Raw genomic sequence first — 57,671 nt, forward strand, 5'->3', positions numbered from 1 at the left:
TGTAAGAATTATCTCTGTTATAACGGATATGCGACACTTTTGCTGCTGTAGCCGTGTTGCCTGAAAGATGAGGCTGATTTGAAATTTCTTTAATGGAATTTACCTGGATCGGCAAAACCTCTAAATATTCTTAACGTTTAAGAGAATAAAATTATCGTCATGGAACGTTGTTTCTGACTTTCGCTATACACCAGCCAATAACTATCTGTCAGGTAGTCTGCCGGTCTGGCAGCTCCGCACGAGCAACTAGTAAGTGAATAGATATGATAAATGCAAATCGTCCGATAATGAATCTCGACCTCGATCTGCTGAGAACTTTTGTTGCGGTCGCTGATCTCAATACATTTGCAGCCGCTGCTGCGGCTGTGTGTCGTACCCAGTCGGCTGTTAGTCAGCAAATGCAGCGCCTGGAACAACTTGTCGGTAAAGAGCTTTTTGCCCGGCATGGCCGCAATAAGCTCTTAACCGAGCATGGAATTCAGCTTCTGGGTTACGCCAGGAAGATACTTCGCTTCAACGATGAAGCATGTATGTCATTAATGTTTAGCAACCTTCAGGGTGTTTTAACCTTAGGTGCGTCTGATGAGTCAGCTGATACGATCTTGCCTTTTTTGCTTAATCGCATCAGTTCGGTTTATCCGAAGCTTGCCCTGGATGTGAGCGTAAAACGCAATGCGTTTATGATCGATATGCTGAAAGAGCACCAGGTCGATCTGGTGGTGACAACACATCGTCCTGGACAGTTTGATTGTTTGACGCTGCGAACGTCCCCAACGCATTGGTACTGCGCTGCAGAATATGTGCTGCAAAAAGGCGATCCTATTCCGTTGGTGCTGCTAGACGATCCGAGCCCATTCCGCGATATGGCGCTTAATGCGCTGAATGAAGCCAATATTCCATGGCGTCTGGCCTATGTGGCTTCTACATTGCCGGCCGTACGTGCCGCTGTTAAGGCAGGGCTGGGCGTCACGGCACGTCCTGTTGAGATGATGAGTCCAGATTTACGTGTGTTAGGCCGTACAGATGGACTGCCAACTCTCCCGGACACGGAATATCTCCTTTGTCATAACACAGCCAGCAATAATGAACTGGCGAAAATCGTGTTCGACGCGATGGTGAGCTACCACAATCCATGGCAATTCGAGAATCTTACTCCGGAAGGGGGGGATGATTCCCTTGTTATTGAAAAGGATTTTCAGTGATCCGGATCCTACAATTCTCGTAACAATTTGTAATTGTAAAAAAAGGCCACTCGCGAGTCATTCTCGCGGAGTGGTTTTTTTTTGACAATAATATCAATATTATTATTATGCCTTTTAGAAATATCTGTTTATTTTCATCCGGATAATGAGTTTTGATGGATTTATGGGCATTTTGATTTTGAAATTTTGTTTTAGGTGCCAATGTTAAAAAAACAGTAAAAATGTTGCCGTTTTTTTGATTGGATTAACAAAAGCGTGTCTCAGATCAAGAAAATACTCCTATTTGGGGGGAGGAATCAGCGGCAAATCCTGTCAAAATAGGAGGGTAATATTACTTTTACTGCAAAACGGACACGATTCAACAGCATGCAGTTGACGTAAAGTCATCCACCCACCAGGGTTAAAGGGCATGAAATGTTAATGAGAATTGATCCGTGTGATTTAATGTGAAGAAACCTTTGTTAAAGTTGACAAAAGGTTATAGAAAGGAGTAAAAAACCACATCATTTTGCTGTCTATGTCTCATTTCTGACAGTCGATGTAAGGTTATTTATTCCTCCCCATGAATCGATGTGATGTCCATCTGCCAGTAAGAGCAGAGCTATAGGTATCACTTTTGATGAGTAAGCAATGAGTATGTCAACATCCACAGAAGTCGTCGCTCATCACTGGGCATTCGCAATCTTTCTTATTGTTGCCATAGGTCTGTGCTGCCTGATGTTAATCGGCGGCTGGTTCCTGGGCGGTCGCGCCCGCGCAAGGCACAAAAACACCCCATTTGAATCGGGTATCGATTCGGTAGGTACTGCACGCTTACGCCTGTCCGCCAAGTTCTATCTGGTGGCCATGTTCTTCGTTATCTTCGACGTTGAAGCGCTTTACCTGTTCGCATGGTCTACTTCAATTCGTGAAAGCGGATGGGTGGGCTTTGTCGAAGCCGCAATTTTCATTTTAGTGCTACTGGCCGGTCTGGTTTATCTGGTGCGCATCGGCGCTCTGGACTGGACACCGACGCGTTCACGCCGTGAACTGGTTAACCCGGAAAACAGTAACTCTAATCGTCAGCAGTAACAGCGAGGCAATAAGATGGATTATACGCTCACCCGCATAGATCCTAACGGTGAGAATGACCGTTACCCCCTGCAAAAACAGGAGATCGTAACCGACCCCCTGGAGCAAGAAATCAACAAAAGCGTGTACATGGGCAAGCTCGAACATGCCATGCACGATATGGTCAACTGGGGTCGTAAGAACTCAATCTGGCCATACAACTTTGGTCTTTCTTGCTGCTACGTTGAAATGGTGACGTCATTCACTGCGGTGCATGACGTTGCGCGTTTTGGTGCCGAGGTACTGCGTGCTTCACCACGTCAGGCTGACCTGATGGTGGTTGCGGGAACCTGCTTCACCAAAATGGCGCCTGTTATTCAGCGTCTTTACGATCAAATGCTCGAGCCGAAATGGGTTATTTCCATGGGGGCATGTGCAAACTCCGGTGGTATGTACGACATTTATTCTGTCGTGCAGGGCGTCGATAAATTTATCCCAGTGGATGTTTACATTCCTGGCTGTCCGCCACGTCCGGAAGCTTACATGCAGGCACTGATGCTGCTGCAGGATTCGATTGGCAAAGAGCGCCGTCCGCTTTCCTGGGTGGTTGGCGATCAGGGCGTGTATCGCGCCAATATGCAATCAGAGCGCGAGCGTAAACGCGGCGAACGTATCGCAGTGACCAACCTGCGTACGCCTGACGAAATTTAATTTACGCCTGCGGGCTGTGGAGAAACCCTTCGCATATCACTATACAAATAGCGCGAAGCCATGCCCGACAGTCACCACGGACCATTTGCAATGGTGAACAATATGACCGACTTAACCGCGCAAGCCGCTTGTCTTACCCGGGACCATCTGGATGACCCGGTCATCGGCGAACTGCGCAACCGTTTTGGGCCGGATGCCTTTACTGTTCAGGCCACCCGCACCGGGGTACCCGTCGTTTGGGTTAAGCGTGAACAATTACTGGAAGTGGGCGATTTCTTAAAGAAACTGCCAAAACCTTACGTCATGCTGTTTGACCTCCACGGCATGGATGAGCGCTTGCGCACGCACCGTCACGGTTTACCCGCGGCGGATTTTTCCGTTTTCTACCACCTGATCTCAATAGACCGCAATCGGGATATCATGCTCAAGGTGGCATTGTCTGAAAACGACATGCGCTTGCCAACGTTCACCAAACTTTTCCCGAACGCTAACTGGTATGAGCGTGAAACCTGGGAAATGTTCGGTATGACCTTCGACGGTCACCCGCATCTGACGCGTCTTCTGATGCCACCGACGTGGACGGGCCACCCGCTGCGTAAAGATTACCCGGCGCGTGCGACCGAATTCGATCCGTTTGAGCTGACGAAAGCGAAACAGGATCTGGAGATGGAAGCGCTGACGTTCAAGCCTGAAGACTGGGGCATGAAGCGCAGCACCGAAAACGAGGACTTCATGTTCCTCAACCTCGGCCCGAACCACCCGTCTTCACACGGTGCATTCCGTATTATCCTCCAGCTTGATGGCGAAGAGATTGTCGACTGCGTTCCTGATATCGGCTATCACCACCGTGGTGCTGAGAAGATGGGCGAGCGTCAGTCCTGGCACAGCTACATTCCGTACACCGACCGTATCGAATACCTCGGCGGCTGCGTGAACGAAATGCCTTACGTGCTGGCGGTAGAAAAATTAGCGGGCATTACCGTTCCGGACCGCGTGAATGTCATTCGCGTCATGCTCTCCGAACTGTTCCGTATCAACAGCCATTTGCTGTACATCTCTACGTTCATTCAGGACGTCGGTGCGATGACACCGGTCTTCTTCGCCTTTACCGACCGTCAAAAAATCTACGATGTCGTCGAAGCCATTACCGGTTTTCGTATGCATCCAGCCTGGTTCCGTATCGGCGGTGTTGCACACGATCTGCCGCGCGGCTGGGATAAGCTGCTGCGTGATTTCCTCGACTGGATGCCAAAGCGTCTGGACTCATACGAGAAAGCCGCGCTGCGTAACACCATTCTGATTGCCCGCTCTAAGGGTGTCGCCGCTTACGGTGCGAAAGAAGCCCTGGATTGGGGTTGTACCGGTGCTGCGTTGCGTGCGACAGGGATTGATTTTGACGTGCGTAAAGCGCGCCCATATTCAGGCTATGAAAACTTCGACTTTGAAGTCCCGGTTGGCGGCGGTGTTTCTGACTGCTACACCCGCGTGATGCTGAAAGTTGAAGAGCTGCGCCAAAGCTTGCGTATTCTTGAGCAGTGTCTCAACAACATGCCGGAAGGCCCGTTCAAGGCGGATCACCCGCTGACTACGCCGCCACCTAAAGAGCGTACGCTGCAACATATCGAAACCCTGATCACCCACTTCCTGCAGGTTTCGTGGGGTCCGGTTATGCCGGCCAACGAATCCTTCCAGATGATTGAGGCGACCAAGGGTATCAACAGTTATTACCTGACCAGCGATGGCAGCACCATGAGCTACCGTACTCGTATCCGTACCCCGAGCTTTGCGCATTTGCAGCAAATTCCGGTGGCGGTACGCGGCAGCCTGGTGTCCGACTTGATCGTCCATCTGGGTAGTATCGATTTTGTTATGTCAGATGTGGACCGCTAATTATGCACGAGAATCAACAACCACAAACCGAGGCTTTTGAGCTGAGTGCGGCAGAACGTGCGGCGATTGAGCACGAGATGCACCACTACGAAGACCCGCGTGCGGCGTCCATTGAAGCGCTGAAAATCGTTCAGAAACAGCGCGGTTGGGTGCCAGATGGCGCGATTTATGCGATCGCTGAAGTGCTCGGCATTCCGGCAAGTGATGTAGAAGGGGTGGCAACGTTCTACAGCCAAATCTTCCGCCAGCCGGTTGGCCGTCACGTGATCCGCTATTGCGACAGCGTGGTGTGTCATATCACGGGTTATCAGGGAATTCAGGCCGCGCTCGAGAAAAAACTCGACATTAAGCCAGGGCAAACGACGTTTGACGGTCGTTTTACTCTGCTGCCGACCTGCTGCCTGGGTAACTGCGACAAGGGGCCGAGCATGATGATTGATGAGGACACTCACAGCCATCTGACTCCGGAAGCGATTCCTGACCTGCTGGAGCAGTACAAATGAAAACTGTAATTCGTACTGCTGAAACTCATCCGCTGACCTGGCGTCTGCGCGATGATAAACAGCCGGTATGGCTCGATGAATATCAAAGCAAAAACGGTTACGAAGGTGCTCGCAAAGCGCTTGCTGGCATGGCGCCGGATGAAATCGTTAATGCGGTGAAAGATGCTGGCCTGAAAGGGCGCGGTGGTGCAGGCTTTTCCACGGGTCTTAAGTGGAGCCTGATGCCGAAAGACGAATCCATGAATATCCGTTACCTGCTGTGTAACGCCGATGAAATGGAACCCGGCACCTACAAAGACCGCCTGCTGATGGAACAGCTGCCACACCTGCTGGTGGAAGGCATGCTGATCTCGGCGTTTGCGCTGAAAGCGTATCGCGGCTACATCTTCCTGCGCGGTGAGTACATCGAAGCGGCAGAAAATCTGCGTCGTGCGATTGCCGAAGCCACCGAAGCGGGTCTGCTTGGCAAAAATATTCTCGGCACCGGTTTTGACTTCGAACTGTTCGTGCATACCGGGGCAGGGCGCTACATCTGCGGTGAAGAAACCGCGCTGATTAACTCCCTTGAAGGCCGTCGTGCGAACCCGCGCTCCAAGCCACCGTTCCCGGCAAGTTCCGGCGTGTGGGGTAAACCGACCTGTGTGAACAACGTCGAAACCCTGTGTAACGTTCCGGCAATCCTGGCGAACGGCGTGGAGTGGTATCAAAACATCTCTACCAGTAAAGATGCCGGCACAAAACTGATGGGCTTCTCTGGTCGCGTCAAAAATCCAGGTCTTTGGGAATTACCGTTCGGTACCACCGCGCGTGAAATCCTTGAAGACTACGCTGGCGGTATGCGCGATGGGCTTAAATTCAAAGCCTGGCAGCCGGGCGGCGCAGGTACAGACTTCCTGACCGAAGCGCATCTTGACCTGCCAATGGAATTTGAAAGCATTGGTAAAGCAGGTAGCCGTCTGGGGACTGCGCTGGCGATGGCCGTTGACCACGAAATTGGTATGGTGCCGCTGGTTCGCAACCTGGAAGAGTTCTTCGCTCGCGAGTCCTGCGGCTGGTGCACACCGTGCCGTGATGGTTTGCCGTGGAGCGTGAAGATCCTGCGTGCTCTTGAACGTGGCGAAGGCCAGCCTGGTGATATCGAAACACTTGAGCAACTGTGTCGATTCCTTGGTCCGGGCAAAACCTTCTGTGCCCACGCACCTGGCGCCGTTGAGCCTCTGCAAAGCGCGATTAAATATTTCCGCGAAGAATTCGAAGCAGGCATCAAGCAGCAGTTCAGCAATACCCATGCAATAAGCGGTATTCAGCCGAACCTGCTAAAAGCGCGCTGGTAGTTTCTTACGCACAAGCGTTCAGGTTGCATCAAGGCAGCGGCGGAGTGGATTCCAGGAGCTTACATCAGTAAGTGACGGGAGTAAGCGAGGGAAGCTAACGCCGAAGCGGCCTGAAGGATGAAGCGTAAAAGAATTTTGATTAACGCTCGGATTTATTCGAGCCAACTGGAAGCATGCTAATGGCTACGATTCATGTAGACGGCAAAGAATACGAAGTCAACGGGGCGGACAACCTGCTAGAAGCTTGTCTGTCTCTTGGCCTTGATATTCCGTATTTTTGCTGGCATCCGGCGCTGGGAAGCGTCGGTGCTTGCCGCCAGTGTGCGGTGAAGCAATACCAAAACGCGGAAGACACGCGTGGTCGCCTGGTGATGTCCTGTATGACACCAGCAACCGAAGGCACCTTTATTTCTATCGACGACGCCGAAGCGAAACAGTTCCGTGAAAGCGTGGTGGAATGGTTAATGACCAACCACCCGCACGACTGTCCGGTCTGTGAAGAGGGCGGTAACTGCCACCTTCAGGATATGACCGTGATGACGGGTCATAGTTTCCGTCGCTATCGCTTTACCAAACGTACCCACCGTAACCAGGATTTGGGGCCGTTCATCTCGCATGAAATGAACCGCTGTATCGCCTGTTACCGTTGCGTGCGTTACTACAAAGATTACGCAGATGGCGAAGATTTGGGCGTCTATGGCGCACATGACAACGTCTACTTTGGTCGTCCGGAAGACGGTACGCTTGAAAGCGAATTCTCCGGCAACCTGGTAGAAATCTGCCCGACCGGCGTGTTCACTGATAAAACACACTCCGAGCGCTACAACCGTAAGTGGGACATGCAGTTTGCGCCAAGCATCTGCCAGCAATGTTCTCTTGGCTGTAACACCAGCCCGGGTGAGCGTTATGGTGAACTGCGTCGTATCGAAAACCGTTATAACGGTACCGTTAACCACTACTTCCTGTGCGACCGTGGCCGTTTCGGCTATGGCTATGTAAACCTGAAAGACCGTCCGCGTCAGCCGGTTCAGCGCCGTGGCGATGATGTCATCACCCTGAACGCAGAACAGGCAATGCAGGGCGCGGCAGACATTCTGCGTCAGTCTAAGAAGGTCATCGGCATCGGTTCTCCACGTGCCAGCGTTGAAAGCAACTTTGCTCTACGTGAGCTGGTGGGTGCGGAAAACTTCTACACCGGTATTGCTAACGGTGAGCAAGAACGTCTGCAACTAGTCCTGAAAGTGCTGCGCGAAGGCGGTATTCGTACTCCTGCGCTGCGCGAAATCGAATCCTACGATGCCGTTCTGGTGCTGGGTGAAGATCTGACGCAAACGGGCGCGCGCGTTGCTTTGGCAGTTCGTCAGGCAGTGAAAGGTAAAGCACGTGAAATGGCAGCCGCCCAGAAAGTGGCTGACTGGCAGATTGCGGCGATCATGAACATCGGCCAGCGTGCCAAACATCCGCTGTTTGTCACCAACGTCGACAACACGCGTCTTGACGACATCGCTGCGTGGACCTATCGCGCACCGGTTGAAGATCAGGCGCGTCTTGGTTTTGCGATTGCACATGCGTTGGATAACAGCGCGCCGGCCGTTGACGGTCTGGATCGCGATTTGCAAAACAAGATCGACGTGATCGTGCAGGCGCTGGCGGGTGCGAAGAAACCTCTGATTATTTCCGGTACCAATGCCGGAAGTGCGGATGTGATTCAGGCTGCAGCAAACGTCGCGAAAGCCCTGAAAGGCCGGGGTGCTGACGTTGGCGTGACCATGATCGCTCGCGCGGTGAACAGCATGGGTCTGGGTATGATCGGCGGCGGCTCTCTGGAAGAGGCGCTCAGCGAACTCGAAACCGGAGCGGCTGATGGTGTCATCGTGCTTGAGAACGACCTGCATCGCCATGCCTCTGCTGCACGCGTTGATGCTGCACTTTCCAAAGCGCCGCTGGTGATGGTGATTGACCATCAGCGTACGGCGATTATGGACAAAGCGCACCTCGTGCTATCTGCGGCAAGCTTTGCGGAAAGCGACGGTACGGTCATCAACAACGAAGGCCGCGCGCAGCGTTTCTTCCAGGTTTATGACCCGTCGTACTACGACAGCAACATTGTGATGCTGGAAAGCTGGCGCTGGCTGCACTCGCTGCACAGCACCGTTCAGAGCCGCGAAGTGGACTGGACGCAGCTTGACCACGTTATCGATGCGGTTGTGGAAAAACTGCCTCACCTGGCGGGCATTAAAGACGCTGCGCCAGATGCGAGCTTCCGTATCCGCGGTCAGAAACTGGCCCGTGAACCGCATCGTTACAGTGGCCGTACTGCGATGCGCGCCAATATTAGCGTGCATGAACCGCGTCAGCCGCAGGATAAAGACACGATGTTTGCCTTCTCAATGGAAGGGAACAACCAACCGTCTGCTCCGCGCTCTCAGGTTCCATTTGCATGGGCACCGGGCTGGAACTCCCCGCAGGCATGGAACAAATTCCAGTCTGAAGTGGGCGGTTCTCTGCGCCACGGCGATCCAGGCGTACGTCTGATTGAAGCCAGCGAAACGGTTCTGGATTACTACACGACCGTTCCGGCAAGTTTTGAGGCTCAGGAAGGCAACTGGCGTATCGCGCCGTATTACCATCTGTTTGGAAGCGATGAGATGTCCCAGCGTTCCCCTGTGTTCCAGACGCGCATGCCGCAGCCCTACATCAAGCTCAATCCGGCGGATGCCGCGAAGCTTGGCGTCAATGCGGGCAGCCAAATCTCCTTTAGCTACGAAGGCCAGACAATCAGCTTGCCGCTGATTATCGCCGAAGGTCTGACAGCAGGGCAGGTGGGTCTGCCGATGGGATTACCGGGTATTGCACCGGTCCTGGCGGGCGCGCGTCTTGATAATCTGCAGGAGGCACAAGCATGAGTTGGTTAACGCCGGATCTTATCGACATTCTGTTAAGCATCCTGAAAGCGATTGTCATTCTGCTGGTGGTGGTCACCTGCGGTGCGTTCATGAGCTTTGGTGAGCGTCGTCTGCTCGGTCTGTTCCAGAACCGTTATGGACCGAACCGTGTTGGCTGGGGTGGTTCACTCCAGCTGGTCGCGGACATGATCAAGATGTTCTTTAAAGAAGACTGGATCCCGAAATTCTCGGACCGCGTCATCTTTACCCTTGCGCCGATGATCGCGTTCACCTCGTTGCTGCTGGCATTCGCCATCGTTCCGGTTAGCCCGACCTGGGTTGTGGCTGACCTGAATATCGGGATTTTATTCTTCCTGATGATGGCTGGCCTTGCGGTGTACGCGGTGCTGTTCGCGGGATGGTCCAGTAATAACAAATACTCGCTGCTGGGTGCGATGCGTGCTTCCGCGCAGACGCTGAGCTACGAAGTGTTCCTCGGACTCTCCCTGATGGGCGTGGTGGCGCAAGCCGGTTCATTCAACATGACCGACATCGTCAACAACCAGGCCGACATCTGGAACGTGATCCCGCAGTTCTTTGGTTTTGTCACCTTTGCTATCGCGGGTGTGGCTGTGTGTCACCGTCACCCATTTGACCAGCCAGAAGCCGAACAGGAACTGGCGGATGGTTACCACATTGAATATTCCGGTATGAAATTCGGTCTGTTCTTCGTGGGCGAGTACATCGGTATCGTCACCATTTCCGCGCTGATGGTCACGCTGTTCTTTGGTGGCTGGCACGGTCCGTTCTTACCGCCGTTCATCTGGTTCGCGCTGAAAACCGCGTTCTTCATGATGATGTTCATTTTGATTCGCGCCTCATTACCGCGTCCGCGTTATGACCAGGTAATGTCCTTCGGCTGGAAAGTGTGCCTGCCGCTGACGCTAGTCAACTTGTTGGTAACGGCGGCTGTCATTCTCTGGCAGGCGCAATAGGGGCGAATAGATCATGACCTTGAAAGAATTATTAGTAGGCGCCGGCACCCAGATTCGCAGTATCTGGATGATCGGGCTGCACGCGTTTGCAAAACGCGAAACCCAGATGTATCCGGAAGAGCCGGTATATCTGCCGCCGCGCTACCGTGGACGTATCGTGCTTTCCCGCGATCCGGACGGCGAAGAGCGTTGCGTTGCCTGTAACCTGTGTGCGGTAGCGTGTCCGGTGGGCTGTATCTCTTTGCAGAAAGCAGAGACCAAAGACGGCCGCTGGTACCCTGAGTTTTTCCGCATCAACTTCTCGCGCTGCATTTTCTGCGGTCTGTGTGAAGAAGCGTGCCCAACCACGGCGATTCAGCTGACTCCCGATTTTGAAATGGGTGAGTACAAGCGCCAGGACCTGGTGTACGAGAAAGAGGATCTGCTGATTTCCGGTCCGGGCAAATACCCGGAATATAACTTCTACCGGATGGCGGGTATGGCAATCGACGGCAAAGATAAGGGCGAAGCAGAGAACGAAGCTAAGCCTATCGACGTCAAGAGCCTGTTACCGTAAGGAGAAGGGCAATGGAATTCGCTTTTTATATCTGTGGCCTCATCGCCATCCTGGCCACGCTGCGAGTGATCACGCACACCAACCCGGTGCATGCGCTGCTGTATCTGATCATCTCGCTGCTGGCTATTTCCGGCGTGTTTTTCGCGCTTGGCGCGCATTTCGCGGGTGCACTGGAAATCATCGTCTACGCGGGCGCCATTATGGTTCTCTTCGTGTTCGTCGTGATGATGTTGAACCTGGGCGGTGCTGAAATCGAACAGGAACGTCAGTGGCTGAAGCCGCAAGTGTGGATTGGTCCGGCTATTTTGTCGGCCATCATGCTGGTAGTTATCGTTTACGCCATTCTGGGTGTTAACGACCAGGGCATTGACGGTACGCCAATTAGCGCTAAAGAAGTGGGTATTGCGCTGTTCGGCCCGTACGTTCTGGCGGTTGAACTGGCTTCGATGCTGCTGCTGGCGGGTCTGGTTGTGGCATTCCACGTTGGGCGCGAAGAGCGTGCTGGCGAAGTGCTGAGCAACCGTACTGACGATCGCGCGAAAAGAAAAACGGAGGAGCGCGCATGATTCCTTTAACACATGGACTGATCCTCGCCGCGATTTTATTCGTTCTCGGGCTGACGGGTTTGGTTATCCGCCGTAATCTGCTGTTTATGCTGATCGGTCTGGAAATCATGATTAATGCTTCCGCGCTGGCCTTTGTGGTCGCGGGTAGCTATTGGGGTCAGCCTGATGGGCAGGTTATGTACATTCTCGCTATCAGCCTTGCGGCTGCAGAAGCGAGTATTGGCCTGGCGCTGTTGCTGCAGCTCCATCGTCGCCGCCAGAACCTGAACATCGATTCAGTAAGTGAGTTGCGTGGATGAACATGCTTGCCTTAACCATTATTTTTCCTTTGATTGGCTTCTTGCTGCTGGCATTCTCCCGCGGCCGCTGGTCGGAAAATCTGTCCGCAACGGTGGGCATTGGCTCAATCGGCCTTGCTGCGCTGGTCACAGCGTATGCGGGAATTGACTTCTTTAACAACGGCAAGCAGGCCTTCAGCGTACCGCTGTGGACCTGGATGTCGGTCGGTGATTTCAACATCGGTTTCAACCTCGTACTGGATGGTCTGTCATTGACCATGCTGTCGGTGGTGACCGGTGTCGGCTTCCTGATCCACATGTTCGCCTCCTGGTATATGCGCGGTGAAGAGGGATATTCTCGCTTCTTCGCGTACACCAACTTGTTTATCGCGAGCATGGTGATTCTGGTACTGGGCGATAACCTGCTGCTGATGTATCTCGGCTGGGAAGGCGTGGGGCTGTGTTCCTACCTGCTGATCGGTTTCTATTACACCGATCCGAAGAATGGCGCAGCGGCCATGAAAGCGTTCGTCGTGACCCGCGTGGGTGACGTGTTCCTCGCTTTCGCGCTGTTCATTCTTTACAACGAACTGGGCACGCTGAACTTCCGCGAAATGGTGGAACTGGCTCCGGCTCACTTCGAAGCAGGCAATAACATGCTGACGTGGGCGACCCTGATGCTGCTGGGTGGTGCTGTGGGTAAATCCGCGCAGCTGCCGTTGCAGACCTGGCTTGCCGACGCGATGGCCGGTCCAACGCCTGTTTCCGCGCTGATCCACGCTGCAACCATGGTAACCGCGGGTGTTTACCTGATTGCCCGTACACACGGCCTGTTCCTGATGACGCCAGAAATTCTGCATCTGGTCGGTATCGTGGGTGCGATAACGCTGGTTATGGCGGGCTTTGCCGCGCTGGTTCAGACCGACATCAAACGCGTTCTTGCCTACTCCACCATGAGCCAGATCGGGTATATGTTCCTGGCGCTGGGTGTGCAGGCGTGGGATGCGGCGATTTTCCATCTGATGACGCATGCGTTCTTTAAAGCGCTGCTGTTCCTCTCGTCTGGTTCGGTGATTCTGGCCTGCCACCACGAGCAGAATATCTTCAAGATGGGCGGTCTGCGCAAATCCATTCCACTGGTGTATGTCTGCTTCCTGGTGGGTGGCGCGGCGCTGTCAGCGCTGCCAATCATCACCGCGGGCTTCTTCAGTAAGGACGAAATCCTTGCAGGAGCTATGGCGAATGGTCATATCAATCTGATGGTGGCAGGTCTGGTCGGTGCGTTTATGACCTCTCTGTACACCTTCCGTATGATTTTCATCGTCTTCCACGGCAAAGAACAAATTCACGCGCATGCAGGGAAGGGGATTACCCATCATCTGCCGCTGATTGTGCTGCTGGTGCTGTCTACTTTCGTCGGCGCAATGATTGTTCCGCCATTGCAGGGCGTGCTGCCAGATACCACCGAGCTTGAGCACGGCCGCGTTCTGACGCTTGAAATCACCTCGGGTGTGGTCGCTATCGCGGGCATCCTGATTGCTGCATGGCTGTGGCTGGGCAAACGCACTCTGGTGACGTCAATTGCCAACAGCGCGCCAGGGCGTCTGCTGAGTACCCTGTGGTACAACGCATGGGGCTTCGACTGGCTGTACGACAAGATTTTCGTCAAGCCATTCCTGGGTATTGCGTGGCTGCTCAAACGTGACCCGATGAACTCTATGATGAACATCCCGGCGATTCTTTCCCGCTTTGCAGGTAAAGGCCTGCTGTTGAGCGAGAACGGGTATCTGCGCTGGTATGTCGCATCAATGAGCATCGGCGCGGTTGTGGTGCTGGCTCTGCTGATGGTGTTGCGTTGAGTTTGATGGTTGTGTGAATAGGCCCGGTGAAATCCCGGGCCTGTGAACTAAGAATACATTTAGATTACTTTCCTGAAGTACAGGCTTTTCGACGTTGAGTATGACGAACGAAACAGCCTGGGCAGGAGTAAAAATAAGGGACATACTTAGCTATGTTATTGCCTTGGTTGATATTAATTCCCTTCATTGGTGGATTCCTGTGCTGGCAGACTGAACGCTTTGGCGTGAAGATGCCGCGCTGGATTGCGCTGATCACCATGGGATTGACGTTTCTGCTTGGCCTGCAACTTTGGTTGCAGGGCGGCTATTCTTTGACCCAGTCTGCGGGTCTTCCGCAGTGGCAATCTGAATTTATCCTGCCGTGGATCCCACGTTTTGGCATCACAATCCATTTGGCAATCGACGGTCTGTCGCTGCTGATGGTGGTGCTGACGGGTCTGCTCGGTGTTCTGGCGGTACTGTGCTCCTGGCGAGAAATCGAAAAATACCAGGGCTTTTTCCACCTGAACCTGATGTGGATTTTGGGCGGCGTCATCGGCGTGTTCCTGGCCATCGACATGTTCCTGTTCTTCTTCTTCTGGGAAATGATGCTGGTGCCGATGTACTTCCTGATCGCGCTGTGGGGCCACAAGGCATCCGACGGTAAAACGCGTATCACGGCGGCAACCAAGTTCTTCATCTACACCCAGGCGAGTGGTCTGGTGATGTTGATTGCGATCCTGGGACTGGTCTTTGTGCATCACAATGCGACCGGCGTCTGGACCTTCAACTATGAAGAGTTGCTGAAAACGCCAATGTCGCACGGCGTTGAATATCTGCTGATGCTCGGTTTCTTCATCGCGTTTGCGGTGAAAATGCCGGTTGTTCCGCTGCACGGTTGGCTGCCAGATGCACACTCCCAGGCACCAACGGCGGGTTCTGTTGACCTGGCGGGGATTTTGCTCAAAACCGCGGCCTACGGTCTGCTGCGTTTCGCACTGCCGCTGTTCCCGAACGCTTCTGCTGAGTTCGCCCCGATTGCAATGTGGCTGGGTGTTATCGGTATCTTCTACGGCGCATGGATGGCTTTCACGCAGTACGACATCAAACGTCTTATCGCGTACACCTCCGTTTCCCACATGGGCTTCGTGCTGATTGCTATCTACACCGGCAGCCAGCTTGCGTACCAGGGGGCGGTTATCCAGATGATCGCGCACGGTCTCTCTGCGGCAGGTCTGTTCATTCTGTGCGGTCAGCTGTACGAACGTCTGCATACCCGCGACATGCGCATGATGGGCGGTCTGTGGAGCAAAATTAAATGGTTGCCAGCGCTGTCCATGTTCTTCGCAGTTGCGACGCTGGGTATGCCGGGCACCGGTAACTTTGTCGGCGAATTCATGATTCTGTTCGGCAGCTTCAAAGTGGTTCCGGTTATTACCGTTGTCTCCACTTTCGGCCTGGTCTTCGCGTCCGTGTACTCGCTGGCGATGCTGCACCGCGCTTACTTCGGTAAAGCGAAGAGTGAAATCGCGGCGCAAGAGCTGCCGGGGATGTCGCTGCGCGAGCTGTCCATCGTTCTGTTACTGGTCGTACTGCTGGTGCTGCTGGGCTTATATCCGCAGCCAATTCTGGATACTTCGCATTCCGCGATGGGTAACATCCAGCAGTGGTTTGTTAATTCTGCTTCTACTACAAGGCCGTAAATCGCCATGACAATAACTCCACAACAACTGATCGCGCTGCTACCGCTGCTGATCGTCGGATTGACGGTGGTGGTTGTGATGCTCTCCATTGCGTGGCGACGCAATCACTTCCTGAATGCCACGCTGTCGGTTCTGGGTCTGAACGCTGCGTTAGTCTCCCTCTGGTTTGTTGGCCAGGTGGGCGCTATGGATGTCACCCCGCTGATGCGTGTTGACGGCTTTGCCATGCTGTACACTGGGCTGGTGCTTCTGGCGAGCCTGGCAACCTGTACTTTTGCGTACCCGTGGCTTGAAGGCTATTACGACAACAAAGAAGAGTTTTATCTGCTGGTCCTGATCGCCTCACTGGGTGGGATTCTGCTGGCAAACGCCAACCATCTGGCGGCGCTGTTCCTCGGTATTGAGCTGATCTCTCTGCCGCTGTTTGGCCTGATTGGCTATGCGTACCGTCAAAAGCGCTCTCTGGAAGCGAGTATCAAGTATACGATTCTGTCTGCTGCGGCCTCGTCTTTCCTGCTGTTTGGTATTGCGCTGCTGTACGCACAGTCCGGTAATCTCTCTTTCGTCGCACTGGGCAAGAGTCTTGGCGACAACATGCTGCATGAACCGCTGCTGCTGGCGGGTCTGGGCATGATGATCGTGGGTCTTGGCTTCAAGCTTTCTCTGGTTCCGTTCCACCTGTGGACGCCAGACGTATACCAGGGCGCACCGGCTCCGGTTTCCACCTTCCTGGCGACGGCGAGCAAAATCGCTATCTTCAGCGTGGTGATGCGTCTGTTCCTGTACGCTCCAGTGGGTGACAGTGAAGCCGTACGTGTGGTGCTGGGCGTGATTGCATTCGCCTCCATCATCTTCGGTAACCTGATGGCGCTGAGTCAGACCAATATCAAGCGTCTGCTCGGCTACTCCTCTATCTCCCATCTGGGCTACCTGATGGTGGCATTGATCGCGTTGCAGAACGGTTCAATGTCAATGGAAACGGTCGGTGTTTATCTGGCAGGTTACCTGTTCAGCAGCCTCGGCGCGTTCGGTGTGGTCAGCCTGATGTCCAGCCCTTACCGTGGCCCGGATGCTGATTCACTGTTCTCCTACCGTGGTCTGTTCTGGCACCGTCCGATTCTGTCTGCGGTTATGACCGTGATGATGCTGTCTCTGGCCGGTATTCCGATGACGCTGGGCTTTATCGGTAAATTCTACGTGCTGGCGGTCGGTGTACAGGCTGGTCTGTGGTGGCTGACCGCTGCGGTGGTTATCGGCTCTGCAATTGGTTTGTACTACTACCTGCGTGTAGCGGTCAGCTTGTATCTGAGCGCGCCGCAACAGCTTAACCGCGATGCGCCAACCAACTGGCAGTACAGCGCGGGCGGTATTGTGGTGCTGATTTCTGCACTGCTGGTGCTGATCTTCGGTATCTATCCGCAACCGCTGATCACGCTCGTGCAGCACGCGATGCCGTTGATGTAAGCAATGCATGAAACAAAAAAACCCGCTTCGGCGGGTTTTTTTATGGTTTGCCCCTTTGCTCTGTAGGAGAGGGACGCGGTTTGGGCATCAGCCCGTACCGCAACTCAGCCGCGACGGCTAATCAGCGGACCGTCAATTTTCTTCGCGGAACGATCCAGCACTTCTTCAATCACTGCGGACAGTTCGTTCAGTTCGAACTTAGCCACATAGCCATCTGCTTTTACCTTACGAATATGATCTTCGTTGGCGTTTCCAGAAAGGGAAGAGTGGATCACCACCGGGATGTGTTTGAGAATTTCATCGGTTTTGATTTTGCGCGTCAGCGTGAAACCATCCATCTCCGGCATCTCAAGATCGGTTAAGACCAGTGAAATTTTATCGGTGATCGGGACGCCTTCTGCCTGCGCTTGCGCGGCCAGTACGCCAATTTTTTCCCACGCTTCTTTACCAGTGATGTGCATTTCGGCAGGAATGTTCATCGCTTCCAGCCCTTTTTCCAGCATAGAACGCGCGACTTTCGAATCTTCCGCAACAATTGCCACAGCGCCTGGCTTGATATTGAATTTGGTTGTATTCAGGTTAGTTGCATGCAGATCGTGATTGGATGGCGTGATGTCATACAGGATCTGCTCAACGTCGAGCACCATTGCCAGATCGTTCGTATCCGTATTTTCATCAAGACACGCGATGCTGGTGATGTAGCGGCCGCTGACGGCCGTTGCAGCATGAACTTGTTTCCAGTCGAGACGCATAATGTTCTCAACGGATTCCACAGCAAACGCCTGCACGCTGCGAGCGTATTCGGTAATGAGCAGAATATTCAGTCCGGTAGCCGGTTTACAACCCGCCACGGCCGCCAAATCGATAACTGGAATCACCTGATCGCGAATATTCACCATTCCCATCAGCGGCGATTTCATGCCCGCAGGTTTAGTGAATTCAGGCATAGGAACAATTTCGCGCAGTTTGAAAACGTTAATGCCAAACAGCTCAGACTTATTTTCATTCAACGACGTACCAAGACGGAACAATAAAAGTTCGAATCGGTTTGACAGGGTGAGATTCGCCCTGTCATCAATATCTTTCTGGAAATTATCCATTCTACCCTCAAGTGAGATGCTTGCCTTTTAATCGTTATCGGCACGCGGAGGGAAAAGTGAAGGGCTAAACGTAAACCTGCATGAAATCTTGCGCCAGTTCGCATTCCGGGAACACCTCCTGGCACTCTTTAAGCAATAATTCGCAACCCTGTGCGTCGTAGCGCGAACTGACATGCGTGACGAGCAGTTTACCCGCAGAGGCGTCTCGGGCAAGCTGAGCGGCCTGACGCGTGGAGCTGTGACCGCGGCGGTTTGCCTTCTCCTCCATCGCCGCCTCGAGCGTCGCTTCATGGACGATCACATCAGCATGTCTGGCCAGCGCAAGCGCCGCAGGGCAGGGGGCCGTATCGCCAAAAATCACCAGCGTTTTACCCGGCTGTGGCGCTGAAAGATAATTCTGACCGTTCACAATACGCCCATCCTCCAGTGTCACCGTGTCGCCGTGCTTCAGCCGCTGGAAAAGCGGACCAGGCTTTACGCCATCGGCGATCAGCGCTGCGGCATCCAGCGCTCCGGGTTTGTCGTGCTCTTCAATGCGATACCCGTAGCATTCCACTGGGTGATTTAGCGCGCCTGCGGTCACGGTATAATGCTCATCTTCAAACACCACGCCTTCGTTCACTTCAACGATCTCAAGCGGGTAATCGGTCCATGAACCGCTCAAACGCAACGCGGTTTCTGTAAACTCGCGAATCCCCGCAGGGCCGTAGAGGGTCAGCGGATTGACGTTTCCGGCCATTGAGCGGCTGCATAACAATCCAGGCAAACCAAACACGTGATCGCCATGCAAATGGGTGATAAAAATTTTATCGAGCTTACCGGGATGATAAGGCGTATGTAACAGCTGATGCTGTGTCCCTTCACCGCAATCAAAAAGCCACAGGCCAGCGCGCGTGGGATGCTGCAAATCCAGCAGTATTGCCGTCACGTTTCGCGAGCGGGTTGGCACGCCCGCAGATGTGCCAAGAAAAATCAGTTCCATAACGCCATCAGACTCTTTGCTAACGAGAAAGTGTTTAGTATAACGGGATGATACCCAATAAGGAGCCTGACATGATTCAGTGGCAAGATTTACATCATAGCGAGCTGACCGTCCCGGTCCTGTATGACGTCCTCAAATTGCGCTGTGAAGTGTTTGTCGTCGAACAGACCTGTCCGTATCAGGATATTGACGGCGATGACCTGATCGGCGAAAACCGCCATATTCTCGGCTGGAAGGATAACGCGCTGGTGGCGTATGCGAGGATTCTGAAAAGTGACGAGGACATTGAGCCGGTGGTGATTGGCCGCGTGATTATCAGCAGCAAAGCGCGCGGCGAAAAACTGGGTTATGCGTTGATGGAACAAACGCTCTCAGCATGCGAAAAACAGTGGCCTGACAAGGCGTTATACCTCGGAGCGCAGGCTCATCTCCAGCCTTTCTATGCCCATTTTGGATTTGCGCCTGTCACGCAAGTTTACGACGAAGATGGCATTCCGCACATCGGCATGGCGAGAGAAACGAAACAGGCGCAATGAGTTGTCGTTGTCTATAGTTACCGAACTAATGCACTCATATGGAGAAAACTATGTCATTTCAATCCTGGGATACCCGTATCGATGACGATCTGGCGCTGCTAAGCGAGACGCTGGAAGAAGTGCTGCGTTCTTCGGGCGATCCGGCCGATCAAAAATACATTGAGCTTAAAGCACGTGCTGAACAGGCGCTGGAGGACGTGAAAAATCGCGTGAGTCATGCGTCCGATAATTATTATTATCGCGCCAAAAAAGCGGTTTATCGTGCGGATGACTATGTGCATGAAAAACCGTGGCAAGGTATTGGCGTAGGCGCCGCTGCGGGTCTGGTTTTGGGGCTGTTGCTCGCCCGCCGCTAATATTACGCACGAACGGTTGACCCCTCCCTATACGTGGGTACTGCTTTTTATTACCAGTACCCCGTATAATATGAGGTTTTTATAGAGGGGAGAACCGCGTGCACTCGATTTCCATCGCGCTGGAACGTCTTGGCGACTTTCTGCAACAAGATATTCCAGCCACGCCCGGTCTGCGTCACTTCGACGTCTCCTTCCCCTTAAACGATGCGTTTGATCCTCTTGCCTGGTTAGGGGCGCAGATCGCCTATCCGCAGTTTTACTGGCAACAACGCAGCGGTGATGAAGAGATAGCTGCGCTTGGCGTAGCAGAATCCTTTTCAACGCTGTCGGCCGCTCGCCAGTTTTTAAGTGACCGCTACGCCTCCCCCGATACCCGCATTTGCGGTCTCAACGCCTTTACCCCCGGACAGAGCCATTTATTTTTGCCGCGCCTGCTATGGCTGCGTACGGGCGGGGCGGCGACTTTACGGCTCACTCTGTCGAGCGAGCTATCTTTACAAGACGATGCCCGGTGTGCCCTCGAATTTTTGCAGCAGCTCCAGGCTATCAGGCCGATAACCACGCTCTCATCGCACATCGTGCGCGAAACGCATCTGCCCGCACGGCCAGAATGGTTGAGTTTGGTTTCGCAGGCGACGGATGCCATTGCACGCGGTGAATTTGAAAAAGTGGTACTAGCGCGTGCAACCGATTTGCAGTTTGACCAACGCGTCACGGCCATTTCACTGATGGCGGCCAGCCGACGAATCAATCATAACTGTTATCATTTCTGCATGATGTTTGACGCGCAGAACGCCTTTATGGGCTCATCCCCGGAGCGACTGTGGCGGCGACGTGGCAAACGTCTGCGCACCGAAGCGCTTGCCGGAACGGTTGCCAGCCATGCTGACGACGCGCAGAGTCATCGTTTGGGTGAATGGCTGCTAAACGACGACAAAAATCAGCGCGAAAATATGTTGGTTGTAGAAGATATTTGCCAGCGTTTACAGCATCATACTCAGGCGCTTGAAGTGCTTCCGGCACAAATTGTGCGTCTGCGAAAGGTGCAGCATTTGCGCCGGTGTATCTGGACGGAACTGAAAACCGCCGATGATGAACAATGCCTGCATTTATTGCAGCCAACCGCTGCCGTTGCAGGATTACCCCGCGATCCCGCGCGCGGCTTTATTCTGCGCAAAGAACCCTTTGAGCGCGAGTGGTACGCCGGCTCTGCGGGTTATCTTTCACCGGAGCAAAGCGAATTCTGCGTCACGTTGCGCTGTGCGCGCGTGAGCGACAACGCGGTAAGACTCTATGCGGGAGCGGGGATTGTTAGCGGATCCGTTCCCGAAGAAGAGTGGCAGGAGATAGAGAATAAAGCCGCAGGGCTGAGAACATTGCTCCTTATGGATTAATACTGAGTCGCACATTCCCGATTCATATCAAAATTCAATCTGTCTCTATTATTTATACTGTGCCTTAATATTGATACCGGACAATTTCATGTCAGTAAGTTCTTTTAACCGACGCTGGGCGGCGGTCATTCTTGAAGCCCTCACTCGCCATGGCGTCAGGCATGTGTGTATTGCACCGGGCTCACGCTCCACGCCGCTGACGCTTGCTGCAGCGGAAAACCGCGCGTTTATTCATCACACCCATTTTGATGAGCGTGGCCTGGGTCATCTGGCTCTGGGGCTGGCGAAAGTCAGCAACGCGCCCGTGGCGGTGATTGTCACGTCCGGTACGGCGGTCGCGAATCTTTATCCGGCGCTGATTGAAGCGGGATTAACGGGCGAAAAGCTGGTGCTACTCACCGCTGACCGACCGCCTGAGCTGATCGACTGCGGTGCCAATCAGGCGATTCGTCAGCCCGGTATCTTTGCCTCGCACCCTGCCGAGGCGCTCTCGTTGCCACGTCCCACTCAGGATATTCCTGCCAGTTGGTTGGTTTCAACGCTTGACCATGCCATGGGCGCACTGCGTCACGGCGCGCTGCACATCAACTGCCCGTTCGCTGAACCCCTTTACGGCGAATTGAACGATACCGGCGTTGAATGGCAGCAAACCCTGGGCGACTGGTGGCAAAGCGACAAGCCGTGGCTGCGCGCGCAAACGCATCTGGAAAGCGCGCAGCAGCGCGACTGGTTCCACTGGCGGCAGAAGCGCGGCGTGATCCTCGCCGGGCGTATGAGCGCCGCTGAGGGCAAACAGGTCGCTGAATGGGCCAAAACGCTGGGTTGGCCGCTGATTGGCGATGTGCTTTCGCAAACCGGACAGCCGCTGCCGTGTGCAGATTTATGGCTGGGCAACGCAAAAGCGGTCACCGAACTTGCACGGGCGCAAATTGTGATTCAGTTGGGCGCAAGCCTCACCGGGAAACGTGTGTTGCAATGGCAATCCACCTGCGAGCCGGAAGAGTACTGGCTGGTTGACTCGCTGGAAGGGCGACTCGATCCCGCGCATCATCGTGGACGCCGTCTGGTTAGTCCGATTGGCGACTGGCTGGAAAAGCATCCTGCCGAAAAACGTCAAGCCTGGGCGACGGATATCCCTGCGCTATCCCACCAGGCGTGGGGCCTCACCGCGCAGCACTGCGAGAATTTTGGCGAGGCGGAACTGGCGCATCGTATCCGCCAGTATCTGCCCGACCAGGGCCAGCTGTTTGTTGGAAACAGCCTGGTGGTACGCCTTATCGATGCGCTTTCACAGCTCCCAACCGGATACCCGGTTTATAGCAATCGTGGTGCCAGCGGTATCGACGGGCTGATCTCCACCGCCGCGGGCGTTCAGCGCGCCAGCACCAAACCAACGCTTGCGATTGTGGGCGATTTATCAGCGTTATACGACCTCAATGCGCTGGCCTTGCTGCGCCAGGCGTCGGCACCGTTCGTGCTGATTGTGGTCAACAATAACGGCGGACAAATTTTCTCTCTGCTGCCAACGCCGCAAAGTGAGCGCGAGCGTTTCTACCTGATGCCGCAAAATGTGCAGTTCGAGCACGCGGCAGCGATGTTCAGCCTCAAATATCACCGTCCGCAAAGCTGGTCCGAACTGGACGATGCCATGAGCACTGCCTGGCGACAGCCGGGTGCGACGCTCATCGAGCTGGTGGTGAATGAGTCTGACGGGGCGCAAACGCTGCAAACTCTGCTCGCGCAGGTGAGCCATCTATGATGTTGGCCGGTAAAACGCGCGCAGGAAAACCGGGCTTTCCCTGGCTGGTTTTCCTGCACGGTTTTTCCGGTGACAGTCGGGAATGGCAGGATGTGGGCGCGCAGTTGCCCAATTATCCGCAACTGCATCTCGATCTGCCCGGACACGGTGACTCCGCAAACATTGCCGTGACGGGGTTTGGCGAAGTCAGCGAATTGCTCACCAAAACGCTAGTTAGTTACAACATACTTAAATTTTGGCTGGTGGGATACTCCCTCGGCGGCCGTATCGCGATGTACCACGCCTGCCAGCAGCCAGCGGGACTGATTGGGTTGGTCGTTGAAGGCGGACATCCTGGACTGCTTGATCAACCGACCCGCAAAGCGCGGGCGGAATCGGACGCCCAATGGGCGGAGCGCTTGCGGCGCGAACCCTTAGACAACGTCTTCAGGGACTGGTATCACCAACCGGTTTTTGCCTCATTAAATGACGCCGAGCGTCACGCGCTGGTGGCGCTTCGCAGTCAAAATAACGGCTCGGCGCTCGGTGCCATGTTGCAGGCGACCTCGCTTGCACACCAGCCCGATCTGCGATCGGCTCTGCGCTCGCGCAACTATCCGTTCCATTATGTGTATGGCGAACGCGACGACAAGTTTGGCGCAATAGCGTCTGAACTGAATGCCCAACGCCATGTGATTCCCAATGCCGGACACAACGCCCATCGGGAAAACCCCGTTGCGGTGGCTGCATGTCTGGCGCAGATACTGCGTCTTCAAATAAAGGACAACTCATGATCTATCCTGATGAACAAATGCTGTACGCACCGGTTGAATGGCAAGACTGCTCCGAAGGTTACACTGACATTCGTTATCATAAGTCCGCCGACGGTATCGCTAAAATCACCATTAATCGTCCCCAGGTGCGTAATGCATTTCGTCCGCTGACCGTTAAAGAGATGATTCAGGCGATGGCCGACGCGCGTTACGACGACAACATTGGCGTCATCGTGCTGACCGGCGAAGGTGATAAAGCTTTCTGCGCCGGCGGCGATCAGAAAGTTCGCGGCGACTACGGCGGATATCAGGATGATTCAGGTACTCATCACCTGAATGTGCTCGACTTCCAGCGCCAGATCCGCACCTGTCCAAAACCCGTTGTGGCGATGGTGGCCGGTTTCTCCATCGGTGGCGGTCACGTGTTGCACATGATGTGTGACCTTACTATCGCTGCTGAAAATGCGATTTTCGGCCAGACCGGACCTAAAGTCGGTTCTTTCGACGGCGGCTGGGGCGCATCGTACATGGCGCGTATCGTGGGTCAGAAAAAAGCGCGTGAAATCTGGTTCCTGTGCCGTCAGTACAATGCCCAGGAAGCGCTGGATATGGGCCTGGTTAACACCGTTGTGCCGATTGCCGATCTGGAAAAAGAGACCGTTCGCTGGTGTCGTGAAATGCTGCAAAACAGCCCAATGGCGCTGCGTTGCCTGAAAGCGGCGCTGAACGCTGACTGCGATGGTCAGGCGGGTCTGCAGGAGCTGGCCGGTAATGCGACCATGCTGTTCTACATGACCGAAGAAGGTCAGGAAGGCCGCAACGCGTTTAATGAAAAACGCCAGCCGGACTTCAGCAAATACAAGCGTAACCCGTAATGCGTAGCGCGCAGGTTTACCGCTGGCAGATCCCCATGGATGCGGGTGTGGTGCTGCGCGATCGGCGGCTCAAAACCCGTGACGGCTTGTTGGTCCATCTTCAGCAGAACAGCCGTCAGGGCTGGGGCGAGATTTCACCTCTGCCGGGATTCAGTCTCGAATCGCTGGCTGAGGCCGAAACGGCGCTGCTGGCGTGGGTCAACGCCTGGCGTGACGGGAAATCCCCCGCATTGCCAGACATTCCATCTGCCGCGTTCGGGATTAGCTGCGCGCTTGCTGAGCTTGACGGTACGCTGCCTGACGCGGCGGATTACCGCGCTGCGCCGCTTTGTTCAGGCGATCCCGATGAGCTGTTTGAATCGCTGGCCGCGATGCCGGGTGAAAAAGTCGCTAAAGTAAAAGTGGGTCTGTACGAAGCGGTACGCGATGGGATGGTGGTCAATCTGCTGCTGGAAGCCATTCCGGATCTGCGCCTGCGTCTGGACGCCAACCGCGCCTGGACGCCGCTCAAAGCGCAACAATTCGCGAAATACGTCAATCCTGATTATCGCGATCGCATTGCCTTTCTCGAAGAGCCGTGCAAAACCCGTGATGATTCCCGTGCTTTTGCGCAGGAAACCGGGATCGCTATCGCGTGGGACGAAAGTTTGCGCGAAGCGGATTTTGAATTTGTCGCGGAACCGGGTGTGACGGCGGTGGTGATCAAACCGACGCTCACGGGCAGTTTGGACAAAGTGCGTGAACAGGTTGCCGCTGCGCATGCGCTGGGGTTGACGGCGGTGATCAGTTCGTCGATTGAATCCAGCCTCGGCCTGACGCAGCTTGCCCGCATCGCCGCGTGGCTGACGCCACAGACCATCCCCGGACTGGATACGCTTAGTTTGATGCAATCGCAGCTGGTGCGTCGTTGGCCTGGTAATACGCTCCCGCATCTGGATATTGAGGCGCTGGAGCCGCTGCTATGAGTTTTACCGACTGGCCATGGAAGCACTGGTGCACGCTTCATCCGGATAAACCTGCGGTACGGCTAAACCAGGAAATCCTGAGCTGGCGTCAGCTTTGCCAGCGAGTGGATGCGCTGGCAAACGGATTTCATCGGCAGAATATTCAGGAAGGCGACGGGGTGATGCTGATGGCGCAAAATCACCCCAACACGCTTTTGGCATGGCTTGCGCTGCTGCAATGCGGCGCGCGCATTTTACCGGTTAACCCGCAGCTTCCGCGCCCGCTCCTCAATGTGCTGATCCCGCAAATGACGCTGCGTTTTGCGCTGGTGCTGGATGGCGAATTTGACGGGCTAGGGCCGCTCGCCATGCGGGAGGTTCCGGGCAGCCATTCGGTCATGTGGCAACCACAGCGGCTGGCGTCGATGACGCTGACCTCCGGCTCAACCGGGCTGCCAAAAGCGGCCATCCATTCCCCCGCCGCGCATCTCGCCAGCGCAGAAGGGGTGTTGTCGCTGATGCCGTATTGCGCCGATGACGACTGGCTGCTGTCGCTGCCGCTGTTCCATGTCTCGGGGCAGGGGATTTTGTGGCGCTGGTTGTTTGCCGGTGCACGACTCACCGTGCGTGAAAAACAACCGCTCGAACAGATGCTGCAGGGCTGTACGCATGCCTCGCTGGTGCCGACGCAGCTTTGGCGTTTACTGAATCATTCTGAGCCTGTTGCCCTCAACGCTGTCCTGCTTGGCGGCGCGGCAATCCCCGTTGAACTCACGCAAAAGGCTAAAGCGCAAGGTATTCGCTGCTGGTGTGGCTACGGTCTCACCGAATTCGCGTCGACGGTCTGCGCGAAAGAGGCTGACGGGAAACCGGATGTAGGCAGCCCACTCCCGGGACGGGAAGTCAAAATTGTCGACGGTGAGATCTGGCTCAAGGCGCAGAGCATGGCCAGCGGCTACTGGCGTGATGACAACATCATCCCGCTGGTCAATGAGCAGGGTTGGTTTGCCACCCGCGATCGCGGTGAACTTATCGAGGGCTGTCTGACGATTCTTGGGCGCATGGATAACCTGTTTTTTAGCGGGGGGGAAGGGATACAGCCGGAAGAACTCGAACGTGTCATCGGGGCGCATCCCCTGATCCATCAGGTGTTTGTGGTTCCGTTGGATGACGCTGAGTTTGGTCAACGGCCTGTCGCCGTGGTTGAGTGTGAAACCGGCACCGATATCACCGTTTTTCCAGAGTGGGTGCGCGATAAGCTGGCTCGCTTCCAGCAGCCGCTTCATTGGCTGGTGTTGCCCGCAGAGCTGAAAAGCGGGGGTATTAAAATTTCTCGCCGCGCGTTACAGCAGTGGGTTAATACTTTTCTGAAAGGCTGAACCTGCGGCAGGCGTGTGCTTCGACGCCTGTTTACTTAAGATAAACGGTCTAGTTTCAAATCGTTACAATCTAAAACTCCTGCGCACGCATAGCACTTGATCCCTGACAGACTCGCGTTAGAATCACGCGGTTTGGGACATTTAACGATAAATTTGTGTGGGATCACGACAATGAAAAAAGTGGCACTCTTGGGTCTTAGCGGCCTGTTTTTTGTTTCTGCGGCGGCAAACGCCATTTCTGTGAGCGGCCAGGCGGGTAAAGATTACACTAACCTCGGTTTTGGTCTGGGGACGGAGACGTCTGGTCTGGCAATGACCGGTAACTGGACGCACAACGATGACGACGGCGACGCGGCAAGCCTCGGTTTAGGTCTGAATATTCCTCTGGGACCTTTCCTGGCAACCGTTGGCGGCAAAGGTATCTATACCAACCCGAACAACGGTGACGAAGGTTACGCAGCGGCAGTAGGTGGCGGTTTGCAGTGGAAAATTGGCGACAGCTTCGGCCTTTTCGGCGAGTACTACTATTCTCCGGATTCCCTCTCCAGCGGTATCGACAGCTATGAAGAAGCCAACGCTGGCGCGCGCTGGACAATCATGCGTCCGATTACCGTTGAAGCAGGTTATCGCTACCTGAATCTGGCGGGTAAAGACGGCAATCGTGACAACGCACTGGCTGATGGCCCGTACGTTGGCGTTAGCGCCGGTTTCTGATTTTCTGGCGCGGTATTCTGCCGCGCCTGTTCCTCTCTTCTGCCCCTCCTGCATTGCGCGAATACCCGTTATATCTCACGTTGGCGATGAGCCTCGAACCTCATCCTTTCAGCGAAACGGTGCGCGTTATCCTGCAATTCGAATGATTTAGGGTATAGTGTTTTGACCATAGAAGTGGGAGAACACAATGCTAAACGTGGAAATGTTATCCACCGGCGACGAAGTGCTGCATGGACAGATCACCGATACCAATGCGGCCTGGCTCGCCAATTTTTTCTTTGAGCGGGGATTACCGTTAACACGCCGCAATACCGTCGGCGATCGCCTGGATGATCTCGTCAGCATTTTGCGCGAGCGGAGTGAACATGCGGATGTGTTGATCGTCAACGGTGGCCTGGGGCCAACCAGTGACGATCTCAGTGCGCTGGCTGCCGCAACGGCAAAAGGTGAAGGGCTGGTGCTTCATGAAGCGTGGCTCACGCATATGGAACGTTTTTTCAACGATCGCGGCAGAGTCATGGCGCCGAGCAACCGCAAGCAGGCCGAAATTCCCGCCAGTGCGGAGCTTATCGACAACCCGGTCGGCACGGCCTGTGGATTTGCCGTCAAGCTCAACCGCTGCCTGATGTTCTTTACGCCCGGCGTTCCGTCTGAATTTAAAGTTATGGTTGAGCAGGAGATTCTGCCGCGTCTGCGCGAGCGCTTTACGCTGCCTGAGCCGCCGCTGTGCCTGCGATTGACGACGTTTGGTCGTTCAGAAAGCGATTTGGCGCAAAGCCTCGATCATCTCAAACTGCCCGAAGGCGTGTCGATGGGCTATCGCTCCTCGATGCCGATCATTGAGCTCAAGCTCACGGGGCCGGCAACACAAAAAGCGGCAATGCTGGCGGCATGGCCTGAAGTGCAGCGCGTGGCGGGAGAAAATCTGATTTTCGAAGGGACCGAAGGGTTACCCGCGCAAATCACCCGCTGTCTGAATGAACGTCAACTGAGTCTGACGCTCAGCGAGCAGTTTACCGGCGGTTTGCTGGCCTTACAGTTATCACGCGAAAACGCCTCCTTGCTGGCGAGCGAAGTGGTGCCCTCGCAGGAAGAGACGCTGGCGCAAACCGCACATTGGGCGGCCGATCGTCGGGTGAAACATTTTGCTGGGCTGGCACTGGCAGTGAGCGGCCTGGAAGATGAACATCTCAACTTTGCGCTGGCGACACCGCAGGGAACCCACGCGCTAAGGGTCAAAATGAGCATCACCCGTTACAGCCTGCAGGTGCGTCAGGAAGTGTGCGCGATGATGGCGTTGAATATGCTGCGTCGCTGGCTGAACGGCAAAGAGGTTGCCAGCGAACACGGCTGGATTAACGTGGTGGATACGCTGTTTATTGAGTAAAAATATCGGGGCCTGAAAGCCCCGATAATGATCACCCCAGCGCTTTTGCCAGTAGCGAGATGGGATGTTCACAGCGTTTGCTGGTGGACATCTCAATTTGCCATTTGCAGGTTTCGCAGTCGGTCACCACGATGTCTGCGCCGCTCTCTTCAATCTGGCGGAACAGGGGTGCACCAATCGCCTGTGAGGTCGGGTAGTTTTCGCTTTTAAAGCCGTACGTTCCCGCAATCCCGCAGCAGCGCGAATCCAGAACCGTCAGTTCCAGACCCGGAATTAGTCTCAACAATTCCAGCGTGTAGATCGACCAACCCATTTTTTCCATATGACACGGCGTGTGATACACCACTTTCAGCGGCAGCGGTTTTAAGGGCAGCGTCTGGCCGTTATCCAGTTTGCGCCAGAGAAAACGCGTCGCCAGCTCAATATGTTCACGCAGACCGCTGTTGTCCACATCCAGCACGTGCGGGTATTCATCGCGTAGCGTAAAGGTACAAGTGGACGAGGTGGCGAGGACCGGAATGCCTTTCCCGACAATGGCTTCTCGAAGCGACGACACGTTGCTTTGCGCCTGTTTGCGCGCTTTGTGGGTAAAGCCGTTGGCAATGAGTGGCACTCCGCAGCACTTCTCTTTATTTAGCAACTGCACGCCGGTGCCCATCGCGTTTAACACCGTGATCAGATCTTTGCCCAACTGCGGATGGTTATAGTTGACGTAACACCCATGAAAAAAGGCAGCCTGATCGGCGTAGGTTGCCTGCTTCTCGGCGACCGATTTGTACCAGCGGCGGAAGGTGCCGTGTGAATATTTTGGCAGGCTGCGGTGGTGATCGATTTTCAGCGCCACGTCGAGGAGCTGACGTACCGGCTTCAGCGATGTCGCGGCATTCACCAGCGGCGCAAACGGGGTTGAAACAGTGCCCATCAGATCCGTGTGGCTCAAAATTATATCGCGCAGTTTTGGCTTCTGTTTGCTGTATTGCGCCCGCGCGCGCTGAATGATGTCGCCGATTTTGACATCGGAAGGGCACGCGACCTCGCAACGTTTGCAGTTGATACAGTATTTGAGCGCCTCATCGTACAAAGCGCCGTCTTTCAGTCGCAGCCGCTCGCCATCCGGTCCCGCCTGTTTCGGCCCTGGATAGTGCGGATTCACGCTGCTGACCGGGCAAACCGTGGTACACACGGTGCATTTAATGCAGCTTTCAAAACGGGTGTCGTTCATTGCTCGCCTCCTGCGCGCTGACAAATCTGTTCTGCGGCATACAGGGCGGTAATGGCGCAAACGCCGCCACCGCAGCCCAGTGCGATGGGGTCAAAACCGCCCAGCACGGAACCGATAGCGTACAGATTATCGACGGGAGAGCCGGAAAGCTGCGGTCGTAGGGTATTGTCAGCGATCACGCCGAATTGTTGCCACGGCTGCGGGGCAAAGAAATCGCTTTGATACCAGTCGGCACGGGAGGTGTTTTGCCGCACATCCAGGCCCAACACGGCTTCGCGTATCCCTTCGCGAGTACTGATAAGCCCGTTGCTGAAAAAACTGCCGCTTGCCAGCACCACAAACCGCGGGCGTAACGGGATATCACCATGATTTCGTGTCCAAAGGGCGCTGACGACGCCGTTGTCGAGCGTCACTTTTTTGACTTCATCGCCGGCCATCCAGACGCCGCCCTGAGCAATAAACTGGCGCTGGAGTTGATTGTGCAGGCGTATGCCCGGCACCGAAGGCGGAAGCGTCGGCAATAAATAGAGCGCGCAGGGTAGCCGGTCTGACAGCCAACGCCAGAGGCGATTATCCGCTAAGCCAAAACAGGCCGGCATGTACAACGCATCGCATCCCTGGCTGAGCGGCTGCAGGGCGTTGAACAGCAGCGGCCATTTGTCATCGTTATCAAGAAAACGGGCGATATTGACCGCGCGAAACTCGCTGGCGTTATCGCGCAGCACGTCCAGTTCCGGCAACTCTATTTCTGCGGTATCGGCGCTGATGCCCTGATTACGCAGCGATGCGGCGGCAAGATGCGCCTGAAAATCCAGAAAACCGCTAATACCGACCACGCGTACCCGCTGCGATTGAATCGGGGCGACGGGAACCTCTTCGGGGCTGAGCCATGCGGGACGGAGCATGCCGAGCGGGGTGACGCGCTGATGATTTCGACGCGCATGTCCACGGAGTCGTGCCCCGCAGGTGGCGAGCAGCGTTTCAGTCTCATCGGCAAGACGCGCGATATTGTCCGTGCCCACCAGCCGATAGGGGTGATCTGCGGGCAATGCGTCGGGGTTTTGCAACGCGGTTAACGGTGTGTCTACCACGGAGCCATCAGGAAGTGCGCCCAGCAAATCTAACGATCCGGACGAAAAATGCAGAGCGCTTTGGCCACGACTGACGATCGCACATCGCAGACCGCGCTGGGTAAGCTTAAGTCCGCACAGGATCCCTGCCAGACCGCCGCCGATAATCACCGTATCAAACTTCATCGTGCTGCTCCTTTTCCAGTCCGCATAATCCCTGGTATACCCAGCGGGTGAATTCGCTTTCGCGCAGCGCATCGCCCCAGGCAATGGGCTGCACACCTTTCCAGCGTTCGTTAAGAAACTCGCTTAACTGTGCGAGCGACTGTGCTGATGTGGTGACGTTGAAGCGCTGCAAAAGTCCGGCGGCGCGACATGCGCACAGTTCACCCTGACAGGTTCCCATGCCGACTCGGGTGCGGCGACGTAAATCGAGCAGATTATTGACCGTCAGATTCTCAACCGCGTATTGCACTTCGCCCGCCGTCACGGCTTCGCATTCGCACACCAGGCTGCGGCTGAGACGACTCTGGCCTAGCCAGGCTGGCGTGCGATCGCCATGGCGGTAGAGGGCCGAACCGCGAAGTGGCGCGGGGAGCGAGATAATTTTGTGCAGCGTTTTTTCAGTAGATTCCTGCGAGCCTGGCAGAGGGCGTTGCGCTGTGGAGCAGGGCTGCGTATTGCCCAGCTTTTGACATACAGCGTCTGTTGCCCACTCGGCCATCAAGCGATAAGTCATCAGTTTGCCGCCGGTGATGGTAATAAAACCTTCCATACCGTCGCGTTTGGCGTGGTCCATCAGGACAATCCCGCGGCTGACGTTGCGCCCGGTAGGGTCATCGTCGCTGGCCACGAGCGGACGCACCCCTGCATACGCGCGAAGAATGCGCGTTTGCGCCATGACAGGGGCCAGTTTTTCTCCTTCGCGCAACAGGATATCCACCTCTTCGGCGGTGACGCGATTGCAGTCGATATCGTTATAGTCGATGTGCGTGGACGTGGTGCCAATGAGCGAAATGGTATCGCCAGGCACCAGAATGTCCGCGTCGGACGGCTTGCGGCAACGGTTGATGACGTGATTGTTGATGCGATGGTCGAGGATCAGCAGCGAGCCTTTCGCCGGGAACATGCGGATCGAGAGGTCGGCATATTCAGCGATGCGCTGGCCCCAGATCCCGGCAGCGTTGACAACCACGTCGGCATACAGCTCACTGTGTTCGCCGTAAAGCGTGTCATAGACGCGCACGCCCCGCACGGTATCGCCGTCGCGGATAAGGCCGGTGACCTCGTGAGCCGTCAGAACGATCGCGCCATGCTCGCGCGCGTCAAGCATGTTGGCGGCGGTCAGGCGGAAGGGATCGACGGTTCCGTCGGGGACTTTCACTGCGCCAATGAGCGCGGGATTCATCGAGGGTTCAAGACGTCTGGCGAGCGCCGGATCGAGCGTTTCGGCGCGAATACCCGCTTCGGTGCAGGCCCGGACAAAGGTCTGCTGAAACGCGAGATCGTCTTCGGGCAGGGTAATAAACAGGCCGTCGGTAGGCTCAATGCAGTGGCGGGCGATGCGTTTGAGAATTTGGTTTTCTGCGATGCACTCGCGGGCGGACTCGTTGTCGGTCACCGCGTAGCGCGCGCCGCTGTGCAGTAAGCCATGGTTTCGCCCGGTCGCACCGGTGGCGATATCGTGACGCTCCAGCAGCGTAACCTTTAGTCCGCGCAGGGCACAGTCTCGTGCGATACCAGCCCCTGTTGCGCCGCCGCCGATGATAATCACATCGCTATAACGAGGATCGCGGAGTGTCATTATCTTCCCTCATGTTCGTTTTTTACTATTCAGCCACATTAATAGTGTGGTTTGTTTGATTTCGAACATAATCGAGCGTGATACGAAACTAAAACGTGATCTCATGCGCTTATTTGCTCATGCTGTCATATTTCTGTAACAATTTGTGCGTTGATTCACAGTAACAATCGCTGTGATTTTTTAACATCGCGGCCTCTGGAATCGGGGTGGCTACACAACCTCGAAAATTTATGACATGGCCACGGAGGCTCTAATGCTCAGTATCTTCAAACCTGCGCCGCATCAGGCGCGCGTGTCAGAGGCAGAAGTCGACCCGCTATACCGTCGCCTGCGTTGGCAGATTTTCCTCGGTATTTTCTTCGGCTACGCCGCTTACTATCTGGTGCGTAAGAACTTTGCGCTGGCGATGCCGTATCTGGTTGAACAAGGTTTTTCACGCGGTGATTTAGGTTTCGCACTGTCGGGTATTTCGATTGCCTATGGGTTTTCCAAGTTCATTATGGGGTCCGTTTCGGATCGCTCGAATCCGCGCGTCTTCTTGCCCGCCGGTTTGATTCTGGCGTCCGCCGTGATGTTATTCATGGGCTTTGTGCCGTGGGCAACGTCCAGTATCGCCATCATGTTTGTCCTGCTGTTCCTGTGCGGCTGGTTCCAGGGAATGGGATGGCCGCCGTGCGGACGTACCATGGTGCACTGGTGGTCGCAGAAAGAGCGTGGCGGGATTGTCTCGGTGTGGAACTGCGCGCATAACGTTGGCGGCGGTATTCCACCGCTGTTGTTCCTGCTGGGGATGGCGTGGTTTAACGACTGGAAAGCGGCGCTGTATATGCCTGCTTTTGGGGCCATCGTTATTGCGATCATTGCCTTTGCTCTGATGCGTGATACCCCGCAATCGTGCGGTCTTCCGCCGATTGAAGAGTATAAAAACGACTACCCGGACGATTACAACGAGCAGCATGAAGAAGAGCTGACGGCAAAACAGATCTTCATGAAATACGTTCTGCCTAACAAACTGTTGTGGTACATCGCTATCGCCAACGTGTTTGTCTATCTGCTGCGTTACGGCATCCTCGACTGGTCGCCGACCTATCTGAAAGAGGTGAAGCATTTCGCACTGGATAAGTCGTCGTGGGCCTATTTCCTGTATGAATACGCCGGTATTCCAGGCACGTTAATTTGCGGCTGGATGTCGGACAAAGTGTTTAGAGGCAACCGTGGTGCAACAGGCGTGTTCTTTATGACGCTCGTAACCATCGCCACTATCGTGTACTGGCTGAATCCTCCAGGAAATCCCGGCGTGGATATGGCCTGTATGATTGTGATCGGCTTCCTGATTTACGGTCCGGTGATGCTGATTGGTCTGCACGCGCTGGAACTGGCGCCGAAAAAAGCCGCAGGCACTGCCGCGGGCTTTACCGGTCTGTTCGGCTATCTTGGTGGTTCAGTCGCGGCCAGCGCCATCGTGGGTTACACGGTCGATTTCTTCGGCTGGGATGGTGGCTTTATGGTGATGATTGGCGGCAGCATTATGGCGGTATTACTGCTGATCGTCGTTATGATTGGCGAAAAACGCCATCATGCGGAGATGATGCAGAAACGAGGCTAAAAAAATGCCCGCGTAAGCGGGCATTACATTTCGATTTCGATATCGCCTTTTGCCCGGCAACAGCAGGGCAAAATTTCCCCATCGTTGATAAACGCCAGCGGTTCCGTTAGCCAGTCCACTTGTCCTGCCACTAAACGACAGCGGCATGAGCCGCAGTAGCCTGCACGGCACTGATACTCAACTTCGACCTGATGCGACTCCAGAGCCACCAGCAGGGAAGGGTGTTCTTCCCGGCACAGCACTTCTGTACCGGAAAGGCTTAACGTTACGCGGCTCATCAGAGCTGGAAATCGCTCAGATCGTCAGTGTTCACTTCGGAATCAATCTGACCGACCAGATAAGAACTCACTTCCACTTCCTGCGGCGCAACTTGCACGTTATCGGACACCAGCCAGGTGTTGATCCACGGAATCGGGTTGGAGCGCGTTTTGAACGGCAGCTCAAGCCCTACCGCCTGCATGCGGATGTTGGTGATGTATTCGATGTATTGGCACAGAATATCTTTGTTCAGGCCGATCATGGAGCCATCGCGGAACAGGTACTCTGCCCACTCTTTTTCCTGCTGGGCGGCCAACACGAACAGGTCATAGCATTCCTGTTTGCACTCTTCGGCGATCTCCGCCATCTCCGGATCGTCCACGCCGCTGCGCAACAGATTCAGCATGTGCTGAGTGCCGGTCAGATGCAGCGCTTCGTCACGGGCGATCAGACGAATAATTTTGGCGTTACCTTCCATCAGTTTGCGCTCGGCAAAGGCAAACGAGCAGGCAAAGCTGACGTAGAAGCGGATCGCTTCCAGCGCGTTGACGCTCATCAGGCACAGGTACAGCTGTTTTTTCAGCGCACGCAGATTGACGGTCACGGTTTTACCGTTCACGGAATGTGTACCTTCACCCAGCAGATGCCAGTAGCTGGTCATTTCGATCAGCTCATCGTAATAGTGGGAAATGCCTTCAGCGCGTTTCTGGATCTGCTCGTTGGTGACGATATCGTCAAATACCACCGCCGGATCGTTAACGATATTACGGATGATGTGGGTGTAAGAACGCGAGTGGATCGTCTCGGAGAACGCCCAGGTTTCAACCCATGTTTCCAGTTCAGGAATCGAGATCAGCGGCAGCAGCGCCACGTTTGGGCTACGGCCCTGAATGGAATCCAGCAGCGTCTGGTACTTCAGATTGCTGAGAAAAATGTGCTTTTCATGATCCGGTAACGCGTGGAAATCGATACGATCGCGAGAAACGTCCACTTCTTCCGGACGCCAGAAGAAGGAGAGTTGCTTTTCGATCAGCTTTTCGAAAATGTCATATTTTTGCTGATCGTAGCGTGCCACGTTGACCGGCTGACCGAAAAACATCGGCTCTTTGAGCTGGTCGTTTTTCGTCTGTGAAAAGGTGGTATATGCCATGAATAGATGTCCTGTCTTACGAAATAAAGGCGGGGAAATCCCCGCCCTTCATTAGATCTTACATGCGCCGCTTTCGCAGCCATCGTCCTGAATAGAAGGTGCCATATCGTCCTGCGCATCTTCCGCACCGTCACGGGTGTTGTGATAGTACAGAGTTTTTACGCCAAATTTATAGGCGGTCAGCAGGTCTTTCAGCAACTGCTGCATCGGCACTTTTCCTGACGGGAAGCGCGTTGGATCGTAGTTGGTGTTGGCAGAGATCGATTGATCGATAAACTTCTGCATGATGCCGACTAGCTGGAGATAACCGTCGTTATTCGGCATTTCCCACAGCAGCTCGTAGCTGTCTTTCAGCAGTTCATAATCCGGGACCACCTGACGCAGCACGCCATCTTTCGACGCTTTAATGCTAACGTGACCGCGCGGCGGCTCAATACCGTTGGTGGCGTTAGAGATCTGCGAAGAGGTCTCTGACGGCATCAGCGCAGACAACGTGGAGTTGCGCAGGCCGTGGGTCTTGATGGACTCACGCAGCGTTTCCCAGTCAAGATGCAACGGCTCATTGACGATCGCATCCAGGTCTTTTTTGTAGGTATCGATCGGCAAAATGCCTTTCGCGTAGGTGGTTTCGTTGAACCACGGGCACGCGCCTTGCTCTTTCGCCAGCTCGTTAGAGGCTTTCATCAGGTAATACTGAATCGCTTCGAAGGTTTCGTGCGTCAGGTTGTTGGCGCTGCCATCGGAGTAACGCTTGCCGTTTTTCGCCAGCCAGTAGGCGAAGTTGATCACGCCAATACCCAGGGTACGACGACCCATTGCGCCGCGTTTTGCTGCCGGAATTGGGTAATCCTGATAATCCAGCAGGGCATCCAGTGCACGAACCGCCAGCACAGCCAGCTCTTCCAGCTCGGCCAGGCTCTTGATCGCGCCCAGGTTGAATGCAGACAGCGTACACAGCGCGATTTCGCCGTTTTCGTCGTTAACGTCGTACAGCGGTTTGGTCGGCAGAGCGATTTCCAGGCACAGGTTAGACTGGCGCACTGGCGCAATCGCCGGATCAAACGGGCTGTGAGTGTTGCAGTGGTCAACGTTCTGAATGTAGATACGGCCAGTAGAAGCACGTTCCTGCATCATCAGAGAGAACAGGTCGACGGCCTTAACGCGCTGCTTACGGATGCTGTCGTCTTGCTCGTATTGCGTGTACAGACGCTCAAATTCATCCTGATCGGCGAAGAACGCATCGTACAGGCCCGGTACGTCGGAGGGACTGAACAGGGTGATGTCCTGGCCTTTCAGAAGACGGGTGTACATCAGTTTGTTGATCTGCACGCCGTAGTCCATATGACGAACGCGGTTGCCTTCAACGCCACGGTTGTTTTTCAGGACCAGCAGGCTTTCGACTTCCAGATGCCACATTGGGTAGAACAGGGTGGCTGCACCGCCGCGTACGCCGCCCTGAGAGCAGGATTTCACCGCGGTCTGGAAGTGTTTGTAGAACGGGATACAGCCGGTGTGGAACGCTTCACCGCCGCGAATTGGGCTACCCAGCGCACGAATGCGGCCGGCATTGATACCGATACCGGCGCGCTGGGAGACATATTTCACAATCGCGCTTGAGGTCGCGTTGATGGAATCCAGGCTGTCGCCGCACTCGATCAGTACGCAGGAGCTGAACTGACGCGTCGGGGTGCGCACGCCAGACATAATCGGCGTAGGCAGAGAAATTTTAAAGGTGGATACGGCGTCGTAAAAACGCTTCACGTAGTCCAGGCGCGTTTCACGCGGATAGTTTGAGAACAGGCACGCAGCAACCAAAATATACAAGAACTGTGCGCTCTCGTAGATTTCGCCAGTTACACGGTTCTGAACCAGGTACTTGCCTTCCAGCTGCTTCACCGCGGCGTAGGAGAAGTTCATGTCGCGCCAGTGGTCGATAAACCCGTCCATCTGCTTGAACTCTTCTTCCGTGTAGTCTTCCAGCAGATGCGCGTCGTATTTGCCCAGGTCAACCATTTTCGTGACGTGATCGAGCAGCGCTGGCGGCTCAAACTGACCGTAGGCTTTTTTGCGCAGATGGAAAATGGCGAGGCGTGCGGCCATGTACTGGTAATCCGGTGCTTCGCGGGAGATCAGATCGGCTGCGGCTTTGATAATGGTTTCATGAATATCTGAGGTCTTAATCCCGTCGTAGAACTGAATATGTGAACGCAGTTCCACCTGAGAGATAGATACGTTGTTCAGTCCTTCTGCTGCCCAGTCGAGAACTCGATGGATTTTGTCGAGATTGATACGCTCGGTAGTACCGTCGCGCTTTGTCACCAGCAGACTTTGATTCATGTGGTTTTTTACCTGTCCGTGAAATAAAAAAATATCCCCCTGCTTATCCACAGAAGCGCCTTGTGGCTAACTCTGTGGATAAATACTACATATAGGGGGTTTGCGATAAGAAAAACGCTATATGGTGAGTATTCTAGTAAGGAATCATTTCAGTACAAGAGTTGATTTTGACGTTAATTTCAGGTTGCTAAAGCGTAATAAACCCTAAGTCCTCGTATCGTAAGGCCTGGACGTCATGTCAATAATTTAGAAAAAAAATCTAAAATTTGATCGAGTGCTGATTTCTTCAACGAGAGGTCAGAATTGCGCAACGTGATGTCGCGCAATCTTTATAAGAATAATGAATGACGTTAGTCGTTTTTTGTCGTCGTGTGCAACATATAGTTAACATCCACACCCGGCGCAAGCTTGAATTTGTCGGTCAATGGGTTGTAATGCAAGCCGGTGATGTGTTGCTCTTTCAGCCAGGTCAGATCTACCCAGCCTAATAATTCAGCAGGCTTGATGAATTTCTTAACGTCGTGGGTTCCTTTCGGCACCATGCGCAGCACATATTCCGCGCCCACCACCGCCATCAGCCACGCTTTTCCGTTACGGTTAATCGTCGAGAAGAAGACGTGCCCACCGGGTTTCACCAAAGAAGCACAAGCGTTGACCACCGATTGCGGGTCAGGAACGTGTTCGAGCATTTCCATGCAGGTGACGACATCGTATTGATGCGCGTGTTTCGCGGCGTGCTCTTCAACGGTTTCCTGAACATAGTCAACCTGAATACCGGATTCCAGGGCATGCAGACGCGCAACCTGGAGCGGTTCAAACCCCATGTCCAGGCCGGTAACCGTTGCGCCTTCGCGCGCCATGCTTTCGGCCAGAATGCCGCCGCCGCAGCCGACGTCGAGCACTTTTTTACCGAACAGACCGCCGGAGCGCTCCGCGATATAGCCCAAACGCAGCGGGTTTATGCGGTGCAGAGGTTTGAACTCACCGTCGAGATCCCACCAGCGGGATGCCACCGCTTCAAATTTGGCGATCTCTGCATGGTCGACGTTGTGAGCTACCGGGGATTTTTCGGCATTCATGGGCGCTTTTACTCCTTAATTCGCAAGAGGATCGAGTATATCAGGCTCTCCCCGCGAATAAACCATACAGGTTTACCTGTATGGGAGCGATTGTGTTATAATTTGCGACCTTTGAATCCGGGATACAGTAGAGGGATAGCGGTTAGATGAGCGACCTTGCGAGAGAAATTACACCGGTTAACATCGAGGAAGAGCTTAAGAGCTCCTATCTGGATTATGCGATGTCGGTCATTGTTGGCCGTGCGCTGCCAGACGTCCGAGATGGCCTGAAGCCGGTACACCGTCGCGTACTATACGCCATGAACGTATTGGGCAATGACTGGAATAAAGCCTACAAAAAATCTGCCCGTGTCGTTGGTGACGTCATCGGTAAATATCACCCCCATGGTGATACTGCCGTGTATGACACGATCGTCCGTATGGCGCAGCCTTTCTCCTTACGTTACATGCTGGTGGATGGCCAGGGTAACTTCGGTTCTGTCGATGGTGACTCCGCTGCGGCGATGCGTTATACGGAAATCCGTATGTCGAAAATCGCCCATGAGCTGATGGCTGACCTGGAAAAAGACACGGTTGATTTCGTCGATAACTACGACGGCACCGAGCGTATTCCTGATGTTATGCCGACCAAGATCCCAAACCTGTTGGTTAACGGTTCTTCCGGTATTGCCGTCGGTATGGCCACGAACATTCCGCCGCACAACATTACTGAAGTCATTAACGGGTGCCTCGCCTACATCGACGATGAAGAGATCACCGTCGAAGGGCTGATGGAACACATTCCAGGCCCGGACTTCCCAACTGCCGCTATCATTAATGGCCGCCGTGGGATTGAAGAAGCGTACCGCACCGGTCGCGGCAAGATTTACATTCGCGCCCGCGCGGAAGTGGAAGCCGACGCGAAAACCGGTCGTGAAACCATTATCGTCCACGAAATTCCGTATCAGGTGAACAAAGCTCGCCTGATCGAGAAAATCGCGGAGCTGGTAAAAGAAAAACGTGTTGAAGGCATCAGCGCGCTGCGTGACGAGTCTGATAAAGACGGTATGCGCATCGTGATTGAAATCAAACGCGACGCGGTGGGTGAGGTTGTGCTGAACAACCTGTACTCCCAGACTCAGCTTCAGGTTTCCTTCGGCATCAACATGGTTGCATTGCACCATGGCCAGCCGAAGATCATGAACCTGAAAGATATCCTGAGCGCGTTCGTGCGTCACCGCCGTGAAGTGGTAACTCGCCGTACTATTTTCGAACTGCGTAAAGCGCGTGATCGCGCGCACATTCTGGAAGCGCTGGCTGTCGCACTGGCCAACATCGACCCGATCATCGAGTTGATTCGTCGTGCGCCAACCCCTGCCGAAGCGAAAGCAGGATTGGTTGCTCAGCCGTGGGCATTGGGCAACGTGTCTGCCATGCTGGAACGTGCGGGTGATGACGCGGCGCGCCCTGAGTGGCTGGAACCTCAATTTGGCGTGCGTGACGGTCAATATTACCTGACCGAACAGCAGGCACAGGCGATTCTGGATCTGCGTTTGCAGAAACTGACTGGCCTTGAGCATGAAAAACTGCTCGACGAGTACAAAGAGCTGCTGGAGCAGATCGCAGAGCTTCTGCATATCCTCGGCAGCGCCGATCGTCTGATGGAAGTGATCCGCGAAGAGCTGGAACTGGTCCGCGACCAGTTTGGTGATGCGCGTCGCACTGAAATCACGGCGAATACGTCTGATATCAACATTGAAGATCTGATCAACCGCGAAGATGTGGTTGTGACCCTGTCTCATCAGGGCTATGTGAAGTATCAGCCGTTGACCGACTACGAAGCTCAGCGTCGTGGTGGTAAAGGCAAATCGGCAGCCCGTATCAAAGAAGAAGACTTTATCGACCGCCTGCTGGTGGCGAACACCCATGACACGATCCTGTGCTTCTCAAGCCGTGGTCGTCTGTACTGGATGAAAGTGTATCAGCTGCCGGAAGCGAGCCGCGGTGCGCGTGGTCGTCCGATCGTCAACCTGCTTCCGCTTGAGCCGAACGAGCGTATCACCGCGATTCTGCCGGTACGCGAGTACGAAGAAGGCGTGAACGTCTTTATGGCGACCGCGAGCGGTACCGTGAAGAAAACCGCGCTGACCGGTTTCAGCCGTCCACGTTCTGCCGGGATTATCGCCATCAACCTGAACGAAGGTGATGAACTGATCGGTGTGGATCTGACCTCCGGTTCTGACGAGGTTATGTTGTTCTCTGCCGCCGGTAAAGTGGTGCGCTTTAAAGAGAACGCCGTACGCGCAATGGGTCGTACAGCGACCGGCGTTCGCGGTATTCGACTGGCGGGCGAAGACAGCGTTGTTTCACTGATCATTCCACGCGGTGAAGGCGCTATCCTGACCGTGACGCAGAATGGTTACGGTAAACGAACTGCGGAAGGCGAATATCCGACCAAGTCTCGTGGCACACAGGGCGTTATCTCCATCAAAGTCACCGAGCGTAACGGCTCTGTTGTGGGTGCGGTGCAGGTTGATGACTGTGACCAGATCATGATGATCACCGATGCCGGTACGCTGGTGCGTACGCGTGTATCTGAGATCAGCGTGGTAGGGCGTAACACCCAGGGCGTTATCCTCATCCGTACTGCGGAAGATGAAAACGTGGTGGGCCTGCAACGTGTCGCTGAGCCAGTCGACGACGAAGAACTTGATTCCATCGACGGTAGCGTCGCGGAAGGTGACGATGAAATCGCACCGGAAACCGAGACCGATGAAGCTGATTCTGAAGAAGCAGATTCTGATGACGATGCGGCAGATGATGCCGAAGAGTAATGTCTCCTGACATAAAAAGGGCCGGATTCCGGCCCTTTCTTTTTTGCAGACAACTGAGCATTGCGGCACGCCGCGTTTACCGCTACCTTAACCACATTCTTTTGCCTCTGACGGCGGAGCTTCGCCCCCTTGAAATACCTCGTCTCCTTTCGCACCACTCTTAAAGTCTCTCGCTATCTTTTTCGCGCGCTGGCGTTATTGCTTTGGTTGCTGGTTGCATTTTTTTCGGTGTTTTACATCGTTAATGCGCTGCATCAAAAGGAGTCAGAGATCCGTCAGGAGTTTAATTTAAGTTCCGATCAGGCCCAGCGTTACATTCAGCGTACGACTGATGTCATGAAAGAGCTGAAGTACATAGCTGAAAACCGTCTGACGGCGGAAAACGGCATTCTGGCTACGCGCGGGCGAAATGACAAATCAGAAGTGCCGGATTTCGAACCGTTATTCCCCGACTCCGATTGCTCGGCAATGGGCACGGCGTGGCGTGGCTCGCTTGAGTCGTTGGCCTGGTTTATGCGCTACTGGCGCGATAATTTTTCCGCTGCCTATGATCTCAACCGGGTATTTCTGATCGGCAGTGAGAATCTCTGTTTAGCCGATTTCGGCCTGCGGGATGTGCCGGTTGAGCGCGAAGATGCGCTGAAAAGTTTGCACGAACGCATCATTAAGTATCGCAATGCCCCACAGGACGAACGTGGCAATAATATCTTCTGGATAAGCCAGGGACCGCGTCCGGGTGTGGGTTATTTCTACGCCCTCACGCCGGTTTATCTCGCCAATCGCCTGCAGGCGCTGCTGGGCACTGAACAAACGGTTCGCATGGAGAACTTCTTCACACCGGGCAGTTTGCCTATGGGTGTGACGATCCTCGATGAAAATGGTCATACGCTGATTTCGCTGACCGGGCCTGAGAACCGCTTAAAGGTTGGTCCTCGCTGGATGCAGGAACGCTCGTGGTTTGGCTATACGTCGGGTTTCCATGAGCTGGTGCTCAAGAAAAGTTTACCGCCATCGTCACTGAGCATTGTCTACTCCGTGCCCGTTGATATGGTGCTGGAACGCATTCGGATGCTCATCCTTAACTCCATCCTGCTGAATGTGCTGGTGGGGATCGCGCTGTTCATGCTGGCGCGCATGTATGAGCGTAAAATTTTCATCCCGGCGGAGAGCGATGCTCAACGCCTGGAAGAGCACGAGCAATTTAACCGCAAAATAGTCGCCTCGGCACCCGTTGGGATTTGTATCCTCCGTACGCAGGATGGCACGAATATTCTGAGCAACGAGCTGGCGCATAACTATCTGAACATGCTGACGCATGAAGACCGACAGCGACTGACGCAGATTATCTGCGGACAGCAGGTCAATTTTGTCGACGTATTAACCAGCAATCACACCAACCTGCAGATAAGCTTTGTCCATTCGCGCTATCGCAATGAGAACGTGGCGATCTGTGTACTGGTGGATGTCTCTTCGCGTGTAAAAATGGAAGAGTCGTTACAGGAAATGGCGCAGGCAGCGGAACAGGCCAGCCAGTCCAAGTCGATGTTCCTCGCGACCGTGAGCCATGAGCTGCGCACGCCGCTGTACGGGATTATTGGTAACCTCGATCTGCTGCAAACGAAAGAACTGCCGAAGGGGGTAGAGCGCCTGGTCACGGCGATGAACAACTCTTCAAGTCTGCTGCTGAAAATCATCAGCGACATTCTCGACTTCTCTAAAATTGAGTCTGAACAGCTTAAAATTGAACCGAGCGAGTTTTCGCCTCGTGAAGTGATGAACCATATCAGCGCTAACTATATGCCGCTGGTGGTCCGCAAACAGCTAGGGCTGTACTGCTTTATCGAGCCGGATGTGCCGCTGACGCTGCTGGGCGATCCGATGCGTTTACAACAGGTCATTTCAAACCTGCTCAGCAACGCGATTAAGTTCACCGATGTCGGCTGTATCATTTTGCATGTTTCTCGCGCAGGGGATTATTTAAGCATTCGCATCCGCGATACCGGCGTCGGAATTCCGGCAAAAGAAGTGGTGAAACTTTTCGATCCGTTCTTCCAGGTTGGCACCGGGGTGCAGCGTAACTTCCAGGGCACAGGGCTGGGGCTGGCCATTTGCGAACAGCTGATCAGCATGATGGATGGCGATATTTCTGTCGATACCGAGCCGGGCATGGGCAGCCAGTTTACGATCCGCATTCCGCTCTATTCTGCGCAATACCCGGTGAAAAGTCCGGCAGAAGGGTTGAGCGACAAAATGTGCTGGCTCGCTGTGCATAACGCGTCACTGTACAGCTTCCTGGAATCATTGCTCTCGAACCGAGGCATTCGTGTCGCACGCTATGAAGCTGGGCAAAAAACGGACGCTGACGATACGCTGATTACGGATGTTGAGGTCGACCCGTCCTGGCAGGGCAAAGCCGTAATTACGTTCTGTCGTCGCCATATTGGTATTGCGCAGGAGCGTGTTCCCGGAGAGTGGACGCACAGCGTGGCAACGCCGCATGAGATTCTGCATCTGTTGGCACATATCTACAATGTGGAAGGGGATGCCCACGACGGCGGTACCGCGCTGCCTTCACCGCAGTCCGCTGTTACGATGAATGACGACATGATGATTCTGGTGGTGGATGACCATCCGATCAACCGTCGCCTGCTGGCCGATCAGCTGGGATCGCTGGGATATCAATGCTTAACCGCAAATGACGGCGTGGATGCGCTAAACGTGCTGAGCAAAAATCACATCGATATTGTGCTCAGTGACGTGAACATGCCTAACATGGACGGGTATCGTCTCACCCAGCGCATTCGCCAGCTTGGTATGACCTTGCCGGTTATCGGGGTCACCGCCAACGCGCTGGCCGAAGAGAAAGAGCGCTGCCTGGCGTCAGGCATGGACAGTTGCCTGTCAAAACCGGTAACGCTGGATGTGATAAAACAGACGTTGTCGATTTACGCGGCCCGCGTCAGGGAATCGAGAGCATAAAAAAACCCGGCACGCGCGAGCGCTGCCGGGTTTTTTATTACCAGAACGGAATCAGTCTTTATCGACTGCGCTCAGGGTAACCGAAGAGAGATAATTCAGCAGGGCGATATCATTCTCTACGCCCAGTTTCATCATCGCCGATTTCTTCTGGCTACTGATGGTTTTGATACTGCGGTTCAGCTTCTTGGCAATTTCAGTGACCAGGAAACCTTCAGCGAACAGGCGCAGTACTTCACTTTCTTTCGGTGATAAACGTTTGTCACCGTAACCACCCGCGCTAATTTTCTCAAGCAGGCGAGAAACGCTTTCAGGGGTAAATTTCTTGCCTTTCTGCAGTGCAGCCAGAGCCTTAGGCAGATCCGTCGGCGCGCCCTGTTTCAGGACAATCCCTTCAATGTCGAGTTCCAGCACGGCGCTTAAAATCGCCGGGTTATTGTTCATGGTAAGAACAATAATTGAAATACTCGGAAAGTGGCGCTTGATGTATTTGATCAGCGTGATGCCATCGCCGTACTTATCTCCAGGCATGGAGAGGTCAGTAATGAGCACGTGTGCATCAAGTTTCGGAAGATTATTTATAAGTGCTGTAGAGTCTTCAAATTCACCGACAACATTCACCCACTCGATCTGTTCAAGTGATTTGCGAATACCGAACAGTACAATCGGGTGGTCGTCGGCAATAATTACGTTCATATTGTTCATGTAAAGGCTACCTTGCTACAGCAAGCTTTTGACGTAGGCGTCAATGTCGCTGATGTATTTTTCTGTGCCAGAAGCATCCTTCTCACGAATAAGATGTTCCAGCGTTTCACATAATTGCTTGCCCGGAACCAGATTAAGCATGGCAAACACCCCTTTTAGCCGGTGTGCTGTCTGTGTCAGCGCGGCGAAATCCTTCGCAGCGGACTCAGTATACAACCGCTTAACATCATCTGGTACTGTATCTACAAATAGGGAATAGTATCCGCTGGCCTGGAGTTCGGCATTTTCATCACCACCCAATGGGGACTCCAGTATCTCTTCTTGCGCCAGATTCTCTTCTATTAGTTGTAGTACAGCTTCCTGCATCGCATTGCTCATATTAAAGTTGACGCGCAGCTGACCGGGGCCGATTTTCCGCACGCCTGACTCATCATCGCTTAAAAGCAAGCCCGAGGCAGTAAGATTAGACGGATTATCAGTTAAAAAGAGATCATATTCTTGACTCGTGAGCCTTTCATCCGGGTTTATGCAGGCCGCACCCCAGTTTTCAAGCTGGCGAACCACAATGTTGCGTATTTCGCTGGACGTCACATCCACCATGACGATCACATCATCAAGCAGGCGCTCTTCACCCTCTTCCTGAGGATTTGCGTCCATTTTGACATGCAGTGAATAGCGGGTACCCAGCGACTCACGGGCCTTAATATTCAGGTGTCCGCCAAGCTTACGCGCCAGCTGATCGCACAGCCAGAAGGTGAGGGCGTTGGCTTTGCCGTAGCTGTCGCTCTGCGTATCGTTCAGGAACGGGAAGTGTAAATTATCGATTTCGCTCATCGTCACGCCTTCCCCCGTATCCAGAATACGGATTGTCAGGCGGTCTTCAGCAGATTCATCTGTACCCACTTCCAGCGTGATTTTGCCGATTTGCGTGGTGGTTACAGAATATTGAATTAGCATCAGCACGATGCGGCGTAACGCCTCGCGATCGCCATGACGTTCATCGTTGGCAGGAAGATTGTTATTGATCAGAAGCTGCAGGCCTTTGCGCTTGATAACGGGCAGGACTTCAGGCACCACTTCGTTAATAAGATCCTGAACTGAAAACAGCGTAGAGCTCCCTTTCCAGGTATCGCTTTCAAGCATATTGGCTAACTGGATTTCATCGACCATACGCACAAGCGTATCCGCCTGATTGGCCAACTGATGGCTCTCTGGCGTACTCAAACTCGCGGCCTGGCTGGCAAGCTCTTTCAACGGGCGCTTGAACGCATCGCCAATGTTTTGCATAAACGCCGCGCGGCCCTGCTGATTTTTCTCATACAGTCTCTGCGCTTGTTTCAGCTTCTTGTTCACCAGCACTTCTCTGTCCTGATCGCGAATGATAAAGATCTGGGTACGTGAAGCGACCTGACTGCGGAACTGACGAATTTCGTACAGTTCATTATTAATGGTGGCCTGAATCACCCCCTGATGCTGGTCAGCCATGGTGGTGATGTTTTGCAGGTTAAGATGTGGCAACAGGTGATCGGCAATCTTGTTGCTCATAATCGTACGATTGGCCTCCTGGTCATGCACCAGAAGCCCCAACGGTAGCACCGACACAATCTCTTCATTCAGCGCGCGCAACACGCGTAATTCATTGTTAGAGCCTGAAGAAGAGATGTGCTCAGTTGGGCGGCCAGGCTGAAAGCGGAAGGTGGTATACCCAAACAACGCCAGCGCGAGCAGACCAATATTAAGCAGTAGCGGCAGCAGAATGTTTTGCAGCGTGTCGAGCAACAGCGTTCCAAAGGGAACCTGCCAAACAAGGCGCATACCGGTGGAGTTCAAAGATGAGGCGATCTCAATCTTCGAGCCGTTAAAAGTAATGGACGCGCTTTCCGGGCCTTCTTTTTTATCCGCTGGCGCGCGCATATTTTGCACGGAAGTATCTGGCTCAAGACGGAAGCTGTCGAGCGGCATATCCGGTGGAATGAGATCGTTAATCGGCAGATCAAAGGCGACAACTGTTGCCAGATGCCCAGGCTGGTTAAATGTGGTGCGCAGGGTAAAGTAATGCCCGTTTTGCCAGGCGAGGCGGCGAAGGGAAGAGAAACTTTCGCGTTCGTCCAGGGTGTTAGCCTGCTGGAGCATTTCCGCGCGGCGGGAATCAACAATCGAGCCAATGGAAGACTCTTTAAAACCGGATGAGAGATCTTTTAATGGCAGCGTGGAGATGAGGATCATGCTGTTATCCTGGCCATTAAGGTAGTACATCGACCAGGGGACAGTTTCCGCGCCCCAGAGCGTGTCGAGATACGTCGAGATTCGCTGTGTCATCTCAAGCGTAGCGCTGTCGTGAGAGCCAAAAATTAATGCTTCGGTTTTGCGGCGCGTTTTTTCAAGATAATAGACGTCTTGCTTAAGACGCGTTTCCTGTAAACCTTCACCCGATGCCGTTCCCGGCGCTGCGGCGATATTGTCGTAAATCTGCCAGGTCGCGTAGCGCCAGGTATCGATACGCTTGTGCACTGCATGGGTAATATCAACGATTTGATAGCTTCGGTCTTTCAGCCAGGTGTTGACCGCGCTCTGCACCATCACTCCCATCGTCACTAACAGCACAACGATCAATAGAAGAAAGAAACGCGTGATGCTCCCCGGAAGAAGGGAAAATTTACCTGGTGCTGTTGTTTCAGACTGACTCATTAATGTGATTAACCCGTGATGGCCGCACGTAAAGACGATAGGGCAGTATAAAGGGTAATACCTGAATTTCCAGTATCGAGCCCGGTCAGGGAGGGACTTTTTCACGCTTTATCAACGTAGCGCTAATCAGTATCGAAAGTGTACAAATGGAACCCTATTGTACAAATAATTATCGATGTCCTGAATAAATAGCACGAATTAACAAGAAATTAGGGATTGAATAATAATTTAAAGTGAGTGAAGGCGTTATCTGAGAATTAGTTAATAGTCGTTATAATTTCACGGCGGTAGCACAAAATTATTCACATAACGTAAAGAAGGGTAAAAAAAAACCGAATGCATCGCACTCGGCTCAATTCGGGATAAACAGACATTCGAAAATGAATGACGGTAATAAATAAAGTTAATGATGATAGCGAGGGTTATTTTAGTGATCTCTTGTGATTTTGTTTTGACAATCAGTGCGGTAATGAAATTCTTGTTAACTCATTGATTAAAATGCATAAATATAAATTGTTGATTTTAAGTGCTTAATATTTTAGCTATCTGTGCTATTGAAAAGTTCCCTCTTATTTACAAATTGAAACATGTTATAAGAACAATGAAACATCTTCAAAGTTTTAGTATCATATTCGTATTGGATTATTCTGTATTTTTGCGGAGAATGAAGTGGCCGACTGGTTAAGAGGGTTAATCAGTGAGCAGTGGCAATAATAAGGCATATAACAGAGGGTTATTAAAATGAAAGTTAAAGTCCTGTCCCTCCTGGTACCAGCACTGCTGGTAGCAGGCGCAGCAAATGCGGCTGAAATTTACAACAAAGATGGCAACAAATTAGATCTGTTCGGTAAAGTCGACGGCCTGCACTATTTCTCCGATGACAAAGGTAACGACGGCGATCAAACCTACATGCGTATCGGCTTCAAAGGCGAAACTCAGGTTAACGATCAGTTGACCGGTTATGGTCAATGGGAATACCAGGTTCAAGGTAACACCAGCGAAAGCGACAACCAGTCCTGGACGCGTGTTGCCTTCGCTGGCCTGAAATTCGGTGATGCTGGTTCCTTCGATTATGGTCGTAACTACGGCGTAATCTACGATGTCACTTCCTGGACCGACGTTCTGCCAGAATTTGGCGGTGACACTTACGGTGCCGATAACTTCATGCAATCCCGTGGTAACGGCGTCGCGACTTACCGTAACCAGGATTTCTTCGGTCTGGTTGATGGTCTGAACTTTGCTCTGCAGTATCAGGGTAAAAACGGCAGCGTCAGCGGCGAGAATGATTCTACTGGCGGTCGTAGCCTGTTGAAACAAAATGGTGACGGTTACGGTGCGTCTCTGACTTACGATTTGGGCGAAGGCTTCAGCGTCGGCGGTGCGATGGCATCTTCTAAACGTACTGCTGACCAGAATGCAGCAGGCGTTTACGGTGACGGTGACCACGCTGAAGTTTACAGCGGCGGCCTGAAATATGACGCGAACAACATTTATCTGGCAGCGCAGTACTCCCAGACTTATAACTCGACGCGTTTCGGGACATCTAACGGTAGCGGCCGTTCCGACATCTACGGTTTTGCTAACAAAGCGCAAAACTTCGAAGTTGTAGCTCAGTACCAGTTCGACTTCGGTCTGCGTCCTTCCGTGGCTTACCTGCAGTCTAAAGGTAAGGACGTAAGCAACAACACCACCAACTTCGGCGATCAGGATCTGCTGAAATACGTTGATGTTGGCGCGACTTACTACTTCAACAAAAACATGTCCACCTACGTGGACTACAAAATCAACCTGCTGGATGAAAATAACTTCACCAAACAGGCTGGTGTAGGTACTGACGATATCGTTGCTCTGGGTCTGGTTTACCAGTTCTAAGACACCGTCAGTAACAGAAAGGGGCCAAATGGCCCCTTTTTCTATGCTTTTTTAGGGTCTTACCGAAGACGCGTTTTGGTATACTCTTGCCGCCCCAGGCATGAGGATAATAACGAATGGAAATGACTTTTTGGCGAGCCGGCATATTGTCGGTGTTTTGCTTACTTGCAGCATGCGATTCTTCTTCCCCTACCACGACAGCAAATGCGCCAGCGGCAACCGTGCTGGAAGGCAAGACTATGGGAACGTCCTGGCGCGTTAGCGTCATGGATATGGATAAAAATCGCGAGAATGAACTTCGCGGTAAAATCCAGTCCCAGCTTGATGCTGACGATCAGCTGCTTTCTACCTATAAAAATGATTCCGCGCTGATGCGGTTCAACCTCTCGAACAGCACATCGCTTTGGCCTGTGAGTGAGGCAATGGCTGCTATCGTTACCGAGTCCCTGCATGTCGGTTATAAAACTAACGGCGCAATGGATATCACCGTCGGGCCGCTGGTGAATTTATGGGGCTTTGGGCCAACGAAACAGCCGGAGACGGTACCGAGTCAGGCACAGATTGACGATGCGCGTGCTCGCACAGGGCTGCAGCATCTGAGCGTATTGAATCAGTATGGTCAGCAGTACCTGCAAAAAGACATTCCCGATCTGTTTGTTGATCTCTCCACAGTTGGCGAGGGATACGCGGCAGATCATCTCGCCGCACTGATGACTCAGGAGGGCATCTCACGTTATCTGGTTTCCGTCGGGGGCGCACTCGTGAGTCGCGGTCTCAATGCCAGTGACAAACCCTGGCGTGTCGCTATCCAAAAGCCAACCGATCAACAAAATGCGGTGCAGGCCATTGTGGATATCAACGGTCACGGTATCAGCACATCCGGCAGCTATCGCAACTATTACGAGCTGAACGGCAAGCGTCTCTCGCACGTGATCGATCCAAAGACGGGGCACCCAATCACACACAATCTGGTTTCCGTGACGGTAATTGCCTCTACGGCACTCGAGGCGGATGCCTGGGATACCGGACTGATGGTCCTCGGGCCGGAAAAGGCCAAAGAAGTGGTGCGTCAGCAAGGCCTGGCCGTGTACATGATCACCAAAGAGGGCGAGAATTTCAAAACCTGGATGTCGCCGCAGTTCCAGGCTTTTCTGATCGACGAACAACATTAAAAAGCAAGGTTGCAGGTTTTTGTTCAGTGGCGCATGGGCATACTTTGAGTATGCTTGAAAGAGGAGCCAATGATGAAAAACCTGACCCTGAATACTGATGACGATCGCTGGCTGGCCGTGATGGCCCGCGATCCAGCCGCCGACAACCAGTTTGTTTTCGCTGTCCAGACGACCGGTATCTTTTGCCGCCCCTCGTGCCGGGCGCGTCATGCCCTGCGAAAAAACGTCGTGTTTTATCCCGATTCACATCATGCCCAACAGGCAGGATTTCGCCCGTGCAAACGCTGTTTGCCCGACCGGGCCGATCCGCAAGCGCATAAGATAGCGAAAGTCGAAAAAGCCTGCCGCTTGCTTGAGCAGGAGCAACTGCTAACGCTGGATGCACTGGCGGAGCAGGTCGGTATGAGCGCCTTTCATTTCCATCGTCTGTTCAAATCCGTGACCGGAATGACACCAAAAGGCTGGCAACAGGCTGCGCGCGCGCGACGCTTACGCAGCGCGCTGACGCAGGGCGAAAACATCACTGACTCGGTGCTGGCTGCGGGTTTCCCGGATAGCAGCACGTTCTATCGCAAAGCGGACGAAACGCTGGGCATGACGGCAAAACAGTATCGTAATGGCGCGAGTAACGTGACCATGCGCTTCGCCGTGACGGATTGCGAGCTTGGCCGCTGCCTTGTGGCAGAAAGTGAACGCGGGATTTGCGCTATTTTACTCGGCGACAATGACGATACGCTGAATGCTGAACTGCGCGCGCTTTTTCCTCTGGCTCGGTCTGAATCGGCTGATGGGGAATTTAGGGCTCGTATCAATCGGGTGATCAGCAGTCTGATGCATCATGACAAGGCGCTTGAATTGCCACTGGATATTCGCGGGACAGCGTTTCAGCAACAGGTCTGGCAGGCGCTGCGGGCTATACCTTGCGGGGAAACTGCAAGCTATCAGCAGATCGCGAAAGTCATCGGCAAACCCAATGCGGTACGTGCGGTGGCGAGTGCCTGCGCCGCCAATAAGCTGGCAATCGTGATCCCGTGCCACCGCGTAGTGCGTCGCGATGGCGCGCTGTCCGGCTATCGCTGGGGAGTTGAGCGTAAGGCGCAATTACTTAAACGCGAGGCCAAAATTCAGGAGGAGTAATGCTCGATTTATTTGCTGATGAGCAGCCCTGGCAAGAGCCGCTGGCACCGGGGGCTGTCGTTCTTCGCCGCTTAGCCGTTGCCGGTGCCGCCACGCTTTTACACGATATTGAAGCGGTGGCGGCGATCTCACCGTTTCGTCATATGGTGACGCCAGGCGGTTACACCATGTCGGTGGCGATGACCAGCTGCGGTGGCCTGGGCTGGACGACCAACGATCGCGGTTATCTCTATTCCCCTGTCGACCCCGTCACTCACCGCCCGTGGCCGCCGATACCCGAGGCATTCCACGCGCTTTGTCATGAAGCGGCTATTGCGGCGGGATATCCCGATTTTCAACCCGATGCCTGCCTGATTAACCGTTATGCACCGGGCGCAAAACTGTCGCTACACCAGGATAAAGACGAACCCAATTTGAGCGCGCCGATTGTTTCCGTGTCGTTGGGATTGCCCGCAATCTTTCAGTTTGGCGGCTTACAGCGTAACGACCCGCTAAAACGCCTGATGCTGGAGCACGGTGATGTGGTGGTGTGGGGCGGCGAATCACGGCTGTTTTATCATGGCATTCAGCCACTTAAACCGGGTCAGCATCCCCTGACGGGAGAATACCGATACAACCTGACCTTCCGGCAGGCTTCCAATAGCGAATAAAAATAAGAATTATTCTTGATGTGAGCGTCGGGCAGTTTACACTGCTGGCTGTTTTTTCTTGCCCGGATTGCTTTGCATGCAACTACTTTTACTCGTCTGGCGTCAGTACCGTTGGCCATTTGTCGCGGTGATGGCGCTCAGCCTCGCCAGCGCCGCGCTGGGGATTGGCTTAATCGCCTTTATCAACGTGCGTTTGATTGAAATGGTCGACACCTCATTGTCGGTGCTTCCCGAATTTCTGAGTCTGCTACTGCTGCTGATGGCGGTAACGCTGGCGTCGCAGCTGGCGCTCACGACGCTGGGACACCACTTTGTTTATCGCCTGCGCGGTGAATTTATCAAACGTATTCTGGACACGCAGATTGAGCGCATTGAACAGCTCGGCAGCGCGTCACTGTTGGCCGGGCTGACCAGCGACGTGCGTGCGATTACGATTGCTTTTGTGCGTTTACCGGAACTGGTGCAGGGGATCATTCTCACTTTCGGATCTGCGGCTTATCTTGCCTGGCTATCGACAAAAATGTTAGCCGTAACGGCGCTGTGGATTGTCGTCACTATCTGGGGCGGCTACATGCTGGTGGCGCGCGTTTACAAGCATATGGCCGTGCTGCGCGAAACCGAAGACAAGCTGTATAACGATTATCAGACGGTGCTGGAAGGCCGTAAAGAGCTCACGCTTAATCGTGAACGCGCCGAACACATTTTCAATAATCTCTACATTCCCGATGCCCGCGAGTACCGCCATCATATTGTTCGCGCGGATACGTTCCATCTGAGCGCTGTGAACTGGTCAAACATCATGATGCTGGGTGCGATTGGTCTGGTGTTTTGGATGGCGAACAGCCTGGGATGGGCGGATACCAACGTGGCCGCGACGTACTCGCTGACGCTGTTGTTCCTGCGTACACCGCTGCTGTCTGCGGTAGGCGCGCTGCCCACGCTGCTTAGCGCACAAGTGGCTTTCAGAAAGCTCAATCAGTTTGCTCTCGCCCCCTTCAGGCCTGAGTTCCCGCGCCCTGAGGCGTTCCCTGACTGGAAAACGCTGGAGCTGCGCAACGTCATGTTCCGCTACCAGGACAATAATTTTGCGGTAGGTCCGGTCAATCTGACCATTAATCGCGGGGAGATGCTGTTTCTGATTGGCGGCAATGGCAGTGGAAAATCCACGTTGGCTATGTTGCTGACTGGGTTGTATCAACCTCAGTCGGGTGAAATTTTGCTGGATGGTAAACCGATTTCCGCGCAAAAACCGGAAGACTATCGCAAGCTGTTTTCAGCGGTCTTTACCGACGTGTGGCTCTTTGATCACCTGTTAGGAACGGAAGGTAAACAGGCTAATCCTGAACTGGTCGAGAAGTGGCTTGAACAGCTGAAGATGTCGCACAAGCTGGAGCTTCAGGACGGTAAAATCCTGAACCTTAAGCTGTCGAAAGGGCAGAAAAAACGCGTCGCGCTGCTGCTGGCGTTAGCTGAAGAGCGCGACATTATTCTGCTGGATGAATGGGCTGCTGACCAGGACCCGCATTTCCGCCGCGAGTTCTATCAGGTGCTGTTGCCGCTGATGCAGGAGATGGGCAAGACAATTTTTGCTATCAGCCACGACGATCACTACTTTATTCACGCTGACCGGTTACTCGAGATGCGTGACGGTCAGTTAAGTGAACTGACGGGTGATGAGCGCGATGCCGCCTCGCGTGATGCGGTCGCGCGTACCGCCTAGCAAACGTTAGATGCCTTCATTTCTGCCCTCTCATCCACCGGGAGGGCGGAAATTTACGTAATCGCATTTTTTTCCCCTATTTTTCCTCTGTTTATTATCATTTACATATCCCCGCGCTATTCTTACTGCCAACTCATTTTATGGATTAATGATTGATGTCTGTCATAAACAAAAACAGCGCAAGGCTGCGCGACCAGGAGCGTGCCCGACTCATCTGGCTCCTGACCACGGATAAAGCCGTCACATCGACGCTATTGGGCAAACTCACCCTGGCTGAGCAATATGACGTCGGCACGCTGGCCGACGATATTGCTGAGGTAGGGGCGTTAGTTGCTCATCTGCCTCCGCCGGATCTGGCCGATACCCTGGAAGCGCTGCCTTCGGAAGAGCGCCACGCATTATGGCGGCTGGTGCAGGTCAATGAACGTGGGCAAGTCTTACTGGAAGCGTCAGAGAACGTCTGGGACGATCTTATCGAGGATATGAGCGACCGCGATATTCTCGAGGCCATGCAAACGCTCGATATCGACGAGCAGATCTATCTGGTGCAACACCTGCCGCGTAACCTGACGGGCCGCATGCTGGCTTCACTGCCGGCGGAAGAGCGCGCGCGCGTGCGCCAGGTAATGAATTACGCGAAAAACAGCGTCGGCGCGATCATGGAGTTCGAGGTGATTATGGTTCGCCCGGACGTCACGCTGGCAACTGTGCAGCGCTTTTTGCGTCGTCGAGGCAAGATGCCGCAGAACACCGATAAACTGTTCGTGACATCGCGAGATAAAACTCTGCTGGGTGAACTGACGCTGCAAACCATTTTGCTGAACGGCAGCCAGCGTCAGGTGAGCGAGGTGATGGAAACGCAGCCGATGATTTTCTCCCCGGAAGATGACGCGGAAAAAGCAGCGCGAACCTTTGAACGTGACAACCTGATCAGCGCCGCGGTAGTCGATTCGGTGGGCAAATTGATGGGTCGCGTTACCATCGATGAGATCGTTGATGTCGTCTATGAAGAAACCGATAACGACATGCGTGCGATGGGGGGCTTGAGCGCGGAAGAAGATGTCTACGCGCCCGTGAGTAAAGCGGTCAAAACGCGCTGGGCGTGGCTGGCGGTAAACTTATGCACCGCGTTTATTGCCTCGCGCGTCATTGACGGTTTTGAACATACCATTTCGCAACTCGTGGCTCTGGCCTCCCTGATGCCCATTGTCGCGGGAATCGGCGGGAACACGGGCAACCAAACTATCACCATGATCGTGCGCGCGCTGGCGCTGCAGCATATTCAGCCGGGGAACTTCAGCTTCCTGATCTTTAGAGAGATGGGTGTTGCGCTGATTAACGGTCTGGTCTGGGGCGGGATTATGGGCTGTGTCACCTGGTGGCTCTATGGTGACATGGCGCTCGGCGGCGTGATGACGCTGGCAATGGTGCTCAATCTGCTGATGGCTGCCGTGATGGGCGTTATCATTCCTCTGACGATGACCAAACTGGGGCGCGACCCCGCAGTGGGGTCGAGCGTAATGATCACCGCCATTACCGATACCGGCGGGTTCTTTATTTTCCTTGGGTTGGCGACGATTTTCCTGATGTAGCCGCGCGCTTGAGTTTTAACCGGGCGGGAATGATCGCCATGATGACGATCCCGCCCACCACGCCAATCGCCAGATTGCCCGTATAAACGGTGGCAGCCACGGTCACCAGCATCACCAGCGTTTCCGCAATCGGTGCGCCTTTAACCGTAGTCGGCTGAATGCTGTGCCAGTTAAACGTCTTAAAGGCGACGATCGCCATAATCCCGGCAAGCACCGCCATGGGGATTTTGGCCATAACCTCACTCAGGGCGGTCACCAGAACGAGCAGCACCAGCCCAGCGGCGAGTGTTGAAACGCGGCTGCGGCCTTTGCCCATCTCGACGTTAACGATGGTTTGTCCAATCATCGCGCATCCGGCAATCCCCCCGTAAAAGCCAGACATGATGTTCGCCACGCCAAGGCCAATACTTTCCCGGCGTTTACTCGAAGGCGTCGCGGTCAGCTCATCCACCAGTTTTGCCGTCAGTAACGACTCCATCAGACCGACGAACGCGATACTCAATGCGCACGGCCAGATTATGCTCAGCGTTTGCAGATTTAACGGCACCAGCAACTGGGTAAAGCCCGGCAGGCCACCGCTCATGGAGCCTTCGTCCCCCACGGTCGGCAGAATTTGTCCACTGAACACGGTGAACAGCGTCAGGAGGACAATCGCAATCAGCGGCGA

At 54.0% G+C, this 57,671-nt stretch carries 45 protein-coding genes (1 of these 45 only partly in view); 33 read left to right on the top strand and 12 right to left on the bottom strand.

All coding sequences use genetic code 11. From position 1 onward, the window contains the following. The first annotated feature begins 263 nt into the window (after nt 1-263). The 14 genes from lrhA to nuoN all read left to right on the top strand — a co-directional run bounded on the left by lrhA (nt 264) and on the right by nuoN (nt 16,975). Nucleotides 264-1,202 carry a transcriptional regulator LrhA gene (gene lrhA / locus AC0LWE_RS12085; protein WP_131489258.1) on the top strand — a complete coding sequence of 313 codons (939 nt, stop codon included), beginning with the start codon at nt 264-266 and terminating at the stop codon, nt 1,200-1,202. 630 nt (nt 1,203-1,832) lie between these two features. Further along, complete coding sequence (nuoA, locus tag AC0LWE_RS12090; protein ID WP_015959830.1) at nt 1,833-2,273, top strand: NADH-quinone oxidoreductase subunit NuoA; 441 nt, start codon at nt 1,833-1,835, stop codon at nt 2,271-2,273. 15 nt (nt 2,274-2,288) lie between these two features. Next, nucleotides 2,289-2,963 carry an NADH-quinone oxidoreductase subunit NuoB gene (gene nuoB, locus AC0LWE_RS12095; RefSeq protein WP_015959829.1) on the top strand — a complete coding sequence of 225 codons (675 nt, stop codon included), beginning with the start codon at nt 2,289-2,291 and terminating at the stop codon, nt 2,961-2,963. A 90-nt stretch (nt 2,964-3,053) separates the two neighbouring features. Beyond that, nucleotides 3,054-4,853, top strand: a complete 1,800-nt coding sequence (gene nuoC, locus AC0LWE_RS12100) for an NADH-quinone oxidoreductase subunit C/D (RefSeq protein WP_072241875.1) — start codon at nt 3,054-3,056, stop codon at nt 4,851-4,853. 2 nt (nt 4,854-4,855) lie between these two features. Further along, nucleotides 4,856-5,356 carry an NADH-quinone oxidoreductase subunit NuoE gene (gene nuoE, locus AC0LWE_RS12105; protein ID WP_015959827.1) on the top strand — a complete coding sequence of 167 codons (501 nt, stop codon included), beginning with the start codon at nt 4,856-4,858 and terminating at the stop codon, nt 5,354-5,356. Further along, nucleotides 5,353-6,690 (top strand): NADH-quinone oxidoreductase subunit NuoF, encoded by a 1,338-nt coding sequence (nuoF, locus tag AC0LWE_RS12110; protein ID WP_059179319.1) that lies wholly within the window; start codon nt 5,353-5,355, stop codon nt 6,688-6,690. Before nuoE ends, nuoF begins: the two co-directional genes overlap by 4 nt. Nucleotides 6,691-6,869: 179 nt before the next feature. After that, entirely contained in the window at nt 6,870-9,596 is a 2,727-nt protein-coding gene (gene nuoG / locus AC0LWE_RS12115) for an NADH-quinone oxidoreductase subunit NuoG (protein ID WP_219347532.1), read from the top strand. Beyond that, entirely contained in the window at nt 9,593-10,570 is a 978-nt protein-coding gene (nuoH, locus tag AC0LWE_RS12120; RefSeq protein WP_059179317.1) for an NADH-quinone oxidoreductase subunit NuoH, read from the top strand. Before nuoG ends, nuoH begins: the two co-directional genes overlap by 4 nt. 13 nt (nt 10,571-10,583) lie before the next feature. Further along, nucleotides 10,584-11,126 carry an NADH-quinone oxidoreductase subunit NuoI gene (nuoI, locus tag AC0LWE_RS12125; RefSeq protein WP_015959823.1) on the top strand — a complete coding sequence of 181 codons (543 nt, stop codon included), beginning with the start codon at nt 10,584-10,586 and terminating at the stop codon, nt 11,124-11,126. 11 nt (nt 11,127-11,137) lie between these two features. Further along, complete coding sequence (nuoJ, locus tag AC0LWE_RS12130) at nt 11,138-11,692, top strand: NADH-quinone oxidoreductase subunit J (RefSeq protein ID WP_015959822.1); 555 nt, start codon at nt 11,138-11,140, stop codon at nt 11,690-11,692. Next, entirely contained in the window at nt 11,689-11,991 is a 303-nt protein-coding gene (nuoK, locus tag AC0LWE_RS12135; RefSeq protein ID WP_015959821.1) for an NADH-quinone oxidoreductase subunit NuoK, read from the top strand. The genes nuoJ and nuoK overlap by 4 nt, the downstream gene beginning before the upstream one ends. Further along, nucleotides 11,988-13,829: an NADH-quinone oxidoreductase subunit L gene (gene nuoL / locus AC0LWE_RS12140; RefSeq protein WP_219347533.1), complete on the top strand. Its 1,842-nt coding sequence runs from the start codon at nt 11,988-11,990 to the stop codon at nt 13,827-13,829. Before nuoK ends, nuoL begins: the two co-directional genes overlap by 4 nt. A 152-nt stretch (nt 13,830-13,981) precedes the next feature. Further along, a complete protein-coding gene (nuoM, locus tag AC0LWE_RS12145) occupies nt 13,982-15,511 on the top strand; it encodes an NADH-quinone oxidoreductase subunit M (RefSeq protein WP_015959819.1) in 1,530 nt (509 codons plus the stop codon). A gap of 6 nt (nt 15,512-15,517) precedes the next feature. Continuing rightward, nucleotides 15,518-16,975, top strand: a complete 1,458-nt coding sequence (nuoN, locus tag AC0LWE_RS12150; RefSeq protein ID WP_131489268.1) for an NADH-quinone oxidoreductase subunit NuoN — start codon at nt 15,518-15,520, stop codon at nt 16,973-16,975. Nucleotides 16,976-17,079: 104 nt separating this feature from the next. On the opposite strand, the gene AC0LWE_RS12155 is transcribed toward nuoN, so the two are convergent. After that, complete coding sequence (locus AC0LWE_RS12155) at nt 17,080-18,075, bottom strand: chemotaxis protein (RefSeq protein ID WP_059179314.1); 996 nt, start codon at nt 18,073-18,075, stop codon at nt 17,080-17,082. Nucleotides 18,076-18,139: 64 nt separating this feature from the next. After that, nucleotides 18,140-19,057, bottom strand: a complete 918-nt coding sequence (gene rnz / locus AC0LWE_RS12160) for a ribonuclease Z (RefSeq protein WP_219347535.1) — start codon at nt 19,055-19,057, stop codon at nt 18,140-18,142. Nucleotides 19,058-19,128: 71 nt separating this feature from the next. Between rnz and AC0LWE_RS12165 the strand changes: the two genes are divergently transcribed. The 10 genes from AC0LWE_RS12165 to AC0LWE_RS12210 all read left to right on the top strand — a co-directional run bounded on the left by AC0LWE_RS12165 (nt 19,129) and on the right by AC0LWE_RS12210 (nt 29,153). Next, complete coding sequence (locus tag AC0LWE_RS12165; protein WP_131489272.1) at nt 19,129-19,593, top strand: GNAT family N-acetyltransferase; 465 nt, start codon at nt 19,129-19,131, stop codon at nt 19,591-19,593. Between the two features lie 50 nt (nt 19,594-19,643). Further along, on the top strand, nt 19,644-19,949 hold the full coding sequence (gene elaB / locus AC0LWE_RS12170; RefSeq protein ID WP_015959814.1) for a stress response protein ElaB: 306 nt from the start codon (nt 19,644-19,646) through the stop codon (nt 19,947-19,949). A gap of 98 nt (nt 19,950-20,047) precedes the next feature. Beyond that, a complete protein-coding gene (gene menF, locus AC0LWE_RS12175) occupies nt 20,048-21,343 on the top strand; it encodes an isochorismate synthase MenF (RefSeq protein ID WP_219347536.1) in 1,296 nt (431 codons plus the stop codon). An 88-nt stretch (nt 21,344-21,431) separates the two neighbouring features. Next, the gene (gene menD, locus AC0LWE_RS12180; protein WP_219347537.1) at nt 21,432-23,102 is read left to right on the top strand and encodes a 2-succinyl-5-enolpyruvyl-6-hydroxy-3-cyclohexene-1-carboxylic-acid synthase; all 1,671 of its coding nucleotides are present in this window, start codon (nt 21,432-21,434) and stop codon (nt 23,100-23,102) included. Next, nucleotides 23,099-23,875 (top strand): 2-succinyl-6-hydroxy-2,4-cyclohexadiene-1-carboxylate synthase, encoded by a 777-nt coding sequence (gene menH / locus AC0LWE_RS12185; RefSeq protein WP_219347538.1) that lies wholly within the window; start codon nt 23,099-23,101, stop codon nt 23,873-23,875. The genes menD and menH overlap by 4 nt, the downstream gene beginning before the upstream one ends. Next, nucleotides 23,872-24,729, top strand: coding sequence for a 1,4-dihydroxy-2-naphthoyl-CoA synthase (gene menB, locus AC0LWE_RS12190; RefSeq protein ID WP_059179308.1), 858 nt, complete (start codon nt 23,872-23,874; stop codon nt 24,727-24,729). The genes menH and menB overlap by 4 nt, the downstream gene beginning before the upstream one ends. Then, complete coding sequence (gene menC / locus AC0LWE_RS12195; RefSeq protein ID WP_202667457.1) at nt 24,729-25,694, top strand: o-succinylbenzoate synthase; 966 nt, start codon at nt 24,729-24,731, stop codon at nt 25,692-25,694. The genes menB and menC overlap by 1 nt, the downstream gene beginning before the upstream one ends. Continuing rightward, nucleotides 25,691-27,052, top strand: coding sequence for an o-succinylbenzoate--CoA ligase (menE, locus tag AC0LWE_RS12200; RefSeq protein WP_202667458.1), 1,362 nt, complete (start codon nt 25,691-25,693; stop codon nt 27,050-27,052). The genes menC and menE overlap by 4 nt, the downstream gene beginning before the upstream one ends. Before the next feature lie 171 nt (nt 27,053-27,223). Next, on the top strand, nt 27,224-27,766 hold the full coding sequence (locus AC0LWE_RS12205) for a YfaZ family outer membrane protein (RefSeq protein ID WP_059179305.1): 543 nt from the start codon (nt 27,224-27,226) through the stop codon (nt 27,764-27,766). A 187-nt stretch (nt 27,767-27,953) separates the two neighbouring features. Further along, nucleotides 27,954-29,153, top strand: coding sequence for a nicotinamide mononucleotide deamidase-related protein YfaY (locus AC0LWE_RS12210; protein ID WP_202667459.1), 1,200 nt, complete (start codon nt 27,954-27,956; stop codon nt 29,151-29,153). Between the two features lie 31 nt (nt 29,154-29,184). Here the strand turns inward: AC0LWE_RS12210 and glpC are convergent, their stop codons facing one another. From glpC to glpA, 3 genes are read right to left on the bottom strand one after another with little or no spacing between them, the layout of a single operon-like run. Continuing rightward, nucleotides 29,185-30,375, bottom strand: a complete 1,191-nt coding sequence (glpC, locus tag AC0LWE_RS12215) for an anaerobic glycerol-3-phosphate dehydrogenase subunit GlpC (RefSeq protein ID WP_059179303.1) — start codon at nt 30,373-30,375, stop codon at nt 29,185-29,187. Further along, the gene (gene glpB / locus AC0LWE_RS12220) at nt 30,372-31,631 is read right to left on the bottom strand and encodes a glycerol-3-phosphate dehydrogenase subunit GlpB (protein ID WP_202693219.1); all 1,260 of its coding nucleotides are present in this window, start codon (nt 31,629-31,631) and stop codon (nt 30,372-30,374) included. Before glpB ends, glpC begins: the two co-directional genes overlap by 4 nt. Next, nucleotides 31,621-33,249 carry an anaerobic glycerol-3-phosphate dehydrogenase subunit A gene (glpA, locus tag AC0LWE_RS12225; RefSeq protein WP_219347539.1) on the bottom strand — a complete coding sequence of 543 codons (1,629 nt, stop codon included), beginning with the start codon at nt 33,247-33,249 and terminating at the stop codon, nt 31,621-31,623. Before glpA ends, glpB begins: the two co-directional genes overlap by 11 nt. A gap of 253 nt (nt 33,250-33,502) precedes the next feature. Here glpA and glpT point away from each other — a divergent pair, with 253 nt between their 5' ends. After that, nucleotides 33,503-34,855, top strand: a complete 1,353-nt coding sequence (gene glpT / locus AC0LWE_RS12230; protein WP_015959802.1) for a glycerol-3-phosphate transporter — start codon at nt 33,503-33,505, stop codon at nt 34,853-34,855. A gap of 23 nt (nt 34,856-34,878) precedes the next feature. Here the strand turns inward: glpT and yfaE are convergent, their stop codons facing one another. The 4 genes from yfaE to ubiG all read right to left on the bottom strand — a co-directional run bounded on the left by yfaE (nt 34,879) and on the right by ubiG (nt 39,679). Continuing rightward, nucleotides 34,879-35,133 (bottom strand): class I ribonucleotide reductase maintenance protein YfaE, encoded by a 255-nt coding sequence (gene yfaE, locus AC0LWE_RS12235; protein ID WP_059179300.1) that lies wholly within the window; start codon nt 35,131-35,133, stop codon nt 34,879-34,881. After that, nucleotides 35,133-36,263 (bottom strand): class Ia ribonucleoside-diphosphate reductase subunit beta, encoded by a 1,131-nt coding sequence (gene nrdB / locus AC0LWE_RS12240; protein WP_059179299.1) that lies wholly within the window; start codon nt 36,261-36,263, stop codon nt 35,133-35,135. Before nrdB ends, yfaE begins: the two co-directional genes overlap by 1 nt. Before the next feature lie 51 nt (nt 36,264-36,314). Further along, nucleotides 36,315-38,600: a class 1a ribonucleoside-diphosphate reductase subunit alpha gene (gene nrdA, locus AC0LWE_RS12245; RefSeq protein ID WP_059179498.1), complete on the bottom strand. Its 2,286-nt coding sequence runs from the start codon at nt 38,598-38,600 to the stop codon at nt 36,315-36,317. 350 nt (nt 38,601-38,950) lie between these two features. Beyond that, nucleotides 38,951-39,679, bottom strand: a complete 729-nt coding sequence (ubiG, locus tag AC0LWE_RS12250; protein WP_131489290.1) for a bifunctional 2-polyprenyl-6-hydroxyphenol methylase/3-demethylubiquinol 3-O-methyltransferase UbiG — start codon at nt 39,677-39,679, stop codon at nt 38,951-38,953. A gap of 146 nt (nt 39,680-39,825) precedes the next feature. On the opposite strand from ubiG, the gene gyrA reads away from it, so the two are divergent. Continuing rightward, on the top strand, nt 39,826-42,492 hold the full coding sequence (gyrA, locus tag AC0LWE_RS12255; protein ID WP_202665727.1) for a DNA topoisomerase (ATP-hydrolyzing) subunit A: 2,667 nt from the start codon (nt 39,826-39,828) through the stop codon (nt 42,490-42,492). A 129-nt stretch (nt 42,493-42,621) separates the two neighbouring features. Then, entirely contained in the window at nt 42,622-45,471 is a 2,850-nt protein-coding gene (rcsC, locus tag AC0LWE_RS12260) for a two-component system sensor histidine kinase RcsC (RefSeq protein ID WP_474265496.1), read from the top strand. A 51-nt stretch (nt 45,472-45,522) separates the two neighbouring features. Here the strand turns inward: rcsC and rcsB are convergent, their stop codons facing one another. Together rcsB and rcsD are read right to left on the bottom strand one after the other, a co-directional pair. Further along, complete coding sequence (gene rcsB / locus AC0LWE_RS12265) at nt 45,523-46,173, bottom strand: response regulator transcription factor RcsB (RefSeq protein ID WP_015959795.1); 651 nt, start codon at nt 46,171-46,173, stop codon at nt 45,523-45,525. A gap of 15 nt (nt 46,174-46,188) precedes the next feature. Then, nucleotides 46,189-48,861: a phosphotransferase RcsD gene (gene rcsD, locus AC0LWE_RS12270; RefSeq protein WP_131489296.1), complete on the bottom strand. Its 2,673-nt coding sequence runs from the start codon at nt 48,859-48,861 to the stop codon at nt 46,189-46,191. Nucleotides 48,862-49,602: 741 nt separating this feature from the next. Between rcsD and AC0LWE_RS12275 the strand changes: the two genes are divergently transcribed. The 6 genes from AC0LWE_RS12275 to mgtE all read left to right on the top strand — a co-directional run bounded on the left by AC0LWE_RS12275 (nt 49,603) and on the right by mgtE (nt 57,004). Continuing rightward, nucleotides 49,603-50,733, top strand: a complete 1,131-nt coding sequence (locus AC0LWE_RS12275) for a porin OmpC (RefSeq protein ID WP_219347540.1) — start codon at nt 49,603-49,605, stop codon at nt 50,731-50,733. A gap of 116 nt (nt 50,734-50,849) precedes the next feature. Then, nucleotides 50,850-51,905, top strand: a complete 1,056-nt coding sequence (apbE, locus tag AC0LWE_RS12280) for an FAD:protein FMN transferase ApbE (RefSeq protein WP_219347541.1) — start codon at nt 50,850-50,852, stop codon at nt 51,903-51,905. A 72-nt stretch (nt 51,906-51,977) separates the two neighbouring features. Next, nucleotides 51,978-53,042, top strand: coding sequence for a bifunctional DNA-binding transcriptional regulator/O6-methylguanine-DNA methyltransferase Ada (ada, locus tag AC0LWE_RS12285; protein WP_219347684.1), 1,065 nt, complete (start codon nt 51,978-51,980; stop codon nt 53,040-53,042). Beyond that, nucleotides 53,042-53,692 carry a DNA oxidative demethylase AlkB gene (gene alkB, locus AC0LWE_RS12290; RefSeq protein ID WP_219347542.1) on the top strand — a complete coding sequence of 217 codons (651 nt, stop codon included), beginning with the start codon at nt 53,042-53,044 and terminating at the stop codon, nt 53,690-53,692. Before ada ends, alkB begins: the two co-directional genes overlap by 1 nt. 76 nt (nt 53,693-53,768) lie before the next feature. Beyond that, on the top strand, nt 53,769-55,412 hold the full coding sequence (locus AC0LWE_RS12295) for a multidrug ABC transporter permease/ATP-binding protein (RefSeq protein ID WP_131488890.1): 1,644 nt from the start codon (nt 53,769-53,771) through the stop codon (nt 55,410-55,412). Nucleotides 55,413-55,567: 155 nt separating this feature from the next. Beyond that, nucleotides 55,568-57,004, top strand: a complete 1,437-nt coding sequence (gene mgtE, locus AC0LWE_RS12300; protein WP_202665733.1) for a magnesium transporter — start codon at nt 55,568-55,570, stop codon at nt 57,002-57,004. On the opposite strand, the gene AC0LWE_RS12305 is transcribed toward mgtE, so the two are convergent. After that, nucleotides 56,967-57,671, bottom strand: partial view of a SulP family inorganic anion transporter gene (locus tag AC0LWE_RS12305; protein ID WP_219347543.1) — the 3' portion only. The gene runs 543 nt beyond the window's last position; only the last 705 of its 1,248 coding nucleotides appear in the window; its start codon lies beyond the right edge, outside the window; its stop codon occupies nt 56,967-56,969. The genes mgtE and AC0LWE_RS12305 overlap by 38 nt on opposite strands.

This window comes from Lelliottia sp. RD5, from assembly GCF_056032945.1.

What these genes read in the sequence shown, in the direction of transcription:
- lrhA (WP_131489258.1), top strand. Translation starts at nt 264, where the DNA reads ATGATAAATGCAAATCGTCCGATAATGAATCTCGACCTCGATCTGCTG.
- nuoA (WP_015959830.1), top strand. Translation starts at nt 1,833, where the DNA reads ATGAGTATGTCAACATCCACAGAAGTCGTCGCTCATCACTGGGCATTC.
- nuoB (WP_015959829.1), top strand. Translation starts at nt 2,289, where the DNA reads ATGGATTATACGCTCACCCGCATAGATCCTAACGGTGAGAATGACCGT.
- nuoC (WP_072241875.1), top strand. Translation starts at nt 3,054, where the DNA reads ATGGTGAACAATATGACCGACTTAACCGCGCAAGCCGCTTGTCTTACC.
- nuoE (WP_015959827.1), top strand. Translation starts at nt 4,856, where the DNA reads ATGCACGAGAATCAACAACCACAAACCGAGGCTTTTGAGCTGAGTGCG.
- nuoF (WP_059179319.1), top strand. Translation starts at nt 5,353, where the DNA reads ATGAAAACTGTAATTCGTACTGCTGAAACTCATCCGCTGACCTGGCGT.
- nuoG (WP_219347532.1), top strand. Translation starts at nt 6,870, where the DNA reads ATGGCTACGATTCATGTAGACGGCAAAGAATACGAAGTCAACGGGGCG.
- nuoH (WP_059179317.1), top strand. Translation starts at nt 9,593, where the DNA reads ATGAGTTGGTTAACGCCGGATCTTATCGACATTCTGTTAAGCATCCTG.
- nuoI (WP_015959823.1), top strand. Translation starts at nt 10,584, where the DNA reads ATGACCTTGAAAGAATTATTAGTAGGCGCCGGCACCCAGATTCGCAGT.
- nuoJ (WP_015959822.1), top strand. Translation starts at nt 11,138, where the DNA reads ATGGAATTCGCTTTTTATATCTGTGGCCTCATCGCCATCCTGGCCACG.
- nuoK (WP_015959821.1), top strand. Translation starts at nt 11,689, where the DNA reads ATGATTCCTTTAACACATGGACTGATCCTCGCCGCGATTTTATTCGTT.
- nuoL (WP_219347533.1), top strand. Translation starts at nt 11,988, where the DNA reads ATGAACATGCTTGCCTTAACCATTATTTTTCCTTTGATTGGCTTCTTG.
- nuoM (WP_015959819.1), top strand. Translation starts at nt 13,982, where the DNA reads ATGTTATTGCCTTGGTTGATATTAATTCCCTTCATTGGTGGATTCCTG.
- nuoN (WP_131489268.1), top strand. Translation starts at nt 15,518, where the DNA reads ATGACAATAACTCCACAACAACTGATCGCGCTGCTACCGCTGCTGATC.
- AC0LWE_RS12155 (WP_059179314.1), bottom strand. Translation starts at nt 18,075, where the DNA reads ATGGATAATTTCCAGAAAGATATTGATGACAGGGCGAATCTCACCCTG.
- rnz (WP_219347535.1), bottom strand. Translation starts at nt 19,057, where the DNA reads ATGGAACTGATTTTTCTTGGCACATCTGCGGGCGTGCCAACCCGCTCG.
- AC0LWE_RS12165 (WP_131489272.1), top strand. Translation starts at nt 19,129, where the DNA reads ATGATTCAGTGGCAAGATTTACATCATAGCGAGCTGACCGTCCCGGTC.
- elaB (WP_015959814.1), top strand. Translation starts at nt 19,644, where the DNA reads ATGTCATTTCAATCCTGGGATACCCGTATCGATGACGATCTGGCGCTG.
- menD (WP_219347537.1), top strand. Translation starts at nt 21,432, where the DNA reads ATGTCAGTAAGTTCTTTTAACCGACGCTGGGCGGCGGTCATTCTTGAA.
- menH (WP_219347538.1), top strand. Translation starts at nt 23,099, where the DNA reads ATGATGTTGGCCGGTAAAACGCGCGCAGGAAAACCGGGCTTTCCCTGG.
- menB (WP_059179308.1), top strand. Translation starts at nt 23,872, where the DNA reads ATGATCTATCCTGATGAACAAATGCTGTACGCACCGGTTGAATGGCAA.
- menC (WP_202667457.1), top strand. Translation starts at nt 24,729, where the DNA reads ATGCGTAGCGCGCAGGTTTACCGCTGGCAGATCCCCATGGATGCGGGT.
- menE (WP_202667458.1), top strand. Translation starts at nt 25,691, where the DNA reads ATGAGTTTTACCGACTGGCCATGGAAGCACTGGTGCACGCTTCATCCG.
- AC0LWE_RS12205 (WP_059179305.1), top strand. Translation starts at nt 27,224, where the DNA reads ATGAAAAAAGTGGCACTCTTGGGTCTTAGCGGCCTGTTTTTTGTTTCT.
- AC0LWE_RS12210 (WP_202667459.1), top strand. Translation starts at nt 27,954, where the DNA reads ATGCTAAACGTGGAAATGTTATCCACCGGCGACGAAGTGCTGCATGGA.
- glpC (WP_059179303.1), bottom strand. Translation starts at nt 30,375, where the DNA reads ATGAACGACACCCGTTTTGAAAGCTGCATTAAATGCACCGTGTGTACC.
- glpB (WP_202693219.1), bottom strand. Translation starts at nt 31,631, where the DNA reads ATGAAGTTTGATACGGTGATTATCGGCGGCGGTCTGGCAGGGATCCTG.
- glpA (WP_219347539.1), bottom strand. Translation starts at nt 33,249, where the DNA reads ATGACACTCCGCGATCCTCGTTATAGCGATGTGATTATCATCGGCGGC.
- glpT (WP_015959802.1), top strand. Translation starts at nt 33,503, where the DNA reads ATGCTCAGTATCTTCAAACCTGCGCCGCATCAGGCGCGCGTGTCAGAG.
- yfaE (WP_059179300.1), bottom strand. Translation starts at nt 35,133, where the DNA reads ATGAGCCGCGTAACGTTAAGCCTTTCCGGTACAGAAGTGCTGTGCCGG.
- nrdB (WP_059179299.1), bottom strand. Translation starts at nt 36,263, where the DNA reads ATGGCATATACCACCTTTTCACAGACGAAAAACGACCAGCTCAAAGAG.
- nrdA (WP_059179498.1), bottom strand. Translation starts at nt 38,600, where the DNA reads ATGAATCAAAGTCTGCTGGTGACAAAGCGCGACGGTACTACCGAGCGT.
- ubiG (WP_131489290.1), bottom strand. Translation starts at nt 39,679, where the DNA reads ATGAATGCCGAAAAATCCCCGGTAGCTCACAACGTCGACCATGCAGAG.
- gyrA (WP_202665727.1), top strand. Translation starts at nt 39,826, where the DNA reads ATGAGCGACCTTGCGAGAGAAATTACACCGGTTAACATCGAGGAAGAG.
- rcsB (WP_015959795.1), bottom strand. Translation starts at nt 46,173, where the DNA reads ATGAACAATATGAACGTAATTATTGCCGACGACCACCCGATTGTACTG.
- rcsD (WP_131489296.1), bottom strand. Translation starts at nt 48,861, where the DNA reads ATGAGTCAGTCTGAAACAACAGCACCAGGTAAATTTTCCCTTCTTCCG.
- AC0LWE_RS12275 (WP_219347540.1), top strand. Translation starts at nt 49,603, where the DNA reads ATGAAAGTTAAAGTCCTGTCCCTCCTGGTACCAGCACTGCTGGTAGCA.
- apbE (WP_219347541.1), top strand. Translation starts at nt 50,850, where the DNA reads ATGGAAATGACTTTTTGGCGAGCCGGCATATTGTCGGTGTTTTGCTTA.
- ada (WP_219347684.1), top strand. Translation starts at nt 51,978, where the DNA reads ATGAAAAACCTGACCCTGAATACTGATGACGATCGCTGGCTGGCCGTG.
- alkB (WP_219347542.1), top strand. Translation starts at nt 53,042, where the DNA reads ATGCTCGATTTATTTGCTGATGAGCAGCCCTGGCAAGAGCCGCTGGCA.
- AC0LWE_RS12295 (WP_131488890.1), top strand. Translation starts at nt 53,769, where the DNA reads ATGCAACTACTTTTACTCGTCTGGCGTCAGTACCGTTGGCCATTTGTC.
- mgtE (WP_202665733.1), top strand. Translation starts at nt 55,568, where the DNA reads ATGTCTGTCATAAACAAAAACAGCGCAAGGCTGCGCGACCAGGAGCGT.